The 52,500-nt window shown below is 65.3% G+C and carries 47 protein-coding genes, 1 tRNA gene, 1 rRNA gene, 1 pseudogene and 1 riboswitch (1 of these 51 only partly in view); of the genes and pseudogenes, 25 read left to right on the forward strand and 25 right to left on the reverse strand.

Going from position 1 to position 52,500, the window contains the following annotated elements:
• Positions 1 to 203: 203 nt before the first annotated feature.
• On the reverse strand, positions 204 to 425 hold the full coding sequence (locus tag JQ566_RS27510) for a dodecin (RefSeq protein ID WP_212378243.1): 222 nt from the start codon (positions 423 to 425) through the stop codon (positions 204 to 206).
• A 343-nt stretch (positions 426 to 768) separates the two neighbouring features.
• Here JQ566_RS27510 and JQ566_RS27515 point away from each other — a divergent pair, with 343 nt between their 5' ends.
• Positions 769 to 2,385 (forward strand): hypothetical protein, encoded by a 1,617-nt coding sequence (locus JQ566_RS27515; protein WP_349643361.1) that lies wholly within the window; start codon positions 769 to 771, stop codon positions 2,383 to 2,385.
• A gap of 23 nt (positions 2,386 to 2,408) precedes the next feature.
• Here the strand turns inward: JQ566_RS27515 and JQ566_RS27520 are convergent, their stop codons facing one another.
• The 7 genes and pseudogenes from JQ566_RS27520 to JQ566_RS27550 all read right to left on the reverse strand — a co-directional run bounded on the left by JQ566_RS27520 (position 2,409) and on the right by JQ566_RS27550 (position 9,484).
• Positions 2,409 to 2,966, reverse strand: a complete 558-nt coding sequence (locus JQ566_RS27520) for an HNH endonuclease (protein WP_212378245.1) — start codon at positions 2,964 to 2,966, stop codon at positions 2,409 to 2,411.
• A 201-nt stretch (positions 2,967 to 3,167) separates the two neighbouring features.
• Entirely contained in the window at positions 3,168 to 4,145 is a 978-nt protein-coding gene (locus JQ566_RS27525) for a peptidyl-alpha-hydroxyglycine alpha-amidating lyase family protein (protein ID WP_212378247.1), read from the reverse strand.
• Positions 4,146 to 4,288: 143 nt separating this feature from the next.
• Positions 4,289 to 4,543: pseudogene (locus JQ566_RS27530) on the reverse strand (monooxygenase); the annotation flags it as partial.
• Between the two features lie 12 nt (positions 4,544 to 4,555).
• On the reverse strand, positions 4,556 to 5,635 hold the full coding sequence (locus JQ566_RS27535) for a DUF2855 family protein (RefSeq protein WP_212378249.1): 1,080 nt from the start codon (positions 5,633 to 5,635) through the stop codon (positions 4,556 to 4,558).
• 100 nt (positions 5,636 to 5,735) lie between these two features.
• A complete protein-coding gene (locus JQ566_RS27540) occupies positions 5,736 to 7,250 on the reverse strand; it encodes an acyl-CoA synthetase (protein WP_212378251.1) in 1,515 nt (504 codons plus the stop codon).
• 23 nt (positions 7,251 to 7,273) lie between these two features.
• Positions 7,274 to 8,458, reverse strand: a complete 1,185-nt coding sequence (locus tag JQ566_RS27545; protein ID WP_212378253.1) for an ABC transporter substrate-binding protein — start codon at positions 8,456 to 8,458, stop codon at positions 7,274 to 7,276.
• Between the two features lie 51 nt (positions 8,459 to 8,509).
• Positions 8,510 to 9,484 (reverse strand): NAD(P)H-dependent flavin oxidoreductase, encoded by a 975-nt coding sequence (locus tag JQ566_RS27550; RefSeq protein WP_212378255.1) that lies wholly within the window; start codon positions 9,482 to 9,484, stop codon positions 8,510 to 8,512.
• Positions 9,485 to 9,662: 178 nt separating this feature from the next.
• Between JQ566_RS27550 and JQ566_RS27555 the strand changes: the two genes are divergently transcribed.
• Positions 9,663 to 10,550, forward strand: a complete 888-nt coding sequence (locus JQ566_RS27555; protein ID WP_212378257.1) for a LysR family transcriptional regulator — start codon at positions 9,663 to 9,665, stop codon at positions 10,548 to 10,550.
• Here JQ566_RS27555 and JQ566_RS27560 read toward each other — a convergent pair.
• A complete protein-coding gene (locus JQ566_RS27560; protein WP_212378259.1) occupies positions 10,547 to 11,200 on the reverse strand; it encodes a DNA-3-methyladenine glycosylase family protein in 654 nt (217 codons plus the stop codon). The two genes, JQ566_RS27555 and JQ566_RS27560, sit on opposite strands and share 4 nt — an antisense overlap.
• Positions 11,201 to 11,330: 130 nt before the next feature.
• On the opposite strand from JQ566_RS27560, the gene gluQRS reads away from it, so the two are divergent.
• Both gluQRS and JQ566_RS27570 read left to right on the forward strand, forming a co-directional pair.
• On the forward strand, positions 11,331 to 12,200 hold the full coding sequence (gene gluQRS, locus JQ566_RS27565) for a tRNA glutamyl-Q(34) synthetase GluQRS (protein ID WP_212378261.1): 870 nt from the start codon (positions 11,331 to 11,333) through the stop codon (positions 12,198 to 12,200).
• A 101-nt stretch (positions 12,201 to 12,301) separates the two neighbouring features.
• Positions 12,302 to 13,585, forward strand: a complete 1,284-nt coding sequence (locus JQ566_RS27570; protein WP_212378263.1) for an ATP-binding protein — start codon at positions 12,302 to 12,304, stop codon at positions 13,583 to 13,585.
• Here JQ566_RS27570 and JQ566_RS27575 read toward each other — a convergent pair.
• A complete protein-coding gene (locus tag JQ566_RS27575; RefSeq protein WP_212378265.1) occupies positions 13,512 to 14,405 on the reverse strand; it encodes a YihY/virulence factor BrkB family protein in 894 nt (297 codons plus the stop codon). The genes JQ566_RS27570 and JQ566_RS27575 overlap by 74 nt on opposite strands.
• A 308-nt stretch (positions 14,406 to 14,713) precedes the next feature.
• Between JQ566_RS27575 and JQ566_RS27580 the strand changes: the two genes are divergently transcribed.
• From JQ566_RS27580 to JQ566_RS27605, 6 genes are all read left to right on the forward strand, one after another.
• Positions 14,714 to 14,908 (forward strand): twin transmembrane helix small protein, encoded by a 195-nt coding sequence (locus JQ566_RS27580; RefSeq protein WP_028178512.1) that lies wholly within the window; start codon positions 14,714 to 14,716, stop codon positions 14,906 to 14,908.
• A gap of 2 nt (positions 14,909 to 14,910) precedes the next feature.
• A complete protein-coding gene (locus tag JQ566_RS27585) occupies positions 14,911 to 15,483 on the forward strand; it encodes a cob(I)yrinic acid a,c-diamide adenosyltransferase (RefSeq protein ID WP_212378267.1) in 573 nt (190 codons plus the stop codon).
• A gap of 126 nt (positions 15,484 to 15,609) precedes the next feature.
• Complete coding sequence (locus JQ566_RS27590; protein ID WP_130363342.1) at positions 15,610 to 16,359, forward strand: electron transfer flavoprotein subunit beta/FixA family protein; 750 nt, start codon at positions 15,610 to 15,612, stop codon at positions 16,357 to 16,359.
• Positions 16,359 to 17,303, forward strand: a complete 945-nt coding sequence (locus JQ566_RS27595) for an electron transfer flavoprotein subunit alpha/FixB family protein (RefSeq protein ID WP_212378269.1) — start codon at positions 16,359 to 16,361, stop codon at positions 17,301 to 17,303. Before JQ566_RS27590 ends, JQ566_RS27595 begins: the two co-directional genes overlap by 1 nt.
• Before the next feature lie 209 nt (positions 17,304 to 17,512).
• Positions 17,513 to 18,394, forward strand: a complete 882-nt coding sequence (locus JQ566_RS27600; RefSeq protein WP_183246983.1) for a 3-hydroxybutyryl-CoA dehydrogenase — start codon at positions 17,513 to 17,515, stop codon at positions 18,392 to 18,394.
• A 240-nt stretch (positions 18,395 to 18,634) separates the two neighbouring features.
• The gene (locus tag JQ566_RS27605) at positions 18,635 to 18,829 is read left to right on the forward strand and encodes a putative motility protein (protein WP_212378271.1); all 195 of its coding nucleotides are present in this window, start codon (positions 18,635 to 18,637) and stop codon (positions 18,827 to 18,829) included.
• Between the two features lie 6 nt (positions 18,830 to 18,835).
• Here JQ566_RS27605 and tlpA read toward each other — a convergent pair whose 3' ends face one another.
• Entirely contained in the window at positions 18,836 to 19,501 is a 666-nt protein-coding gene (tlpA, locus tag JQ566_RS27610; RefSeq protein WP_212378531.1) for a thiol:disulfide interchange protein TlpA, read from the reverse strand.
• Between the two features lie 100 nt (positions 19,502 to 19,601).
• Here tlpA and argH point away from each other — a divergent pair, with 100 nt between their 5' ends.
• The 3 genes from argH (at position 19,602) to lysA (ending at position 22,681) form a co-directional block, all read left to right on the forward strand.
• Positions 19,602 to 20,999: an argininosuccinate lyase gene (gene argH, locus JQ566_RS27615; RefSeq protein WP_212378273.1), complete on the forward strand. Its 1,398-nt coding sequence runs from the start codon at positions 19,602 to 19,604 to the stop codon at positions 20,997 to 20,999.
• Between the two features lie 93 nt (positions 21,000 to 21,092).
• Positions 21,093 to 21,392: an LPS translocon maturation chaperone LptM gene (gene lptM, locus JQ566_RS27620; protein WP_212378275.1), complete on the forward strand. Its 300-nt coding sequence runs from the start codon at positions 21,093 to 21,095 to the stop codon at positions 21,390 to 21,392.
• Between the two features lie 23 nt (positions 21,393 to 21,415).
• Positions 21,416 to 22,681, forward strand: coding sequence for a diaminopimelate decarboxylase (gene lysA / locus JQ566_RS27625; protein ID WP_212378277.1), 1,266 nt, complete (start codon positions 21,416 to 21,418; stop codon positions 22,679 to 22,681).
• 244 nt (positions 22,682 to 22,925) lie between these two features.
• Here lysA and JQ566_RS27630 read toward each other — a convergent pair whose 3' ends face one another.
• Together JQ566_RS27630 and JQ566_RS27635 are read right to left on the reverse strand one after the other, a co-directional pair.
• Positions 22,926 to 23,816, reverse strand: coding sequence for an NAD(P)-dependent oxidoreductase (locus JQ566_RS27630; protein WP_212378279.1), 891 nt, complete (start codon positions 23,814 to 23,816; stop codon positions 22,926 to 22,928).
• Positions 23,817 to 24,057: 241 nt separating this feature from the next.
• Positions 24,058 to 24,441 (reverse strand): carboxymuconolactone decarboxylase family protein, encoded by a 384-nt coding sequence (locus tag JQ566_RS27635; RefSeq protein ID WP_212378281.1) that lies wholly within the window; start codon positions 24,439 to 24,441, stop codon positions 24,058 to 24,060.
• Positions 24,442 to 24,605: 164 nt separating this feature from the next.
• Between JQ566_RS27635 and JQ566_RS27640 the strand changes: the two genes are divergently transcribed.
• Positions 24,606 to 27,257, forward strand: coding sequence for a TIGR02302 family protein (locus JQ566_RS27640; RefSeq protein WP_212378283.1), 2,652 nt, complete (start codon positions 24,606 to 24,608; stop codon positions 27,255 to 27,257).
• A 100-nt stretch (positions 27,258 to 27,357) separates the two neighbouring features.
• On the opposite strand, the gene JQ566_RS27645 is transcribed toward JQ566_RS27640, so the two are convergent.
• Positions 27,358 to 27,732, reverse strand: a complete 375-nt coding sequence (locus tag JQ566_RS27645) for a response regulator (RefSeq protein WP_212378285.1) — start codon at positions 27,730 to 27,732, stop codon at positions 27,358 to 27,360.
• 105 nt (positions 27,733 to 27,837) lie between these two features.
• Complete coding sequence (locus JQ566_RS27650) at positions 27,838 to 28,716, reverse strand: MJ0042-type zinc finger domain-containing protein (protein ID WP_212378287.1); 879 nt, start codon at positions 28,714 to 28,716, stop codon at positions 27,838 to 27,840.
• A gap of 192 nt (positions 28,717 to 28,908) precedes the next feature.
• On the opposite strand from JQ566_RS27650, the gene ftsE reads away from it, so the two are divergent.
• The 4 genes from ftsE (at position 28,909) to JQ566_RS27670 (ending at position 32,148) form a co-directional block, all read left to right on the forward strand.
• Positions 28,909 to 29,568, forward strand: coding sequence for a cell division ATP-binding protein FtsE (gene ftsE, locus JQ566_RS27655; protein ID WP_100232574.1), 660 nt, complete (start codon positions 28,909 to 28,911; stop codon positions 29,566 to 29,568).
• Positions 29,561 to 30,529 (forward strand): cell division protein FtsX, encoded by a 969-nt coding sequence (locus tag JQ566_RS27660; protein ID WP_212378289.1) that lies wholly within the window; start codon positions 29,561 to 29,563, stop codon positions 30,527 to 30,529. The genes ftsE and JQ566_RS27660 overlap by 8 nt, the downstream gene beginning before the upstream one ends.
• Before the next feature lie 132 nt (positions 30,530 to 30,661).
• Entirely contained in the window at positions 30,662 to 31,366 is a 705-nt protein-coding gene (locus JQ566_RS27665) for a YdcF family protein (protein WP_212378291.1), read from the forward strand.
• An 11-nt stretch (positions 31,367 to 31,377) separates the two neighbouring features.
• Positions 31,378 to 32,148: a lysophospholipid acyltransferase family protein gene (locus tag JQ566_RS27670; protein ID WP_212378293.1), complete on the forward strand. Its 771-nt coding sequence runs from the start codon at positions 31,378 to 31,380 to the stop codon at positions 32,146 to 32,148.
• On the opposite strand, the gene JQ566_RS27675 is transcribed toward JQ566_RS27670, so the two are convergent.
• A complete protein-coding gene (locus JQ566_RS27675; RefSeq protein ID WP_212378295.1) occupies positions 32,145 to 32,756 on the reverse strand; it encodes a gamma-glutamylcyclotransferase in 612 nt (203 codons plus the stop codon). The genes JQ566_RS27670 and JQ566_RS27675 overlap by 4 nt on opposite strands.
• A 109-nt stretch (positions 32,757 to 32,865) precedes the next feature.
• On the opposite strand from JQ566_RS27675, the gene JQ566_RS27680 reads away from it, so the two are divergent.
• The gene (locus JQ566_RS27680; RefSeq protein ID WP_212378297.1) at positions 32,866 to 34,050 is read left to right on the forward strand and encodes a DUF2125 domain-containing protein; all 1,185 of its coding nucleotides are present in this window, start codon (positions 32,866 to 32,868) and stop codon (positions 34,048 to 34,050) included.
• A gap of 119 nt (positions 34,051 to 34,169) precedes the next feature.
• Here the strand turns inward: JQ566_RS27680 and JQ566_RS27685 are convergent, their stop codons facing one another.
• The 3 genes from JQ566_RS27685 to JQ566_RS27695 are packed head-to-tail and all read right to left on the reverse strand — an operon-like array spanning position 34,170 to position 37,081.
• On the reverse strand, positions 34,170 to 35,105 hold the full coding sequence (locus tag JQ566_RS27685; RefSeq protein WP_212378299.1) for a prephenate/arogenate dehydrogenase family protein: 936 nt from the start codon (positions 35,103 to 35,105) through the stop codon (positions 34,170 to 34,172).
• Positions 35,102 to 36,199 (reverse strand): histidinol-phosphate transaminase, encoded by a 1,098-nt coding sequence (gene hisC, locus JQ566_RS27690; protein WP_212378301.1) that lies wholly within the window; start codon positions 36,197 to 36,199, stop codon positions 35,102 to 35,104. The genes JQ566_RS27685 and hisC overlap by 4 nt, the downstream gene beginning before the upstream one ends.
• Positions 36,200 to 36,232: 33 nt before the next feature.
• Positions 36,233 to 37,081: a chorismate mutase gene (locus tag JQ566_RS27695; RefSeq protein ID WP_212378303.1), complete on the reverse strand. Its 849-nt coding sequence runs from the start codon at positions 37,079 to 37,081 to the stop codon at positions 36,233 to 36,235.
• Positions 37,082 to 37,236: 155 nt separating this feature from the next.
• A riboswitch (SAM riboswitch) is annotated at positions 37,237 to 37,316 on the forward strand.
• A gap of 94 nt (positions 37,317 to 37,410) precedes the next feature.
• Here JQ566_RS27695 and metX point away from each other — a divergent pair.
• On the forward strand, positions 37,411 to 38,613 hold the full coding sequence (gene metX, locus JQ566_RS27700; protein ID WP_212378533.1) for a homoserine O-acetyltransferase MetX: 1,203 nt from the start codon (positions 37,411 to 37,413) through the stop codon (positions 38,611 to 38,613).
• 2 nt (positions 38,614 to 38,615) lie between these two features.
• Positions 38,616 to 39,278, forward strand: a complete 663-nt coding sequence (metW, locus tag JQ566_RS27705; protein WP_212378305.1) for a methionine biosynthesis protein MetW — start codon at positions 38,616 to 38,618, stop codon at positions 39,276 to 39,278.
• Between the two features lie 118 nt (positions 39,279 to 39,396).
• Here the strand turns inward: metW and JQ566_RS27710 are convergent, their stop codons facing one another.
• Complete coding sequence (locus JQ566_RS27710) at positions 39,397 to 40,260, reverse strand: alpha/beta fold hydrolase (protein WP_212378307.1); 864 nt, start codon at positions 40,258 to 40,260, stop codon at positions 39,397 to 39,399.
• A gap of 215 nt (positions 40,261 to 40,475) precedes the next feature.
• On the opposite strand from JQ566_RS27710, the gene JQ566_RS27715 reads away from it, so the two are divergent.
• Entirely contained in the window at positions 40,476 to 41,120 is a 645-nt protein-coding gene (locus JQ566_RS27715) for an NlpC/P60 family protein (protein WP_212378309.1), read from the forward strand.
• 211 nt (positions 41,121 to 41,331) lie between these two features.
• Here the strand turns inward: JQ566_RS27715 and JQ566_RS27720 are convergent, their stop codons facing one another.
• Positions 41,332 to 42,120, reverse strand: coding sequence for an MOSC domain-containing protein (locus tag JQ566_RS27720; RefSeq protein WP_212378311.1), 789 nt, complete (start codon positions 42,118 to 42,120; stop codon positions 41,332 to 41,334).
• A 241-nt stretch (positions 42,121 to 42,361) separates the two neighbouring features.
• On the opposite strand from JQ566_RS27720, the gene clpB reads away from it, so the two are divergent.
• The gene (gene clpB / locus JQ566_RS27725) at positions 42,362 to 45,001 is read left to right on the forward strand and encodes an ATP-dependent chaperone ClpB (RefSeq protein ID WP_212378313.1); all 2,640 of its coding nucleotides are present in this window, start codon (positions 42,362 to 42,364) and stop codon (positions 44,999 to 45,001) included.
• Between the two features lie 85 nt (positions 45,002 to 45,086).
• On the opposite strand, the gene JQ566_RS27730 is transcribed toward clpB, so the two are convergent.
• The 4 genes from JQ566_RS27730 to JQ566_RS27745 form a co-directional block, all read right to left on the reverse strand.
• Positions 45,087 to 45,350: a hypothetical protein gene (locus tag JQ566_RS27730; protein ID WP_212378315.1), complete on the reverse strand. Its 264-nt coding sequence runs from the start codon at positions 45,348 to 45,350 to the stop codon at positions 45,087 to 45,089.
• A gap of 88 nt (positions 45,351 to 45,438) precedes the next feature.
• Positions 45,439 to 47,058, reverse strand: a complete 1,620-nt coding sequence (locus tag JQ566_RS27735) for an NHL repeat-containing protein (protein WP_212378317.1) — start codon at positions 47,056 to 47,058, stop codon at positions 45,439 to 45,441.
• Between the two features lie 140 nt (positions 47,059 to 47,198).
• A complete protein-coding gene (locus tag JQ566_RS27740; protein ID WP_212378319.1) occupies positions 47,199 to 47,561 on the reverse strand; it encodes an SPW repeat protein in 363 nt (120 codons plus the stop codon).
• 136 nt (positions 47,562 to 47,697) lie between these two features.
• Positions 47,698 to 49,761 carry a M23 family metallopeptidase gene (locus JQ566_RS27745; protein WP_212378321.1) on the reverse strand — a complete coding sequence of 688 codons (2,064 nt, stop codon included), beginning with the start codon at positions 49,759 to 49,761 and terminating at the stop codon, positions 47,698 to 47,700.
• A 1,004-nt stretch (positions 49,762 to 50,765) separates the two neighbouring features.
• On the opposite strand from JQ566_RS27745, the gene JQ566_RS27750 reads away from it, so the two are divergent.
• Both JQ566_RS27750 and JQ566_RS27755 read left to right on the forward strand, forming a co-directional pair.
• A 16S ribosomal RNA gene (locus JQ566_RS27750) occupies positions 50,766 to 52,254 on the forward strand.
• 190 nt (positions 52,255 to 52,444) lie between these two features.
• Positions 52,445 to 52,500, forward strand: a tRNA-Ile gene (locus tag JQ566_RS27755) (it continues 21 nt past the right edge of the window).

The raw sequence follows: 52,500 nt of genomic DNA on the forward strand, positions 1-52,500 counted from the left end.
GTTTTCCGAAAAGATCATGCTCAAACAAAGACCTAAAGCGCGATGACGATTCATCCAAATCTCATCGCGCTTTAGGCCCGGCCGGATATGGCCGCTACGAGCACAGACCGGCAGCGTACGCTGCTGGTTGACGGCGGGTCAATGGTGGGCTCCGAGAGCGCCGTTCGCGAGGTTTGCCGATCGCGCCCGACGTGGGGCCGCAATCACTCTTCGAGCGTGAAGCCGACGCGCAAGGTTACTTGATAGTGGCCGACGGTGCCGTTGTCGATGTGGCCACGTGTCTGCACCACCTCGAACCACCTCATCTCGCGAACGGTCTTCGACGCGCGGCTGATGGCGTTCTTGATCGCGTCCTCGATCGAGGTCTCGGACGATCCGACCAGGTCCAGGATCTTGTAGACGTGATCGTGCTCGGCTGCGGGCATGATGGCCTCCCCTTCGTTTGATTTGCCGGACGACATCTTCTGCGGCATGCGCGACCGACGCCGTCCGGCTCCTGGTCTGAACGGGCGCCGGAGCTGCCGGTTCCCGCCGCGTGCTCCGGATGCGCAGTGGAGATTGGCGCCGGGGCCTTAAGGGACCGTAACGATACGGCGGCAGACGCCGATGGTCCGGCCGTCAAGGGGCCGCGGAGTGCTCGTTAACGAATAAATGATACATCTGGCCGGCTGCGAAGCCGTGGCAAATCCGGATTAAGCTTTTGTCCCTATCGGATGGATTGCGAAGGTCGGCCGTCGCGCCGACCGCATCTCTGATCTGGGGGGCTTCGTGGGATTCACCGTTGATGATGTCGATCGCCCGAGCAAGGCGGACGGATCATCGTCTGTGGCCCGGCCCATTGGCGCGTGGAGGCGCCCTTCATCCATCGCCTTGCTGTTTTGGCTGTCGCTGCTTGCAGTAGAATTCATGGCGGCGGTGGTGCTGTGCGGCTTTCGCGTCGTCTTCACGCTCGACGACGCCTACATTCACCTTGCCGTGGCAGACCAGATCCTCTCGGGCGGCTACGGCATCAATGCCGGGGAATATTCATCCCCGAGTTCGTCGATCGTCTGGCCCTATATTCTCGCGCTGACGGAGGCGATGCGCCTCGGGATCGCCGGTCCGTTGCTGATCAACGTCGCGGCGGCGGGTGCGACGGTCTTCACGCTCGTGCGTCTGTACGAAACCGGCTCGTTGTTCGACGGCAGCCCGCTGTCCTGGCTGATCGTGCTGCTGCTGGTCTTCAACGTGAGCGCGGTCGCGCTGCCCATGACCGGAATGGAGCACAGCCTGCACGTTTGGGCGACAGTCGCGACCTTTGCCGGCCTCGTGGTGGCCGCGCGCGGATCGGCGCCCTCGCCGGTACACTTCATCGCTCTGGTGCTGCTTCCCTTCATCCGTTTCGAAGGGGCCGCATTCGCCTGTGCGGCGACCGCGGGGTTCGCGATGCTCGGCTACCGACGCTTTGCCGCCGCAGCAGCGGTCGTCATGATAGCCGCCCTTGCGGCCTATCTCGCGTTGATGGCATCCCGCGGGCTGCCGCTCCTGCCGAGCTCGGTGCTTCTGAAAGGCTACCTTGCTAACCTCGATGGGACCACCGGCTCGTACCCCGCCATTGTCCAGAATCTGCTGCGCAGCGTGCTGAGCGCCTACGGGCTGCGGCTGATCCTGCTGGGATTCGCCGTTGCCGCCTGCGCCAATTGGCTGCGCACCGATCGCAGGGCCCTGATCGTTCTCCTGACCGTCCTGGCGGCGGTCGGAGCGCATCTCGTATTTGGTCAATATGGTTGGCTCAATCGCTACGAGGTCTACATCATGGCGCTCGCGACGGCAGCGCTGGTGTGGGGTGCCGCGCAATTCAGGCCCCATGTCCCGGCCGCCCGGTGGGGGCTTGCGAAGGGCGCGCTGGGCGTCATGCTGGGCATGGCGGCGCTGCCTTATGTGACGAGCGCGGTGATATCTCCGGTCGCTGCGAGCGACATCTACGAACAGCAATATCAGATGGCGCGCTTCGCTCACGCGTTCTACCGGCGTGCGGTCGGGGTCAACGATCTCGGCCTGGTCGCCTACGGCAACTCCGACTACGTGCTCGATCTATGGGGTCTTGGATCCGAGCCGGTGCGCAAGGCGAGAACGGCCGGCGAATATGGCCCGGCCGAAATGGATGCCCTGGTGCGTCAACACGATGTCGGGGTGGTGATGATCTACGACGCCTGGTTTCCGCAGGGCGTGCCGTCGGACTGGACCCGGGTCGCTATCCTCCAGACCAGAACCGTGATGCTGTCGCAAAGAAACATTGCGTTCTATCGCACGCCGTTGGGCGACGCTGCAGCCGTGGAAGCGGCGCTCCGTGCCCTCGGCGCGACGCTGCCACCGCGGGACACGCTCCACATCGTCGCGCCATAGCGGCACGCACGATCCCGCGCGCCTTACGGATCCAGCTCCGTATCCCAGTACAGATAATCCAGCCAGCTGTCGTGCAGGTAGTTCGGCGGGAAGAGGCGGCCGTTGCGGTGGAGCTGGTGCACGGTCGGCGCAAACGCCGTCTGGCGCGGAAACATTTTTGCCTGCACCGGCGTGAGGTTGCCCTTGCGCAGATTACACGGCGAGCACGCCGCGACCACGTTCTCCCAGGTGGTCTGGCCGCCTTTGCTGCGCGGGATGATGTGATCGAAGGTGAGGTCTTCGGGCGAGCCGCAATATTGGCAGGCGAAACGATCGCGCAGGAAGACGTTGAACCGGGTAAAGGCAGGATGGGTGGTCGGCTTGACGAAGGATTTGAGCGAAACGACGCTCGGTAATTGCATCTCTAACGTCGGACTTCGAACCGCCTGGTCGTAATGGGCGACGATGTTGACGCGGTCGAGGAACACCGCCTTGATCGCGTCCTGCCACGACCACAGAGACAGTGGGTAGTAACTCAGCGGCCGGAAGTCCGCATTCAGCACCAACACCGGCCAACTGCCTTGCGAGACATGTGCGTTCAAGTAACGCTCCCGGCCTCCAATATACGCTGCGAAGCAGCATGTACTGACATACTACATGCAGCGTGACGGGATTGTGAAGCCCGTTGAGCGACTTATTCAAGCGCAAGCAATGCGGCGGCCGGGTGGCAAAAGTGCTCAAAAAGCCGCGATCCCGCGGGCTCGGAACCGCTCGCCCAGCGTGGGCTGGCTTTGCCATGGCAGCTACTCCCGTACCCGCTCCAGCTTCTGCAGGCACCGCGTCGCGCGCACCGCGGCCGGCATCTCCTCGTCCGGAAAGCTGGTCTCCCAATTGGTGACGCCGACCTCGCCGACATAGATGTCGCCCCTTGAGTCCAATGCGAGCCCATGCGGCGCGAGGAACTTGCCGCTGGCAACGCCCGGGCCCTCCTCGCCGCCGAGCCGTGCGATGCGATTTCCCCTGGCGTCCACGATCGACAGCCGCGGGCCGAGATTGCGCACATTGCGGTTGATGGCAAGGCCGGGGCCGAGCTCACCAATCACGAAGGTCGGGCTCTCGGCCCCACCGCAGCAGCACAGCGCGCAGGGCCGGTGCAGATTGTTCCACTGCGCCTCGTACTTGCCCTCGCCGTCGAACACCTGCACGCGATGGTTCTCGCGGTCGGCGACATAGACCCAGCCGTCGGCATCGGTCGCGATATTGTGCACGATGTTGAACTGGCCGGGATCGGTGCCCGGCTCGCCCCAGCTCTTGATCAGCTTGCCGCCGGGCGTGAACTTGTGCACGCGCGCATTGCCATAGCCGTCGGAGACGTAGATCTCGCCCTTCGGCGACAGCGCGGTGTGGGTGCAGCGGTGGAACGGCTCGCCGCTCATGAACGGCGCCGGCTTTGCCGGGATGCCGATCGTCAGCAGCACTTTGCCGTCGGTCGTGCATTTGCGCACGGTGTGGTCGCCGTCATCGGTGCAATAGAGATTGTCGTCGGCATCGATGTGCAGGCCATGCGCACGGGAGAACAGGCCTTCGCCCCAGCTGCGCAGGAAATTGCCCTCGCGGTCCAGCACGACCATCGGATGGGCGCCGCGGTTGAAGACGTAGATCTGGTCCTTGCTGTCGACCCCGACCGAGGCGACGTCGGTGAGCTGCCAGCCGTCCGGCAGCTTTGCGAAGTTGTCGACGACGCGGTAACGGTGCTCGCCGCTGCCGAGAATGGCTGGCATTGATCTCTCCTCTTGTCATTCCGGGGCACGCGAAGCGTGAACTATGATGCGCAATTGCGCATCTGAGAATCCATCGTACGGCGTTTTCGGGGATAAATGGATTCCGGGCTCGCGCTTCGCGCGCCCCGGAATGACGGCTGTAGCTATATTCGTGCCAGAATCCCTGCCTCGATCGCCTTGATCTGGAGCGCCAGATATTTCGAGTTGATGCGGCATTGGGCGAGGCTGCCGGCGATGAACCAAAGGCCGGGCTGCCGGGTTCGCGCATACATGTTGCGCAGCTCGAAGCCGTCCCCAAAACCCCAGATCGGGCCGACGCGGTCGGCGATGTCATCGCCGAACAGCTTGCGCACCAGATATTCCTGCGGCTTGTAGCCGGTGGAGAGCACGATGAGATCGTCGAAAGCGCCTTACCCGAGCAGCGAGAGCATGTGGCCCTGCTCAGGCGGAATGCGCCCCTTCAGCGTGTCGAGATAGACCTGCCGCACCACATCGGGCCCGCGGCCCTCGACCACGCTCAGGCATCTCTCCAACAGCGGCGCGAAGCCGGACCATGCCGCGCCAAAACGCTGCTCGATACCACCCGGGCCCCATTCCTTGGCACGCTTGCGGATCTGGTCGGGCGCGAAGAACCAGCGCGGTTTTGCACCGGGCAGCTCGCCTTCGTCGGCTTCGGTGGCACGATGCGTCAAACCGACGCGCACCGAGCATTTCATCTGCTCGCCGAAATGCCGGTGCAGCGCGGCCCGCAGTGCGCTGTTGCCGGCCATGTCGACGAAGGCGACCGGGGCCTCCGTTGGCAACGACGTCACGCGGTCATAGGTGATGACCTCGTCATAACAGCCGAGCGACGTCACGAAGCCTGTGTTTCCAGCCGATGTCAGCCCGATCACCTTGCGCCCGCGCGTGTGAAGCAGGTGGGCGAGCCCGAACGCGGTCTTGCTCGATGCGCTCGAGAGCAGCACGGCGCGCGCGCCGAAATCGTCGTTCTCGGCGAGGAAGTCGTCGACCAGGAACGACAGCATGAACAACGGCCGCAGCAGCGCCTGGTAATCGCCCTGCCGCCCGGCGTAAGCAGGGTCGCCGCCGACGCGTGCATAGGCGTTGTAGACCGGCGCTACGCCCTGCCGGTGGGCGGCACCGTCGCGCAAGCCGCGCTTGCTGACGTCGGTGGCCTCGATGACAAGATGCGTCGCCATCGGGAAATAGCCGAACAGGCGCTCACCGACGGGTACGTTCGGATGTGTTGAGGCGATGACCTCGCCAAAGCCCCATACCGGAATGTTGCCGAAGCCAGTCGGCGCCGGAAACAGCTGCCAGTATTTCAGCTCGTCGCCGAGCACGGCATAGGTGATGTTGTTGGCGGTCAGCGCAAAGCGGTCGACCTTCACCAGCAGGGCGTCCTGCGGCAGCGCATCCGGAAGCGCGGTCGCGACCGTCTTGCAATTTTCGAAATCGTCGCGCGCAACGATGAAATCGGTGGCTGTCATGATGTCGATCCCGGCTCGTGTCCGTGCCGGCATCTCATCGGTCATGGGCGCGTCGTTTGCAACCGCAACATAGTTTTAAACGCTGTTTATCAGCGTCCCGCTAGGTGCGGTCCGCCCAATAGGGATCGCGCAGCTTACGCTTGAAGATCTTCCCGGTCGCCTCGCGGGGCAGCGCATCCAGGAACTGGATCTCCTTCGGCACCTTGAAGTTGGCCAAGCGCTCGCGCAGAAAAGCCTGCACCGCGGCGGCCGAGAGCTGCGCACCCGACTCCGGCTCGATGCAGGCGCACAATCGCTCGCCAAATTCGGCGTCGGGGATGCCGAACACGGCGCAATCGCGCACGCCAGGCATCGCGATCAGCGCGTTCTCGATCTCGGCGGGATAGATGTTGACGCCGCCCGATATCACCATGTCGCGCTTGCGGTCGCACAGGAACAGATAGCCGTCCTCGTCGAGATAGCCGACGTCGCCGACGCTGACGAGGCCGTCGCGCCCGGCCTCGGCCCGCGCCTGCGCCTTGCCGTGATAGTCGAAATCGGGCACCGCGGTCTGGCGCATGTAGATCTCGCCGACCTCACCAGCGCCGCAGAGGCTGCCGTCATCGCGAAAAATCTTGACGATGCCGCCTTCGATGGCGCGGCCGACCGTGCCGGGCTTCTTCAGCGCCTCTTCGGCCGAGTGCCAGACCGGGATGCCGGTCTCGGTCGAGCCGAAATATTCGTTGATCACCGGTCCCCACCAGTCGATCATGGCCCGCTTCACCTCGGGCGGGCAGGGCGCCGCACCGTGCACGACGAAGCGCAGCGACGAGAGGTCGTAACGCTGCCTGACCGTTTCGGGCAGGCGCAGCAGACGGACGAACATGGTCGGCACCATGTGGATGTGCGTCACACGGTGACGCTCGATCAGCGCCAGCAGCTCCTCGGCGTCGAACCGCGCCTGGAGCACGATGGTGCAGCCGTTGCGGAAGGCCATCATGCCGTAGGAATGCGGCGCCGAGTGATACATCGGCCCGTTGATCAGCACGACCTGGTCCTCGCGCGGCTTGATGCCGTAGGCGATCGCACCGACGCGCTCGGAGGCGGCGGCCTGTTCCGGCTGCATCGGCATGCGCCGAACGCCCTTCGGCATGCCTGTCGTCCCCGAGGTGTAGATCATCGCCGCGGCCCGGCGCGGCGGCTGCTGGGTTTCCGTGTGGCCGTCGCGCCAGCGGTCCCAATCGGTCAGTCCCGCCGGGACTTGGGTCAGCTCGGGTGGAATGGCAAAGGTTGCCGCGAGCTCCGGCGGCGTTGCGACGACGAGCAGGCGAACATGCTCGGGCAGGCCGGTGCGGATCTGCGGCAGCAGGTCGGCATGGCAGACCAGGATCTTCGCGCCGCTGTCGGTCAGGATGTAACGGACCTCCTCGGCCTTGAGGTGCCAGTTGATCGGCACCACGGGGCTGCCCAGTGCGGCCGAGGCCGCGACCACCTCGAACAAGGCGAAATCGTTGCGCAGCATCATGGCAACCGGCGCGGCTTCGGCAAGGCCGAGGATGCGCAGCCCGCTCGCCGCGCGTTTGATGCGCGCCTGGATCTCGTCATAGCCGATCCGGCGTTCGCCGCTGATGATCATGGCCTGTCCTTATTCCGTTCGAGTCAGCGATCGTCCAGCACGTCGCCGAAGCCGACCCAGCTCTTGCCGTTGAAGCGCCGCAGCTGGAGCTGCTGGAACGGCAGATAGTCGTCGGGGCCGGTGGTAACGGATATGCCCGGCAGCAGCAGCGGCAGCTTCACGTCCTTAAGCGAAGCGGCCTGGCGCAGGATGTTGTCGCGGCTGACATCATCCTTGCATGCCTTCAGCACCGTCATCAGCAGCGTCGCGTAGTGGTAGCCGGCCGCGTAGTTGGAATTGGAAAGGTCCGCGTTCGGCATGTATTGCTTCATGAAGGCGAAATACTCCTTCACGCCGGGATCGCTGGCCCATTGCGGGTCCATCGTGTCCTTCTGGTTGCTCGACGAGATCAGGCCGACCGCGTTGTCGAGCCCGGCCGGCTCCAGGAACGAGATCGACGAGGCCGAGGTCGGCACGAAGAACAGCTCGGGTTTCCAGCCGATCTCGGCGACGCCCTTGATCATCTGCGAGGTGAACTTGCCGAGCACGACGCCGAACAGCACGTCGGCCCCTGACGCCTTCAGGGTCGAGAGCTGCGAACTGATCGTCGGCGCGCTGGTCTCGTAGGTCGCCTCCGCCACGATCATGCTGGCGGCCTTGGCGCCGAGCGCGCGCTTGAAGCCCGCGACATAATCGCGGCCGAAATCGTCGTTTTGGGACAGGATGGCGATCTTCGCGTCGGGCTTGGTCCGCAGCACGTGCTTGGCATAGACCACGCCCTCGGATTCGTAGGCGGCCATGCCGGGCATGGTCCACGGATATTTCTGCGGATCGGCCCATTTGGTCGCGCCCGAAAGCACGAACAGCTGCGGCACCTTCTTGCCGTTGAGATAGCGCTGCACGGCGCTGTTGGTGGCCGTGCCGAGCGAGCCGAACATCATCAGCACCTCGTCCTGCTCCACCAGCTTGCGGGTCTGCTCGACCGTCTTCGGCGGCGAATAGGCATCGTCCAGCGTGATGAATCTGACCTTGCGGCCGTTGATGCCGCCCTCGGCATTGATCTTCTCGAAGAAGGCTTCCTGCGTCCGTCCGATCGCCCCGAAACCGGAGGCCGGGCCGCTATAGGGCAGGGTCTGTCCGATCCGGATCTCATCGCTGCCTTCGGCATGGGCGCCGCCGCCGGCGAGCGCCAGCAGGGACAGGCCGATCAATGCGGCTGCCAGCTTCATGATGTCCTCCCGTTTTTGTTGCCAGTCCAGTTTTCTTGTCGGACCAAGCCGTCAGGCGCTTGCGCGCATCAGGAAATCCTGCCGGGCCTGATCGAATTCACCCTTCATGCGGTCGACGAGCTCCGCCACGGGAGGGACATCGGTGATCTGGCCGATGCCCTGGCCCGATCCCCAGATGTCGCGCCACGCTTTCGATTTCATGTTGCCGCCGGAGCCGAAATTCATCTTCGATTTGTCTGCGGCCGGGAGATTGTCCGGGTCCAGCCCTGCGGCAGCGATCGACGGGCCGAGATAATTGCCGTGCACGCCGGTGAACAGGTTGGTGTAGACGATGTCGTGCGCGGCGTGTTGTGTCAGCGCCGATTTGTAGGCTTCGTCGGCGTTGGCTTCCTGCGTGGCGATGAAGCGCGTCCCCATATAAGCGAGGTCGGCGCCCAGCGTCAGCGCGGAGGCGATGCCAAAGCCGTCGCTGATCGCGCCTGACAGCAGGATGGCGCCGCCAAACCATTGCTTGACCTCGCGCACCAGCGCGAAGGGCGACAGCGTGCCGGCATGTCCGCCCGCGCCGGCGCAGACCAGGATCAGGCCGTCGACGCCCTGCTCGGCGGCCTTGCGGGCGTGCTTGACGTTGATGACGTCGTGGAACACCAGCCCGCCATAGGAATGCGCGGCCTCGACGATCTCCGCCGGCGGCCGCAGCGAGGTGATGATGATGGGCGCCTTGTGCTTTACGCAGGTCTCCATGTCCTTCATCAGCCGGTCGTTGGAGGCATGGCAGATCTGATTGACGGCGTAGGGCGCGACCTTCTTGCCGGGATTGCGCGATCTGTATTCGCCGAGCTCGTCCTCGATCCGGCTCAGCCATTCGTCGAGCTTCTCGACCGGGCGAGCATTGAGCGCTGGAAACGAGCCGACAACGCCCGCCTTGCATTGGGCGATCACCAGCTCCGGGCCGGAGACGATGAAGAGCGGCGAGCCGACGACGGGCAGCTCGAGCGAATCCTTCAAGAGAGTAGGCAGCGCCATCATGTCCTCCCGAAACGCAGCCCCGCCGGCGGGCGGATGACGAGGCGTTTCCCTGTTGATTGTCGCGCGGGCGGAGTGCCGCCCGTGTTGCGGATTTGATCCCACTATAAGGTTGGACGGCGCGCCCCGGCCGTTCAATAATGAACGGACGGTCATCCAACTATGAACAGGGCTGCCGATGGACTGGGACCTTTGCAAGACCTTCGTCGCGGTTGCCGATACCGGCAGCTTCACCGCCGCCGCCCGCCGGCTGCACACCAGCCATCCCACCGTCAGCCGCAAGATCGCGGCGCTGGAAGCCCAGCTCGGCACCCGATTGGTGGCGCGCGCCGCCGACGGTCTGGCGCTGACGGCGGATGGAAGGACGTTGCGCGAGCACGCCGAGGCCATGGCGGCGGCGGCGCTACGGGCTGAGACCGCGGTCGCGGCGGGAGGACACAAGGCGCGCGGCATCGTCAAGCTGTCGATCGGCGCGACGCTGGCTTCGCATTGGCTGATGCCGCGCTTGCCTGCCTTCCTGCGTGCGCACGATCATATCCAGCTCGAGATCATCACCCATCCGTTTCCGGCGAGCGTGCGCCGGCGTGAGGCGGACGTGGTGCTGCGGCCCTTCGACAGCGGCGAGGAGAACCTGGTCGGCCGCAAGATCGGCCGTCTCGGCACGGGATTCTACGCCTCGCGCGATTATGCCGCCGGGCGGTCCTTGCCTGAACGCCGCGGCGAGTGGAAGGAGCACAGCGTCATCGGCTTCGCCGACCAGACGTCCAATGCGCAGCTTGCGCGCTGGAGCGACGTCGTCACGCGGCAGGCGAGGGTGGTGATGCGCTGCTCGTCCCAGGGGGACATGCTGGCGGCGGTCCGCGCCGGGATCGGAATCTCGGCGCTGTCGTGCTTCGTCGCCGAAACCTATTCCGATCTCGTGCGCGTCGCCCCGCAGAAGCTCGCCAGCGTCGCGGATCTCTGGCTCTTGGCCCATCCCGACCTCGTCGAGCTCCCGGCGGTGCGCGCCGTGGTCGATTTCGTCGCTGAATGCGCCCGGGCCGACCGCGCGAGGCTGCGGGGTTAGCCCGATGCCGCCAGCACGCCCTCGCGCTTCTTCACGGCACGATAATAGCTCCACCACAGATGCGCCGCCGCACCGCGCAGCGGGCGCCAGGGTTCGGCGAGCGGCGCCATCTGCTTCTCCGTCGGCCGCGCCTTGAGGCCGAGCCCGATGCGGATGCCCTCCTGCACGGCGAGGTCGCCGGCCGGCCAGGCATCGCCGTGGCCGAGGCAGAACAGCAGGTAGACGTCGGCGGTCCAGGGGCCGATGCCGGGCAGCGCGATCAGCGTGTGATGCGCGGCGTCGGCATCTTCCTCCGCGAGCACGTCGAGGTTCAGCCGCTGCGCGGTGATCTCGCGGGCGAGATGCTTCAGCGTCTTGATCTTGGCGGCGGAGAGGCCGAGCCGCCCCAGTCGGTCGGTGCGGGCACGGCGCACGGCCTCATGGTCGAATGGATTGAAGGCAGCGGACAGTCGCCCCCAGATCGCCGCCGCGCTGGCGGTCGAGAGCTGCTGCCCGCAGACGATGTGCGCGAGCCCGGTAAAGCCCGGCTCGCGCCGCCGCAACGCCGGCATGCCCGCGATCTCGAGCACGGGTTTGAGACGCGGATCGCGCTTGATCAGCGCGTGGACGGCTTCTTCGAGGTCGGATTGGGTTTCGAGGTGGATGGTCATGGTGGGCTCGGTACGCTCTCTCCGGCGTCGTGGCCGGGCTTGACCCAGCCATCCATCTCCTATCGTAACAGAGTCATGGAGGATGGATGGCCGGGTCAAGCCCCGGCAATGACGGATACACCGAGAACTCATGCCACCCGTTTTCCGATTTGCCCCCAGCCCGAACGGGCTCCTCCATCTCGGCCACGCCTATTCGGCGCTGCTGAACTTCGATCGCGCGCTTAAGACCGGGGGGCGGCTGTTGCTGCGGATCGAGGACATCGACGCGACACGCTGCCGGCCGGACTATGAGACGGCGATCTATGAGGACCTTGCCTGGCTCGGGATCGCCTGGGAGGCGCCGGTGCGACGGCAGTCGGAGCATCTTTCCGACTATCGCGCCGCGCTCGAAAAGCTCTCTGCGCTCGGGCTCGTCTATCCCGCCTTCGAAAGCCGGGCCGAGATCGCAAGGCTGGTGGCCGCGCGCGAGGCCGATGGGCCGTGGCCGCGCGATCCCGATGGCGCGCCGCTTTATCCCGGTGATGCCAAATCGCTGTCGGCTGACGAGCGGACACAACTGATCGCCTCGGGCGCGCCCTACGCGCTCCGGCTCGACATGGCGGCCGCCTGCCGCCGCGCCGCCGGCCTGAGCTGGAACGAGCTCGGCGAGGGGCCCGATGGCGAGCGCGGCATCGTCCCTGCGCGGCCGGAGGCCTGGGGCGACGTGGTCCTGGCCCGCAAGGAGACGCCGACCAGCTACCATCTGTCGGTGGTCGTCGACGACGCGCTCCAGGGCATCAGCGAGATCGTGCGGGGCCAGGACCTGTTTTACGCCACCTCGGTGCACCGCTTGCTTCAGGTCCTGCTCGGCCTGCCCGAGCCCGCCTATCGCCATCACCGGCTGATTCGCGATGAGGCCGGCCGGAAGTTGTCGAAGTCGAACCGCTCGACTGGTCTGCGCGAATTGCGCGCGGCCGGCATCACGGCTGCCCGCATCCGCCAGCTGGTGGGATTAGGTTAAGTTTCTCTGGGGGTTAGCAAAACGTCGCCGTGACTCCGGGTGTTCCTCCGTGCCATGCTTGGCCAGCGCGGGGTTCGAAGAGGGTACTTCGAAGGGGTTTCATGGCGGCGAAAACGCGTCCAGTGCGCACCACGCGGACGTCCAGGCGGCTGCCTCGGAAGCGGCCCAGGGCGGCCGGCCGGTTGCGCAAGCGCAGCAGCACCAAGACCGTCGCGCCGGACGTCGTCCAGGCGGCGCTGGCCGCCTTTGCCCATGAGGTCCGCACCCCCCTGACTGGCATTCTGGCGATCAGCGACCTGCTCGCGACGTCCGATCTCGGCGAACGGGAGCGGCGCTGGGCCGACACCATCAAGGCCGGCGCCGAGCATCTGGCGAGCCTTGCCACGCTGTTCGTGGACGCTGCCAGAACGGGCAAGGGCGCCGGAAAGGGCGGCAGCACGCTGCGGCAGGACCTGTTCGACCTCAGGACGCTTGCCCGCAACGCCGGCGATTCGCTGGCCGGCCGCGCCGCGGCCAAAGGTCTCCAGGCCGAGGTCAAGATCTTCGAAAAGCTGCCTGGGCTCGTGGTCGGCGATCCCGTCCGCCTGCGCGCTGCGCTCGAGAACCTGATCGACAATGCCGTGAAATTCACCGACCAGGGCGGCGTGGCGCTCGCAGTCGAGCCATGGCGTCCCGCCAAAGGGAAAGCGAAGGGCAAGTCAAAAGAGAAGGGCAGGGTCGGCGTCGCCTTTGCGGTCTCCGACAGCGGCATCGGCCTCACCATGGCCGAGATCAAGCGGCTGTTCCGCCCGTTCACCCAGGCCAATGTCACCATCGCCTCGCGCTTCGGCGGCGCCGGCTTGGGGCTCTCCTCGGTCAAGCAATTGGCGCGTGCGATGGGCGGCGACATCACTGTCGCTCCGCGCCGCGGCGGCGGCGCCACCTTCACGTTGACGGTGTCGCTGGACGCAGCGGGATCGGGCAGGACCCGCAAGACGAAGAACGGCAGCGAGCCCGAGGCGGTGGCCGCCCTTCGCGTGCTCAGCGTCGAGGACAATCCGTTCGGCCGTGTCGTGCTCAACACCATCCTGACCGAGCTTGGCCATCATGCCGAGTTCATCGGGCGCGGCGAGGATGCCGTGAACCGGCTGGAGCAGGGTGCGTTCGACGCGGTGCTGATGGACATGGTGCTGCCGGGCATCGACGGCATCGAGGCCATCAGGCGGATCCGCGCGCTGCCGACGCCGCTGGCTCAGATCCCGATCATCGGCGTGTCCGGCCGCGGTGAGGACGAGGCGGCCTCGCGCGAGGCCGGCGCCGACGCCTTCCTGGTCAAGCCTGTGTCTCCGCGGGCGCTAGCGACTGCGCTGCTTGAAGCGACACGCCGTGAGGCAGCCGCGACTTGATGATCGCGGCGTTGAGCTCTCCGCCGTAAACGAAGATCGCGGCGATGAAATACAGGAACACCAGCGCGATGATCACCGAGGCGAGCCCCGCATACATCGTGACGTAGTTGTTGGCGAAGCGCGCCAGATATTGTCCGAACACGATACCGGAGATCAGCGACGCCACGATGGTGAAGACGATGCCGGGCAGTATCTGGAGGAAGCCGCGCCGTCCCGCCGGCAGCCAGGCATGCAGGATGATCAACGCCACCACCAGCGCACTGATGGTGATGCCGTAGCGCAGCCAGGTGAGGATGCTTTCGTTCGATTCGACGAACAGCGGAATGTGGCGGCGCGCGGCCTCGATGATCAGCGGGCCGAGCACGATCAGGAACGCCATGGCGAGCGCAGTGAAGGCTGCAATCAGCGTGTAGGCAATCGATTCCAGCCGCAGCCAGTACCAGCGCCGCATCTCCACCACCGCATAGGCGCGGTTGAGCGCGACCCGGAGCGCCTCGACGCCATTCGAGGCGAAATAGACCGACAGCGCCGCGCCGATGGTCAGAATGCCGGTGCGGGTGGTGGTCAGCACGTCATGCACCTCGCCCGAGATCGAATCGGCGACCTGCTTGGGCCAGATCTGCAGCATCAGGCTGGCGGCCTGGTCGGCGAGTTCCTTGGAGCCGACGAAGCCGGCGAGCGAGGTCAGCACGATCAGGAACGGGAATAGCGCCATCAGCGTCGACAGCGCGATGTGGCTTGCGATCGCCCAGCCGTCGTCGGCGAGGAACGTGTAGAACGCGTCCATCACGACGACGTAGATGTAGCGGATCGCTTTCACGGCTTGCCCTGTACTGCTCCCTCCTCCCGCTTGCGGGCGGAGGGGAAGACGGTCGGCGAGGGACACAAATCGGAAATCATTTAGGCAGCTTCTGACATTATTGGCTCAAAAGCCAGATCGCGAAGCGCCCCGCCGTCATTCCGGGGCGCGCGAAGCGCGAGCCCGGAATCCATCTAGCCGCAGCGCAAGTGGCGCGATGGATTCCGGGCTCGACGCGCCGGCCTCGCTTCGCTCGGTCCCGCCGCATCGCCCCGGAATGACGAACTGGGGAGATGGCGGACCGCCGCACACGGTGTTATCTAGCCCCAATGGCATCTCTCCTGAGTACTTTCATCCTGCCGGCGGCAGCCGGCGCCGTGGCGTTGGTGCTGCTGCTCGGGCTCATCAACATGATGCGCGGTGGTTCGCCCAACACCTCGCAGAAGCTGATGCGCTGGCGCGTGCTGCTTCAGTTCGTGGCGATCATCATCGCGATGCTCGCGGTCTGGGCGATGGGACGTTAATCATGGTGGTGCTGAACCGCATCTACACGAAGACCGGTGACGACGGCACGACGGCGCTCGGAACCGGCGAGCGGCGTCCGAAATACGATCTGCGCATCGAGGCCTATGGCACCGTTGACGAGACCAACGCTGCGATCGGCGTGGTCAGGCTCCACACCCGGGACATGCCCGAGTTCGATGCGATGCTCGGCCGCATCCAGAATGATCTGTTCGACCTCGGCGCCGATCTCGCCGTGCCCGAACGGGAGGGGAAAGCCGAGCGGCTGCGGGTGGTGACGAGCCAGGTCGAGCGGCTCGAGCGCGACATCGACACGCTCAACGACAAGCTCGCGCCGCTGACCTCCTTCGTGCTTCCCGGCGGCACGCCGGCCGCTGCCTATCTGCATGTGGCGCGCACGATATGCCGCAGGGCGGAACGCGTGATCGTGGAACTGGCGGCTCGGCCCGGCGAGCCGGTCAGCGCGGCTGGCATCCAATATATGAACCGCCTGTCCGACTTCCTGTTCGTGGCCAGCCGGGCCGCTAACGGCAATGGCGCCGGCGATGTGCTCTGGGTTCCCGGCCAGAACCGCTGACCCATCGCGCTCCCGCATTTCAGAAGGCCAAAATTAGACCCGTTCGCGCGTTGACCGGGGCAGATCAGGCCTTTAGGTTCCGCGCCAGTTGATAACCCCCTTCCCAAATTGAGTGAAAGAGGATCGATGAAGGTCTTAGTGCCGGTAAAGCGGGTGGTCGATTACAACGTCAAGGTCCGCGTCAAGGGCGATGGATCGGGCGTTGAACTCGCCAACGTCAAGATGTCGATGAACCCGTTCGATGAAATCGCGGTAGAGGAAGCGTTGCGCCTGAAGGAAGCCGGCAAGGCGACCGAGGTCGTCGTGGTCTCCATTGGACCTGCGCAGGCATCGGAGACGATCCGCACCGGTCTTGCCATGGGCGCCGATCGCGGCATCCTGGTGAAGGCCGAAGGCACCGTCGAGCCGCTCGCCGTCGCCAAGATCCTGAAGAAGGTTGCCGAAGAAGAGCAGCCCGGCCTGATCATCCTCGGCAAGCAGGCGATCGACGACGACAGCAATCAGACCGGCCAGATGCTGGCCGCGCTGCTCGGCTGGTCGCAGGCGACCTTCGCCTCCAAGCTCGAGGTCGAAGGCTCTGACTTCAAGGTCACCCGCGAAGTCGATGGTGGCTTGCAGACCGTGAAGCTGAAGGGACCGGCGATCGTCACCACCGATCTCCGCCTCAACGAGCCGCGCTACGCCTCGCTGCCCAACATCATGAAGGCCAAGAAGAAGCCGATCGCGGAGAAGACCGTCGCCGATTACGGCGTCGACGTCGCCGCGCGTCTCGAGGTTCTCAAGACGACGGAGCCGGCGGGCCGCAAGGCAGGCGTCAAGGTCAAGGACGTCGCCGAGCTGGTGTCGAAACTCAAGAACGAAGCCGGGGTGCTCTGATGACGACGCTTCTGATTGCCGAACACGACAATGCGTCGCTCAAGGATGCGACCAACAAGGCCCTCACCGCGGCTGCCGCGCTCGGCGCGGATGTCGAGGTGCTGGTCGCCGGAAAGAACGCCAAGGCCGCGGCGGATGCCGCTGCCAAGCTCGCCGGCGTCAAGAAGGTGCTGCTCGCCGATGGCGATCTCTACGCGCACGATCTCGCCGAGCCGCTGGCCGCACTGGTCGTGTCGCTGGCGTCCGGCTATGACGCGATCGTCGCGCCGGCGACCTCGCGCTTCAAGAATGTGATGCCGCGCGTCGCAGCCCTGCTCGACGTCATGCAGGTCTCGGAGATCATCAAGGTGGTCGCGCCCGACACCTATGAGCGCCCGATCTATGCCGGCAACGCCATCCAGACCGTGAAGTCGAAGGACGCCAAGAAGGTCATCACGGTGCGGACCTCAACCTTCACTGCTGCAGGTGAAGGCGGCAGCGCGCCGGTCGAGACCGTGGCGGCGGCGGCCGATCCGGGTCTGTCGACCTTCGTCGGCGAGGAAGTCGCCAAGAGCGACCGTCCCGAACTGACCTCGGCCAAGATCATCGTCTCCGGTGGCCGGGCCATGCAGAGCCGCGAGAACTTCGCCAAGTACATCGAGCCGCTCGCCGACAAGCTGGGCGCCGGTGTCGGTGCCTCGCGCGCGGCGGTCGATGCCGGCTATGCGCCGAACGACTGGCAGGTCGGGCAGACCGGCAAGGTCGTGGCGCCCGAGCTCTATGTCGCGGTCGGCATTTCCGGCGCCATCCAGCATCTGGCCGGCATGAAAGACTCCAAGGTGATCGTTGCGATCAACAAGGACGAGGACGCGCCGATCTTCCAAGTCGCCGATTACGGCCTGGTCGCCGATCTCTACCAGGCGGTTCCGGAGCTGACGGCCGAACTCGGCAAGCTCGGCAAGTAAAAGGCATCACAAACACCGGCCGGAGGTATAAACTCCGGCCGGTGTTGCATTTCTGAGGCGTTTTCTTTGGCGTGGGGCACGCCTTCGAAGCGATCCAATCTAGGTTTCGAGCCAAGGTTCTGATTAAATCAGGCTTCTGGTCAAATCAGACCTCCCGGCTCGGGGGATAGGCAGGGCGCGATATGCGCGCCGTTCCGGTGGATGACATTATGGCGGCAGTGATCAAGAAGGTCGGCGTGATCGGCGCGGGTCAGATGGGCAATGGCATCGCGCATGTTGCGGCGCTGGCCGGCTTCGACGTGGTGCTCAACGACGTTTCGGCCGATCGCCTCAAGTCGGGCATGGCCACCATCAACGGCAATCTGGCGCGCCAGGTCTCCAAGAAGGTCGTCACCGAGGAGGCCAAGACCCAGGCGCTGGCGCGCATCGTGGCCGCCGAGAAGCTCGACGACCTCGCCGACTGCGATCTCGTGATCGAGACCGCGGTCGAGAAGGAAGAGGTCAAGCGCAAGATCTTCCACGAGCTCTGCGCGCTGTTGAAGCCGGAGGCGATCGTCGCCTCCGATACGTCCTCGATCTCGATCACGCGGCTGGCCGCCGCCACCGACCGGCCCGAGCGCTTCATCGGCATCCACTTCATGAATCCGGTGCCGCTGATGGAGCTGGTCGAGCTGATCCGCGGCATCGCCACCGACGATGCGACCTTCGAGGCGTCCAAGGAATTCGTCGCCAAGCTCGGCAAGCAGGTCGCGGTCTCCGAGGATTTCCCGGCCTTCATCGTCAACCGCATCCTGCTGCCGATGATCAACGAGGCGATCTACACGCTGTATGAAGGCGTCGGCAATGTCGAGGCGATCGACGCCGCGATGAAGCTTGGCGCCCATCATCCGATGGGCCCGCTCGAGCTTGCCGATTTCATCGGCCTCGACACCTGTCTCTCCATCATGCAGGTGCTGCATGAGGGGCTCGCCGATTCCAAGTATCGCCCGTGCCCGCTGCTGGTGAAATACGTCGAGGCCGGCTGGCTCGGTCGCAAGACCCAGCGCGGCTTCTACGACTACCGCGGCGCCAAGCCGGTTCCGACGCGGTAAGGCGGTTTCGCGCCCCGGACGCAGTGCAGCGCGCCAGCGATGCGCTGCAGAGCCGGGGCCCAGAAACGGCGTGCACGCTGGGGCATGGGTCCCGGCTCTGCGGCGCGTCACCATAGTGCGTCGAAGACGCGCGTGAACGCGCTTATGGTGCCGCGCCTTGTTCGGGACACGAGAATTCCCTCCGCTCACCTCCCATTAACCCCTCGCGCCTAGGTTACGCCCGGAACGAGGGTTCGCGTAATGGACATGATGGCAATGGTCAGCACCATGCTGGCCGCTCAGCAAGGCGCGCTGCAGTCGAATATTGCGGCGACGCTGACCAAGCAGAACATGGATATGGAGAAATCCACCGTCCTGACGCTGCTCGGTGCCGGTCAGCCTTCGCTCGCCAATGTCGCCCCCGGCGTCGGCAGCAATCTCAACGTCACCGCCTGAACCAATCTAGAGCGACGCGGCAGCCTTGCCGGTCGCGGCGCGGATCAGCTCGAGCGCGTCCTCGCTCGCCCATTCCGCCGGCCCCGCGATCGTCGCGATCTCGCAGCCTTGGGGGTCGACCAGCACCGAGGTCGGCATGCCAAGTGCCCGGCCTATGGCCTTAAGATCCTGAAAAACCTTGGCTTTCTGGTCGCTGAAATAGCCGAGCCGGGTCAGATTGGCATCTTTCAGGAAGGTTTTCGGCTTCTCGGGGTCGCGGGTGTCGATATTGATCGCCACCACCTCGAAATTCGGGCCCGACAGCTTGCCCTGGAGCTCGTCCAGCGCTGGCATCTCTTTTCGACAAGGCACGCACCAGGTCGCCCAGAGGTTCACCAGCAGCGTCTTGCCGCGGAAGTCGGACAGCTTTTTCGGCTTGCCGTCCGCGTCCTCGAAGGCGAGGTCGGGCAGCTTCAACGGGACGCTCGCCATGGTCAGCGCCGCCACCTCGCCATGGGCGAGCGGGGCAATCTTCTGCGCCGTAGCCACCGCTGTCCGGCATGCAGGGTCGCCTGACGGCGCCCGGCTGAGGCCTAGCCCGTACAGCGCGGCGAAGCCGGCCAGTCCTCCGATCGCCACGGTGGCGATGACGAGGGGGATGCGGCGCGTGGCGGAGGGCTTCTGGTCGAGCATATCGTTTGTCATCCGGTCGCAGATATGGCTATCAGGGGCCTCTTAATACGGCTGGCTGCGGCCAGCAAACGTGCGGCAAATCAGGCGTGAGCAGGGGATCATGAGCAACAAGATGTGGGGCGGCCGGTTCTCGGAACGTCCCGACGAGATCATGGAGGAGATCAACGTCTCCATCGACGTCGATCGTCACCTCTTCGCCCAGGACATTGCCGCGTCCAAGGCCCACGCCGCGATGCTGGCCGCGCAGGGCATCATCACGGCCTCTGATGCGAAAAATATCGGCAAGGGTCTAGACACGATTTTGTCAGAGATCGGCAAAGGCGGCTTCGAATTCAAGCGCGCGCTCGAGGACATCCATATGAATGTCGAGAGCCGCCTGTCGGAGCTGATCGGCCCGGCCGCCGGAAGGCTGCATACCGCGCGTTCGCGCAACGACCAGGTCGCGACCGACTTTCGTCTGTTCGTCCGCGACGTGATCGACGAGACCGATGCCGCGCTCGCCGCGTTCCAGCAGGTGCTGGTCGAGCGCGCGCTGGAGCACGCCGCAACCGTGATGCCCGGCTTCACGCATCTGCAGACGGCGCAGCCCGTCACCTTCGGCCACCATCTGCTGGCCTATGTCGAGATGGCCGCGCGCGACCGCGGCCGTTTTCAGGACGCGCGCAAGCGACTGAATGAATCCCCGCTCGGCGCTGCCGCGCTCGCCGGCACCTCGTTCCCGATCGACCGCCACGCCACCGCGAAGGCGCTCCTGTTCGATCGTCCGATGGCGAACTCGCTCGACGCCGTCTCCGACCGCGACTTCGTGCTGGAGACGCTGTCGGCGGCCTCGATCTGCGCCGTGCACATGTCGCGCTTTGCCGAGGAGATCGTGATCTGGACCTCGCCGCTGGTCGGCCTTGTCAGGCTCAGCGACAAATTCACCACCGGCTCCTCGATCATGCCGCAGAAGCGCAACCCGGATGCCGCCGAGCTGGTGCGTGCCAAGACCGGCCGCGTCATCGGCGCGCTCAATGGCCTCTTGATCGTGATGAAGGGCCTGCCGCTCGCCTATCAAAAGGACATGCAGGAGGACAAGCAGGGCGCCATGGAAGGCTTCGCCGCGCTGTCGCTGGCGATCCGCGCCATGACCGGCATGGTCCGCGACCTCGTACCCGATGAAGCCAAGATGAAGGTGGCCGCCGGCGAGGGCTACGCCACCGCGACCGATCTTGCCGACTGGCTGGTGCGGACGCTGAAGATGCCGTTCCGCGAGGCCCACCACGTCACCGGCCGCATCGTCGCCAAGGCCGCCGAGGGCGGCGTGGCGCTGCACGAGCTGCCGCTCAAGGAAATGCAGGCGATCGAGCCCAAAATCACCAAGGACGTGCTCGGCGTGCTCTCGGTCGAATCGTCGGTGAAGAGCCGGACCAGCTTTGGCGGCACCGCGCCGAAGAACGTGGCGTCCCAGGCCAAGGCCTGGGCGAAGCGGCTGGAAAAAGAGCGAAAATTGGGCTGAGGGCAAAATTTCGCTTATGTTTCATGGTCATCCGGCTCTCGCCAGAACGTGCCAATCTCTGTATGGTGCGCCGCGCGTAGTGGGGATTTCGTCGTGACGTCAAAGTTTCGCCCGGCCGGCTCGGGGTGGGCCATCATTGTCTTGAGCCTGACGGCGCTCGCGCTTGCCGGCTGCGGCCGCAAGGGCCCGCTGGATCTGCCGCCGACCGCCTCCAACGCGCCCGCGACCAACGGTGCCGCGCCCGTCGATACCGAGACCGCAGCCCAGAAGACGCCGAGCCTGTTCGACCCCACGTCCACCTCCGGCGCGGATGCCGCGCCCGCGGCGGCCAAAGGCCGGAAGAAACCGTTTATTCTCGACCCGCTCCTGGACGAACCTCCCGGCAAGAAATAAGCCGGGACAACCGAGCCTAAGCCATGAACCATTTCGACTATCGCAACGGCGTGCTGCACGCCGAGGCGGTGAACCTGTCCGAGCTGGCCGCGACCGTCGGCACGCCGTTCTATTGCTATTCGACCGCAACGCTGGAGCGGCACTACCGCGTCTTCGCCGAGGCCTTCGCCGGCGAGAAGGTGCTGGTCTGCTACGCCATGAAGGCGAACTCGAACCAGTCGGTGCTGCGCACGCTGGCCAAGCTGGGCGCCGGCGCCGACGTCGTCTCCGGCGGTGAACTGAAGCGCGCGCTGGCCGCCGGTTTCCCGGCAAGCAAGATCGTGTTCTCCGGCGTCGGCAAGACGGAAGCGGAGCTGCGCGCGGCGCTGGCCGCCGACATCCTCTGCCTCAACGTCGAATCCGAGCCTGAGCTCGAGCTGCTGTCGCGCCTGGCGACCGAGACGGGCAAGACCGCGCGGATCTCGCTCCGCGTCAATCCCGACGTCGATGCCGGCACCCACGCCAAGATCTCCACCGGCAAGTCCGAGAACAAGTTCGGCATCCCGATCGTGCATGCCCGTGAGGTCTATGCTCGCGCCGCCAAGCTGCCGGGGATCGAGGTGACGGGCACCGATGTCCATATCGGCAGCCAGATCACCGACCTCTCCGGCATGGAGACCGCCTTCCGCATCCTCTCCGAGTTCGTGCAGACGCTGCGCGCCGACGGCCACAACATCAGCCACGTCGATTTCGGCGGCGGCCTCGGCATTCCCTATTATATGGACCGCGAGGCGCCGCCGGCGCCGGCGGCCTATGCCGCCATGGTCAAGCGCGTCAGCCACAATCTCGGCTGCACGCTGATGTTCGAGCCGGGCCGCATGATCGTCGGCAATGCCGGCATCCTGGTCGCCAAGGTGATCTATGTGAAGCACGGCGACGGCAAGAACTTCGTCATCATCGACGCCGCCATGAACGATCTGATCCGCCCGACGCTGTACGAGGCCCATCACGACATTCTGCCGGTGACGCAAGCCCCGAAGGGCGCCGCCACCATCAGGGCCGACGTCGTCGGCCCTGTCTGCGAGACCGGCGACTATCTTGCCCTCGACCGCACGCTGCCGACGCCGAAGGCGGGCGATCTCCTCGCCATCATGACCGCAGGCGCGTATGGCGCCGTGCAGGCCGGCACCTACAACACCCGGGCGCTGGTGCCCGAGGTGCTGGTGAAGGGCGACCAATACGCGGTGGTGCGCCCGCGCATCGAGGTCGAGCAGCTCATCGCGATGGATACGCCGGCGCCGTGGCTGTGAGTGATTAGGGGCGGCACGGCGCTTCAACAATTTCGGTGTCGTCCCGGACAAGCGCGCCTCAAGCGCGCGCCGATCCGGGACCCATACTCCCAGGAAGAAGTTGCGGCGCTCGCTGGTCACTCCGAGTCCCCGCAATCACGTCGTCCTGTGGTTATGGGTCCCGGATCGGCGCTTCACTCCGACAACGCTGCGCGTTGTCGGAGCTCCGCTTGTCCGGGACGACAGCGGAGTTGGTGGCGCGGCGCTACGTCTTCCCCCCGACCACAACCCCCGCCTTCCTCTCGATCGGCTTGATCGCCGCGGTGAAATCGGACTCGGCGCCTTCCGCGCTGATCACCGTTTCCCACAACCGTCCGACTGCGTCGGCAACTTCCATCGACAGGCCGAGCTGCTTCATCTCCTCCAGCGCCAGCCGCACGTCCTTCACCATCAATCCCGTGGCGAAGCCGAAGTCGAACGTGCGCGGCAGCACCGAGCGCGGAAACTTGTCGCGGCTCGCCGTGTTCATGCCCGAGCCCGCATTGATGACGTCGATCATGACGGCGGGATCGAGCCCCGCTTTTACGCCCATCACCACCGCTTCCGACGTCGCCACGATTGCGGTGGCCGACAGGAAATTGTTGGCGAGCTTCATGGTCTGCGCCGCGCCGGGCTTCTCGCCGATGAAGAACACCTTTCCGATCATATCGAGCGCGGGCTTGAGCGGCTCGAACTCGGCTTTCGGGCCCGACACCATCACCGCAAGCGTGCCCTTCTCGGCGCCGCCGACGCCGCCGGAGACGGGACAGTCGATCTGCACAATGCCGCGCCTGGCGAGCAGGCCGTGAATCTTCACGGCCATTGCCGAGCCGACGGTGGAGAGATCGATGAAACGTTTGGCGCGCTTGCCCTCGATCACGCCGTTTGCGCCGGTGGCAACGTCCAAGGAAGCCTGTAGCGAAGGCAGGCTCGCCATGACAGTCTCGACGTGATCGGCGACGTCCTTCGGCGACGACGCCGCAGTCGCGCCGCGCCCAACCAGCTTGTCCATGGCCTCCTTGCGCGCATCGAACACGACGAGCCTGTGTCCCGCCTCGATCAGCCGCCGCGCCATCGGGAAACCCATGTTTCCAAGGCCGATGAATCCGATGTCCATGGTGTTTCCTTTTGGTTGTCGTTCGTTGTTGAAAATGCGCACTCCACCCGCGATGTCGTCCCGGACAAGCGCGCCCTCAAGCGCGCGCCGATCCGGGACCCATACCCCCAGGGAGAAGCTGTCGTGCGAAAGCGGTAACTCCGAGTCTTCGTAACCACATGGTCCTGTGGCTATGGGTCCCGGATCTGCGCTCCGCTTCGCTGCGCTTGTCCGGGACGACGGCGGAGATTGGCGCTGCGTCTCACGCCTTCCCGTCGATCTCCGCGAACACCTCGCGCGCGATGCGGAAACTGTCGACCGCGGCGGGCATGCCGCCATAGATCGCGACCTGCATCAGGATCTCGCGGATCTCCTCGCGCGTCACGCCATTGGTCAGCGCGCCCTTCAGATGCGCGCGAAACTCGTGCTGGCGGTTGAGGATCGCGATCATGGCGATGTTGAGCATGCTGCGGGTCTTGCGCGGCAGCTCCTCGCGGCCCCACACCGCGCCCCAGCAATATTCGTTGAGCATCTCCTGGAACGGACGGTTGAAATCGTCGACGTTCTTCAGGGCGTTGTCGACATAGGCCTCGCCCAGCACCGCTTTGCGGACTTCCAGGCCCTTGTCGTGCATCTTCCTGTCCATGGCGTTTCCTTCGTTCCCTCGTGGCGCGCGGAAATTACGGGGTTGCGCCGGGCCAGTCACGTCCTCGTGTTATGCGGGAAAAGGAGGCTCTCCCGTACAGGAACGGATGCCTCAGTGCTGCCGTTGTGATAGGCTTTTCTCCACCGGGCAACCTGGAGAGCTGATTGAACGGCGTCACCCCCGACCCGTCAGACCCGACCCGCGACAGTGATGCGCTGTCGCGGCTGAAGCTGGCGCAGGCCCTTGATCGGGCTATTTATGCCATCGCGTGGGAGCGTGCCTGGCCTAATGCGGCGCGCCTTTTGACCGTCGTCGGCCTGTTCCTGGTGGTGTCCTGGGCCGGCCTCTGGCTTGCGGTGCCGTTTGTTGCCCGGGCCATTGGCCTTGCGCTCTTCGCCGTGATCGCGGTCGTCGCCCTGTTCCCGCTGATTCGCTTCCGCTGGCCGAGCCGCGAGGAAGCGCTCGCCCGGCTCGACCGTGGCTCCGGCATCCGGCACCGCCCGGCTACCGCGCTCACGGACACGCTGACCTCGCAGGATCCGGTCGCGCAGGCGCTGTGGCAGGCGCAGCGCGAGCGGACGCTGGCCTCCATCAAGCGCATCCGCGCCGGTGTACCGCATCCGCGGCTCGCGCTTCATGACCCCTGGGCGCTGCGTGCCCTGGTCATGGTGATGCTGGTTGCGACCTTCTTCGCCGCCGGTAACGAGCGTGCGATGCGGCTTGGCGCCGCCTTCGACTGGAACGGGGTGCTGGCGCCGACCAATGTTCGCGTCGATGCCTGGGTCACGCCGCCGCTCTACACCGGCAAGCCGCCGGTCATCCTGTCGGCCGCCAACAAGGAGGCCGCGGCGCTGCCCGCCAGCGGCCCGCTTGCCGTTCCCGCCGGCTCGACCCTGATCGTGCGCTCCTCCGGTGGCAACCTGGATGTCGCCGTCTCGGGCGGCCTCAAGGAGGTCGCCCCTACTGAGGCCAGCCCCAAGGGCACCAACGAAAAGCATTTTGCCATTTCCAGCGACGGCACCGCGCATGTCCGTGCGCCCTCCGGCCAGCCGCAATGGGCGTTTGCAGCAACGCCGGACCGTCCGCCGACGATCGCGCTCGCCAAGGACCCGGAGCGCCAGGCGCGCGGCGCGCTCCAGCTCTCCTACAAGATCGAGGACGATTACGGCGTCACCGGCGCCGCGGCGAAATTTGCCCCGCGGTCGACCGATGCCAAGGATGGGGCCAAAGACGGTACGAAGGCTGCTGCCGGCGATGGCGACGCCAGGACGGCTCCGCGGCCGCTGTTCCAGCCGCCGCAATTCCCGCTCGCGCTGCCGAATGCGCGGACCCGCAACGGCGTCGGACAGTCGGTGAAGGATCTCAGCGAGGACCCCTATGCCGGCGCCGAGGTCACGCTGACCCTCACGGCCAAGGACGAGGCCGGCAATGAGGCCGCAAGCGAACCGTTCAACATGCGCCTGCCCGAACGGCTCTTTACCAAGCCGCTGGCACGTGCACTGATCGAGCAGCGCCGCATTCTCGCGCTCGACGCCAACAAGAATTCGGACGTGTATGCCGCGCTCGACGCGCTGATGATCGCGCCCGAAATGTTCACGCCGGAGCCCGGACAATATCTCGGCCTGCACAGCGTGGCCCGACAGCTCGAGGCCGCGCGCACCGATGATGCCCTGCGCGAGGTCGTGGCAAGCCTGTGGGCGCTCGCGGTGACGATCGAGGACGGCAAGATCTCCGACGTCGAGAAGGCGTTGCGCGCGGCTCAGGACGCGCTGAAGCAGGCGCTGGAGCGCGGCGCGAGCGACGAGGAGATCAAGAAGCTCACGCAGGATCTGCGTCAGGCGCTGAACGATTTCATGCGTCAGCTCGCCGAGCAGTTCCGCAACAACAACGACCCGCAGCAGCTGGCGCGACCGCTCGACCCGAATACCAAGGTCCTGCGCCAGCAGGATCTGCAGAACATGATCGACCGCATGGAGCGCCTGTCGCGCTCCGGCGACAAGGACGCCGCCAAGCAGTTGCTCGACCAGCTCCAGCAGATGTTGGAAGGCCTCCAGATGGCGCAGCCGGGGCAGTCCGGCGAGAGCGACATGGAGCAGGCGCTCAATGAGCTCGGCGACATGATCCGCAAGCAGCAGCAATTGCGCGACAAGACGTTCAAGCAGGGCCAGGATTCCCGGCGCGACCGCTCGCGCGGCAAGCAGCAGCAGGGTGATCAGTCCATGTCGGAGCTGCAGCAGGACCAGCAGGGGCTGCGCGACCGCCTGAAGAAGCTGCAGGACGAGCTTGCCAAGCGCGGCCTCACGCAGAAGGGGGAAAAGGGGCAGAAAGGCCAACAGGGACAGAAGGGCCAGCAAGGGGACCAGGGCCAGCCCGGCCAGAACGGCGATCAGGACGGCGACCAGGGCGATGACGACGGCAGCCTGGATGCAGCCGACGGTGCCATGGGCGATGCGGGATCAAAGCTCGGCGAGGGCAATGCCGACGGTGCCGTGGACTCGCAGGGCAAGGCGCTCGACGCGATGCGCAAGGGTGCGCAGAAAATGGCCGAGGCGATGCAGCAGGGCGATGGTGACGGCCAGGGCGACGGCCCCGGCCAGCGCGCCGGCCGTCAGCAGAGCGGTGGCAACCAGACCGATCCGCTCGGCCGTCCGCTGCATGGGCGCGAATATGGCGACGATTACACGGTCAAGATTCCCGGCGAGATCGACACCCAGCGTGTCCGCCGCATTCTCGAAGAGCTCCGCCGTCGTCTCGGCGATCCCTCGCGGCCGCAGATCGAGCTCGACTATCTCGAGCGGCTGCTGAAGGAGTTTTGACTCCACACTCTTTGACTCCACACTCGGTGTCATCGCCCGGCCTTGACCGGGCGATCCAGGGCGAGCCGGGGCATGACAGGGGAATGAGCAGTCGACGACGCTAACCCTTCTTCGCTGCCAGCGCATCCGCCACGGCCGTGCGGATGTCCGCGACCGAGAAGGGCTTGGTCACGACGTCATGCACCAGCGCATTCAGGTTCGAGGCGCGCTCGCGCTGGTCGGCAAAGCCGGTCATCAGCAAGATGGTCAGGTCAGGGAAATCGCGCGCGGCGAAGAGCGCCAGCGCGATGCCGTCCATGACCGGCATCTGGATGTCGGTGAGCAACAGGTCGAAGGCACCGTCCTCGCGGGTCAGGATCTCCAGTGCCTCGGCGCCGTCCTGGGCGGTGACGGTCTCGTGGCCGTCCATGGCGATGGCGCGCGCCACCAGCGTGCGCATCGAATCCTCGTCGTCGGCGATCAGGATTTTCGGCATGAGACCAACCTTGGGACCAACCTCCCCTGCGCGACCTCGAGCATGGTCCGGAGGAGTGCGTAGCGGTTTTCCGAAGAGATCATGCTCCAATAATAGCCTGATCGACTATACGCTGCCGCCGGCAATGTCGCGCCGGTTGAAGAAACGAACGTCGATATTGCGGCCCTCCGGCGGCGGCGAGGCAAGGCGCGAGCGGAAGAAGGCGCGCTCGCCGGGCCGCAGCACGGTCTGTTCCAGCACCGTATTCCAGGCGTAGATCTCCGCGCCTTGGGCGTCGCGCACGGCAAAGCGCAGCCTGGGGATGTCGAGCGGCTTCTTGCCCTCGCCCACGATCACGCCCTCGATCACCAGCACCTGCTTACCGTTGACGGTCTCGCTGGAGAGCTTGACGTCCTTGAAGGCGAGGCCCCGCAGGTTCACGTCGAGCCCGACCATTTTGTAGAACGCTGCCGTCTGGGGCAGCAGCCGCACCACATCGCCGCGCCAGATCGCCAGTGCCAGCACCAGCGCGCCCATCGCGGCGCAGGCGGTCGGCAGGCCAAAATAGGATTTGCGCGGGGCCGCGGTGGCGACCGGGCGGCTCACCCGCGCGCCGCGACGGCGGAACAGGCCACGGAACCAGGACTGGTGCTGTGCGCCGGCGGCCTCCTCCTCGGCCTGCCGGGCCGCCGCTGACCATTCGTCCTCGGTTTCGCGAGCCTCCTCATCCGGCCAGTCGCTGGCGATCGAGGGGCTGTCGACGACAGGCGTGTCAGCGGTGCCGTCGTCCTTGGCATAGGAGTTCCATTGCTCGGCGAGGTCGGACTGGTCGTGGGCTCGGCTGGCCGCGGCCAGGGCCGGAACGGACGCCTCCTCGATGGCATCCTCGGCATGGGCGATCCAGGTCTCCTTGCAGCGGGAGCAGCGGACCGCCCGCCCGTTCGCCCCAAGGCTCGCGAGCTTGATGGCGTAGGATGTCATACAATGGGGGCAGACGATATGCATGGACGAGCCTTGATGCATGAACGAAGGTCTTGGACTGGTCTTGACGATGCCACGGTCGCGGAGAGCCAGACGCCCCTTATGCTACAGGGCGACCGTTAACGAACCGGAAACCATAACGGCGGCAAAACCCGCTGATCGCGCATGGCGGAACGCCGCAGTGCGACCTGCGCCCCCTCTCGAACGGAGCTGAGCTTGGTTCGGTTCGAAAATGTCGGATTGCGTTACGGTCTGGGGCCGGAGATCCTGCGCGATCTCAGCTTCCAGATCCCGGCGCATTCCTTCCAGTTTCTCACCGGACCGTCCGGTGCCGGCAAGACCTCCCTGCTGCGCCTGTTGTTCCTGTCGCATCGGCCGACGCGGGGCCTCGTCAATCTGTTCGGCCACGACGTCTCGCAGCTCGGCAAGGACGAGATCGCGGACCTGCGCAAGCGCATCGGCATCGTGCTGCAGGATTTCCGCCTGCTCGACCACATGACGACCTATGAGAACGTCGCGCTGCCGTTCCGGGTCATGGGCCGCAGCGAGTCGAGCTACCGCAAGGAAGTCATCGACCTGTTGCGCTGGGTCGGCCTCGGCGATCGCATGGACGCGCTGCCGCCGATCCTGTCGGGCGGCGAGAAGCAGCGCGCGGCGATCGCGCGCGCCGTGATCTCGCGGCCGCAGCTGCTGCTCGCGGACGAGCCGACCGGCAGCGTCGATCCGACGCTCGGCCGCCGCCTGCTGCGGCTCTTCATCGAGCTCAACAAATCAGGCACCGCCGTCATCATCGCCACGCACGACATCGGCCTGATGGATCAGTACGAAGCACGGCGGCTTGTGCTGCACCAGGGACGGCTGCACGTCTATGAGTAGGACAGACGAGCGCGGCGTGCTGATCGACCTCGGACAGGAGCGTCCGCAGCTTCCGGCCAAGGCGCGCAACATGTCGCCGATCGTGCCGCGCGCCTCGATCCACGGCAGAGCGCTGGTCGCCGTCGTCGCCATCATGACCTTCCTCGCCTCGATGGCCACGGGCACCGTGCTGCTGGTCAGTGCCTCCGCCGCCGAATGGCAGTCGGATGTCGCGAGTGAGATCACCATCCAGGTTCGTCCGCAGGCCGGCCGCGATCTCGAGCGCGACACCGCAGCCGTGACCGAGGCGATGCGGGCGCAAGCCGGTATCGTCGAGGTCAAGCCGTTCACCAGGGAGGAGAGCGGCAAGCTGCTCGAGCCTTGGCTCGGCACCGGCCTGTCGATGGACGATCTGCCGGTGCCGCGCATGATCATTGCGCGCGTGCAGCCGGGCACGCCGCTCGATCTCGGTGCCTTGCGCGCGCGCGTGACGCAGGTCGCGCCGGGCGCCAGCGTCGACGATCACCGCGCCTGGATCGAGCGCATGCGCTTGATGACGAACGCCACCGTGCTTGCCGGCCTCGGCATCCTCGCGCTCGTCATCGTCGCAACCATCATCTCGGTTTCGTTCGCGACCCGCGGTGCCATGGCGGCGAACCGTCCGATCGTCGAGGTCCTGCATTTCGTCGGCGCCGGCGACCGCTACATCGCCAACCGTTTCCTGCGTCATTTCCTCAGGCTGGGCCTGGAGGGCGGCGTGATCGGCGGCGGCGCCGCCATGCTGGTGTTCGGCTTCTCCGAGTCCATCGCAGGCTGGTTTTCCGGGACCCCCGTCGGCGATCAGTTCGCCGCGCTGCTCGGCACCTTCTCGTTGCGGCCATCCGGCTACATCGTGCTCGCGGTCCAGGCCGTGCTGATCGGCGGCATCACCGCGGTGGCCTCACGCCAGACGCTGTTCGCGACCTTGAATGATGTTGATTGAGTTTCTTTCTTCCTTCTCCCCTTGTGGGAGAAGGTGACCGAGTTCGCAGCCGGAGTGTTCTTCACATTCGCAGGACTCCACTTCGCCTCAAAACGTCATAAAATCACTCAGGGAAGGGATCACCGACATCGCATGACCTCGCCGACCGACGATCGATCGCCGAAACTGCCGCGCGGCTGGCTGCGCGCGACAATCGTGTCGACGATCGCGCTTGCCTTCGTCGGCGCGGCGGCCGGCTTCATTGCGTTCCTGTCGCAATTGCGCGGCGCCGAGATGGTGCCGGACCGCAAGGCGGACGGCATCGTGGTGCTGACCGGCGGCTCCTCGCGGGTATCGGACGCCATGGAGCTGCTCGCTGCCGGTTACGGCAGGCGGCTCCTGATCTCCGGCGTGCATCCGACTTCGACGGCGAGCGACATCTCCCGGACCGTGCCGGAGAGCCAGTCCTTCATGACCTGTTGCGTCGATCTCGACCGCACCGCGCTCTCGACCCGCGGCAACGCGGCCGAGGCGCGGCGCTGGGCCGAGGGGCGCCGGTTCAAGTCGCTGATCGTGGTGACCTCGAACTATCACATGCCGCGCGCGCTGGTGGAATTCTCGCATGCGATGCCACAGACGACGCTTATCCCGTTCGCGGTGGTCGGCGACAAATGGCGCGAGGAGCCGTGGTGGACCTCAGGCTCGACGCTGCGGCTGCTCCTGTCGGAATATGTCAAGTACATCGCGGCCGAGCTCAGGGTCCGGCTAGAGGATTTCGGGATTGACCTTTCGCCCGAGATGTCGGAGCAGCCTGCAGGTCGGCAACCGAGGCGGCCCGCCACCGCACAGGCCAATTGATCGGACCATCGATGTTCTTGATTTTCCTGCGCTCGCTCGTGTTCAACGTGCTGTTCTACGCCGTGCTGGTGTGCCTTGCGATCGCGGCGCTGCCGACCTTCGCGTTGCCGCCGCGCGCCATGCTGACGGTGGCGCAATGGTGGGCCAAGGCCACGCTGGTCCTGATGCGCGTGATCTGCAACATCAAGGTGGAGTTCCGCGGTGTCGAGAACATCCCGAAAGGACCGCTGCTGATCGTGGCCAAGCATCAGTCGTTCTGGGAGACGTTCGTGCTGCCGGGTTTCTTCAACCGGCCGATCTTCATCCTCAAGCGCCAGCTGATGCAGATCCCGGTGTTCGGCCAATTCCTGGTCAAGACCGGGATGATTGCGATCGACCGCAACGCCGGCGTGAAGGCGCTTCTGGACATGACGCGGCGGGCGCGGGAGGCGGTGCGCGGCGGCCGCCAGCTCGTGATCTTTCCGGAAGGCACGCGCCGTGCGCCGGGCGCGCCGCCCGACTACAAGACCGGCTTTGCGCAGATCTATTCGTCCTGCGGCGTGCCGTGCCTGCCGATCGCGCTCAACTCCGGCCTGTTCTGGCCGCGCCGCACCTTCATGCGCTATCCCGGCACGCTGGTGGTGGAGTTTCTCGAACCGTTGCCGCCGGGTTTGCCGAAGGACGAGTTTCTCGCACGCGTGCAGGCGGCGATCGAGGACGCGACCGGTCGTCTCGTAGAAGTGGGGCGGAAAGAGCAGGAGCAGTTGATCGGCTCCGCACCGAGCTACGCGCCGACTGGCTAGCGGCTTTCGCGGTCTTCGTCCCGACCCGCCGCGTGCAGGGAATGCGCATCACCATGCAGCATCAATGCGAGCTGATGCAGCTGCGTATCGCGAAAGCCTTCGGCCTCGATCGCCTTCACCGTCGCGGTGACGTAGTCGCGGTTGGCGCCGGACTGACCGTGGCCCTGGATGACATGGCGATGCTGCTCGGCGAGCGACAGCCGGCCGGCATATTGCACATGGCCGCGGTCGACGACGTAGGCGAGTGCGGAGACGCGCTGGCGCGCATCGTTCTCCAGCCAGACCGAGCGCATCACCTCGCGATAGACCGAGGTGACCTGCTCGCGTTCCCGCAAATAGGCGACGACCTCGGTGCGGTTCTTTTCAGCGACGCGGAAGGCGATGCCGCGGCAGGCGCCGCCGCGGTCGAGGCCGAGCACCAGGCCCGGCTTCTCCGGCGTGCCGCGGTGCACGAAGGAATAGACGCAGAGCGCGCGATGCTCGCCGACCAGCCGCGCCGGGACGCGCTCCTCGAATTCGAAGCCCGGCCGCCACATCAGCGAGCCGTAGCCGAACACCCAGAGGTCGTCCGTGGCAGTGGTGACGGAGGGGAGGGTGATTTCCGACATTTCGGGCACGGCTACCAGAACTGTACCGCCAAGCGAAGCGATTTCTCCGCCTTTTGTCGCAGGCGGGCCTCGCTTACATTTGCCTGAATCTGGGATCAAAGGGTGCCGCATGTCCAATATGACCGTTGCCGCAGGCCGCCGCTCCCGTTGGGGCCTTTTCATCGCACCCGTTTTCGTTTTGATCCTCGCCGTCGCGTGGAGCTGCTTCTGGTTCTATGCGGCGTCGCAGGCCGAAATCGCCGCCGACGCCTGGCGCGCACAGGAGGCCAAGTCCGGCCGCATTTACGATTGCGCCAAGCGCTCGATCGCGGGCTTCCCGTTCCGCTTCGAGGTCCAGTGCTCCGGCGCCAGCGTCGCCCTGGTCTCGCAGAACGCGAGCAAGACGCCGTTCACGGCGAAGCTCGACAACATCCTGGTCGTGGCCCAGGTCTACGATCCCAAGCGCGTCATCGCCGAATTCTCCGCGCCTGCGACGCTGATCGACGGCGTCACGCAAAACACCTTCGCCGTGAATTGGAGCAAGGGCCGCGCCAGCGTGGCCGGCCTGCCGGCCGTGCCGGACCGTGCCTCCATCGTGTTCGACGATCCCAGCCTCAACCGGCTCGACGGCAGCGTGCAGGTGCCGCTTGCGCGCGCCAAGCAGGTCGAGCTGCACGGCCGCCTCGCCGACGGATCGCCGGCCGATCATCCCGTGATCGAGACCGTGCTCCATGTCGCGCAAGGCAGCATCCAGGGCGTGCATCCGCTGCTCGCCGAGCCGTTCGAGGCGGACACCCGCGCCAAGGTCACCGGCCTCTCCGACCTCACGCCAAAGCCTTGGCCGCAGCGCTTCCGCGAGATCCAGGCTGCCGGCGGTCATATCGAGATCGTTCAGTCGCGGATCCAGCAGGGCGAGATGATCGCGGTTGCGGCCGGCACGCTCGGCCTCTCGGCCAATGGCCGACTTGACGGCGAATTGCAGATGACGGTGACCGGCCTCGAGCGCGTGATCCCGGCGCTCGGCATCGAGAAGATGCTGGAGGAGGGCGTGCCGCAGGCAACGCTCGACCGCGTCGCGCCCGGCGTGAAGTCGCAGGACCTCAACAATTTGTTCGGCGCGCTCGACCGCGCCGTGCCCGGCCTCGGCAAGGTCATCAAGCAGAACGCCAACGCGGGCGTCGCCGCCGGTATCAATTCGATCGGCACCGAGAGCACGCTGGAAGGCAAGAAGGCGAGAAGCTTCCCGCTGAAATTCGTCGACGGCGCCGTGCTGCTCGGCCCGGTCAAGGTCGGCCAGATTCCGCCGCTGTATTAGTTGGCTCCCGTAGCCCGGATGGAGCGGAGCGCAATCCGGGGTTCTTGATCACAGTTGGCACTGGCCCGGATGACGCTTGCGCTCCATCCGGGCTACGCAGCTTTGTCCGGGCTACAAGCTCACGGCTTCTTCAGCGCCGCGTGCGGGCGGCCGAAGTCGGGCGCCGCCGAATCCTGGCCGATCTCGACGATGCCGCGGCGGATGGCGCGGGTGCGGGTGAAGTGGTCGAACAGCGCATCGCCGTCGCCGCGGCGGATCGCGCGGGTGAGCTTGGCGAGATCCTCGGTGAAGGTGCCGAGCATCTCCAGCACGGCCTCCTTGTTGGCGAGGAAGACGTCGCGCCACATCGTCGGATCGGACGCCGCGATGCGGGTGAAATCGCGAAAACCGCCGGCGGAGAATTTGATCACCTCGGATTCCGTCACCTGCGCCAGCTCGTCGGCGGTGCCGACGATGGTGTAGGCGATCAGATGTGGCAGATGGCTGGTGATCGCGAGCACGAGATCATGATGATCCGGCGTCATCACCTCGACCTTGGCGCCCATCGCCGCCCAGAAGGCGCGCAGGCGATCGGTCGCCGCCGCGTCGGTGCCATCGGGCGGGGTCAGGATGCACCAGCGGTTGATGAAGAGCTCGGCAAAGCCGGAATCCGGGCCCGAATGCTCGGTGCCTGCGACCGGATGCGCCGGCACGAAATGAATGCCCTGCGGCAGATGCGGGGCCATGTCCCGGACCACCGCGCCCTTGACCGAGCCGACGTCGGAGATGATCGCGCCCGGCTTCAGATGCGCAGCGATCTCCTGCGCCACAGGTCCGCAGGCGCCGACGGGAATGCAGAGGATGACGAGATCGGCATCCTTCACCGCCTCCGCATTGCTCGCCACGACCTGATCGACGATGCCGAGCTCGGCAACCCGCGCGCGCGTCTTCTCCGAGCGCGCGGTCGTGACGATCTCGCCAGCCAAGCCCTGGAGCTTCGCAGCACGCGCGATCGAGCCGCCGATCAGGCCGAAGCCGATCAGCGCGACGCGCTGGAAGTGCGGGTTCGCGCTCATTTGCCGACCATGAAGTCGCGCAAGGCCTCGACCACGAGGCGGTTGGCCTCCTCGGTGCCGATGGTCATGCGCAGCGCATGCGGCAGGCCGTAGTTCTTTAGGCCGCGCAGCACGAGGCCCCGCTTGGTCAGGAAGGCGTCGGCGTCATCAGCGGTCTTGCCCTTGTCGGTCGGGAAGTGGATCAGCACGAAATTGGCGACGCTCGGCGTCACCTTCAGCCCGAGCTTGCCGATCTCCTCGGTCAGCCAGTTGCGCCAGGTCTCGGTGAACTGCTTCGACATCGCCTGATGCGCGGTGTCCTCGATCGCGGCGACCGCGGCATACATCGCCGGCGTCGACACGTTGAAGGGGCCGCGGATGCGGTTGACCGCGTCGATGATGTGCTCGGGCCCGAACATCCAGCCGATGCGCAGTGCCGCAAGACCGTGGATCTTGGAGAAGGTGTGCGTCACCACCGTGTTCTCGGTGGTGGCGACGAGCTCGATTCCCATCTCGTAGTCGTTGCGCGAGACGTAATCGCAATAGGCGGCATCCAGCACCAGCAGCACGTGCGAGGGCAGGCCGGCGCGCAGCCGCTTGACCTCGTCGAACGGCAGATAGGTGCCGGTCGGGTTGTTGGGGTTGGCGAGCCAGACCAGCTTCGTCTTCGGCGTCACGGCCTTCAGGATGGCGTCGACGTCAGCGGTGAGGTTGGTCTCCTGCGCGACGACGTTCCGGGCGCCGACCGCCATCGTCGCGATCGGGTAGACCAGGAAGCCGTGCGTGGTCGAGATCGCCTCGTCGCCGTGGCTGAGATAGGTGTGGGCGAGCAGATTGAGGATCTCGTCCGAGCCGGCGCCGCAGATGATGCGGTTGGGATCGAGCCCGAAAGAGCGGCCGATCGCCTCGCGCAGCACCCGCGAGGTGCCTTCCGGATAGTCCTCCAGATGGTCCGCCACGCGCTTGAACGCCTCGATCGCCTTGAGCGAGGGTCCGAACGGCGTCTCGTTGGCCGAGAGCTTGAATACCTTGCGGCCCGGCTCCGCCACCGGGCTCTTGCCGGGGGTGTAGGGCGCAATATCGAGAATGCCGGGATTCGGCACGGGGCGGGACATCTTGGACTCCGGATAGGCTGGGCTGCTCGCGATTTACGATTTCGGCCCGGTCGGGGGCACCGTATAGCGCGTTGCGTGGCTGCCGACGAGGGCCGTGGAGCGCACCGAGGCCCCCGCCTCGATCAGGGCAGCCCTGATTTTGTCGATGCTGGTCGCGCTGGTGACCGAGACCAGCAGCGCCGCGCCGTCGAAGGCGGTGTCGGGCACCGCCACGATCTCGGCGAGCGGCGACAGGGCGCGCGCGACCTCGGCGTTCCACCCGGAGACGCGCACGCTGAAGGTCTCGACCTCCGTCACCAGAGCGCTGTCGGCGACGCGCGAGACCGCGAACACCGGCAACGCCGCCGGATGATCGGCGCGTTCGACGAAAGGCAGCCGCGCGATGATCTTCGGTGCGCCTTCCGCTTCCAGCTCCAGCCACCACGGCGTGCGGCTGGAGGTCGCCGAGACCAGCGCCAGGTCGCCCTTGGATTTCGCCACCGCCTCGACCGCGGCCTGTGCGCTGAAATGCGCGACGTAAGGCACCGTGAAGCCGAAATGGAAGCGCGCGGAATCACGCATCGCCGGCTCGCTCACCGAGATGTCGGCATGCACTGAGAACGGCGCCTGCACATAAGTGAACGTCGAGATGATGACGCGCCAGATGCTCTCGACGGTGTCGAGCGGCAGGATGCCGCGATGACGCTGCACGAGGTGGCGCATCATGTCGGCCTCGCGCGCAGGCCGAAATGCCGAGCCGACCTCCTGGGTCTGCTTCACCTGGATCAGGCGGTCGATGATGTCGCCGCGCTGCATCAGCAGGCGATGCATGCCCTCGTCGATCGCGTCGATCTCCTTGCGCAGTTCCTGGAGCGATGGTGGCGCGGGCGGACGTTGGGACATATCTGGCTGCGATGGTTTCGAGGGGGATGTCCTGATTAGGCAGTCGGGGCGGCGAAAGCAAAGAGAAATGACGGCCTTTTTAGCCGATGAGGCGGAGACGAATCTGGTCGACCCGAGCCGCGACTTGACGAAAACCGCCCAAGACGGTAGCTTTTTGCCCGTTCCGTGGTCATTTGAGCCGGCCGGCTTGCAGCCACGTTAAAAAACTCGCTAAACAGGCCGGGGACGCTTCCGATCCCGGCCGAACCTATCGTTCAGGCCGGGTTTTTCATGGCCTGATGTCAGCGGCGCGGTCCAGCAGCCGGTCGCAAACGAGGTCGATGTCAGAGATGGGTAGCGTCAAGTCGATACCGAGTCCTGCGATCAGCGCCGATGAACGGTCGCACGAGGTGGATCGTCCAAGCTCGCAGGTTATGCATTTCGGCACAGAGCAGCCGCTGCGGCTCGATTGCGGCGTCGATCTCTCTCCGTTCCAGATCGCCTACCAGACCTATGGCGAGCTCAACGCCGATCGCTCCAACGCGGTGCTGATCTGCCATGCGCTGACCGGCGATCAGCATGTCGCCAATGTGCATCCCGTCACCGGCAAGCCCGGCTGGTGGGAGACGCTGGTCGGCCCCGGCCGGCCCATCGATCCCAAGCACTACTTCGTCATCTGCTCCAACGTGATCGGCGGCTGCATGGGCTCGACCGGGCCGGCGTCGATCAATCCCGCCACCGGCAAGGTCTGGGGCCTGGATTTCCCTGTCATCACCATCCCCGACATGGTGCGCGCGCAGGCGATGCTGATCGACCGGCTCGGCATCGACACGCTGTTTGCCGTCGTCGGCGGCTCGATGGGCGGCATGCAGGTGCTGCAATGGACCGCGGCCTATCCTGCCCGCGTGTTCTCCGCGCTGGCGATTGCCTGCGCGACGCGGCACTCGGCGCAGAACATCGCCTTCCACGAGCTCGGCCGCCAGGCCGTGATGGCCGACCCCGACTGGCACGGCGGCGGCTATGCCGACCGCGGCATCCATCCGCATCGCGGGCTCGCGGTGGCGCGGATGGCGGCGCACATCACCTATCTCTCCGACGCCGCGCTGCATCGCAAGTTCGGCCGGCGCATGCAGGATCGCGAGCTGCCGACCTTCTCGTTCGACGCCGACTTCCAGGTCGAAAGCTACCTGCGTTACCAGGGCTCGTCCTTCGTCGAGCGCTTCGACGCCAACTCATATCTCTATCTGACCCGCGCGATGGACTATTTCGACATCGCCGCCGACCATGGCGGCGTGCTGGCGAAGGCGTTTGCGGGCATCAAGACCCGCTTCTGCGTGGTCTCCTTCACCAGCGACTGGCTGTTTCCGACCTCGGAATCGCGCGCGCTGGTGCACGCGCTGAACGCCTCGAGCGCCCGGGTGTCGTTTGCCGAGATCGAGACCGATCGCGGCCACGACGCCTTCCTGCTCGACGTGCCCGAATTCTTCGACATCTCCCGCGCCTTCCTGCAATCGGCAGGCAAGGCACGCGGTCTCACCCCCAAGGACCGCTAGCGATGTCCGTCCAGGAAGTGCTGCCCTTGAACGGCGTTGCGGCCGCCCCGTCCGGCCAGTTTCGCGCCGATCACCTGCTGGTCGCCGAGATGGTCAAGCCGGGCTCCAAAGTGCTCGACGTCGGCTGCGGCGAGGGTGATCTGCTTCAGCTGCTGGAGACCCGCGGCATCGACGGCCGCGGCATCGAGCTGTCGCGCGAGGGCGTCAACCGCTGCGTCGCCAAGGGGCTTGCGGTGGTGCAGGGCGATGCCGACACCGATCTCGTCAACTATCCCGACGACGCCTTCGACTACGTGATCCTGTCGCAGACGCTGCAGGCGACGCGGCAGCCGAAGGTCGTGCTGGAGAACCTGCTGCGCATCGGCCGCCGGGCCATCGTCTCGTTCCCGAATTTCGGGTTCTGGAAGATGCGGCTCCAGCTCCTGATCGGCGGCCACATGCCGCGCACGGAGAATCTGCCGGCGACCTGGTACGACACCGCCAACATCCATTTCTGCACCATCAAGGACTTCGTGCAGCTCTGCGACGAGATCAACGTCAAGATGGAGCGCTCGGTCGCGCTCGATCTCTACGGCCGCCCCGTGCCGCTGAACCTGCCCTGGTGGGTGTGGAACATGTTCGGCGAGCAGGCGGTGTTTTTGCTGAGCAGGGGCGGGCGGAAATAATCTCTCCGTCATTCCGGGGCGATGCGAAGCATCGAGCCCGGAATCCATCGTGCAACAGTGCCTGCCGCCCGATGGATTCCGGGCCTGCGCCTTCGGCGCATCCCGGAATGACAGCTAGCTAGTGTGGAGCCAGCGACCGCGGGTCGCACACCGGCCAGCGTCCCGCTTCCACCAGCGTCACGAACCGCTCCACGCTCTCGTTGAACAGCGCGGGCTCCTCGAGATTGAGCACGTGGCCCGACTTCGGAAACATCGCGAGCCCTGCGGCCGGCAGATGCTTCTTCAGGAACAGGCTTGGCCCGATGCAGGGATCGTCCTCGTCGCCGCAGATGATCAGTGCGGGTGTTGTCACCTTCGCGATCGCATCCGTCATCGTGTAGATCGAGGGGCGGCCGCCCTGGAAGCCGCGCATCGTGCGTGCCGAACCCTTGGCATCGTGCCGCGCCAGCGCGGCATAGAAATCGGCGTGCCCGCGCGGGTCCTTCACCAGGAAGGGAATCCGGCTCGGTGCCTCGCGCGTGACCTTCGCGACCTCGGCGGAGCCCAGCGTCTCGAACTGCTCGGCATTGGCGCGGCACTGCTGGCGCCAATTCTCGAGATTTTCGATCTCCGCGCCGGAGCCGACGCCGGCGAGCGTCATCGACAGTGCGCGCTGCGGCGCGTTCAATCCGATCTGAAGCGATGAATACGCGCCCATCGACAGCCCGACGAGATGCGCGCGATCGATGCCGAGATGATCGAGCACCGCAAGCGCATCGGTGTAGAAATGCGTGTGGGTGTAGACCTCGCCGTCAGGCACGTCCGACGGCGTGTAGCCGCGCGCCGAATAGGTGATGCAGCGGTGGCCGCGCGAGAAGTAGCGCATCTGCGGCTCCCAATTGGTGTAGTCGGCCGCGAACTCGTGCAGAAAAACTATCGGCGTTCCCTGACCCGCCTCTTCGAAATAGATGCGAACGTCGTCCCTGGTCGTGGCGTGGGGCATTAACTATTTCCCTCTCTTCAAGCCGTGTTTGCAGGATTGCAGTTAACGCAGTTGTCCGCAATGCGGCAGCCTCAGGCCAGTCCCGATACAAAATCATCGCAGCCATTCGCCGGCGTGGCGTCTTTTTCTCGCCACATCCGGAAGCTTTACGCCCCGGCGGATGTCGGCCACCGCACCGGGCCGATGGGAAGTGGGGGTGTAACGAAGGATGAAGAATGGTTGAGTTGTTTGCGTATCGCCTGTCGCGTTGTGTTGTCGCGCTGGCGCTCTTCTTCGCGGCGGTCGCCGCGTTCGTTTCTCCGGCCTCGGCCCGGCCGCATCATCGTCATAGCGCAGAGCGGCACACTCACGTGCACCACGCCAGGCATCATCACCACCGCCATCATGCACGCAGCTCGCGCTTCGAGCGCAGCGCGGCGCAATTGCAGGCGAGCGGTTTCGCCGACACCCAGGCCAGCTACAATCCGAACGCCGACAGCGGCGGTGCGGGCATGAGCGGCGGCTTCGGCGGCGGATCGGGCCTCGTGTCCGAGGCGCGCCGCCATCTCGGTGGCAATCCGACCGGGCGCGGCAGCCTGTGGTGCGCGCGCTTCATGAACATGGTGCTCGAGCACACCGGCCATCGTGGCACCGGCTCGGACATGGCGAGCTCGTTCGCACGTTACGGCACGCGCATCTCCGGTCCGCAGGTCGGGGCCATCGCGGTGATGTCGCGCGGCCGCCGCGGCGGCCATGTCGGCATCGTCACCGGCATCGACGCGCAGGGCAATCCGATCATGATCTCCGGAAACAACGGCAACCGCGTCCGCGAAGCCCCGGTCTCGCGCGGCCGGATCTATGCCTATGTGATGCCGAACTGAGGTGACGGTGCGTGGGGCGGGTGGACCCTCGCGTCATGTGAGGTTGTCGTCCCGGACAAGCGTCAGCGCAGATCCGGGACCCATAACCACAGGCGCGTGCCTTCGCGCGAGCCGGTGACCACGAGTCTTCGCCAAACCACTCCCTGTGGCTATGGGTCCCGGATCGGCGCGCGCTTGAGGAGCGCGCTTGTCCGGGACGACGAGAGAGGGCTCACACCAATCTCGGCTCTTCCACCGCGACCGCATCGCCGACGCCGACGTCACCACCTTCGATCACCTCGGCATAGATGCCGCAGTCCATGTGGCCGAGATGGCGCGAGAGCGTCGGTGGTATTTCGAGATCGCGCTTGGCGGTTTCTGGATCGACATTGGTGGCCGGGCAGCGGACGATGCGCTTGACCACCTTCAGCCGGGCCTCGCCGATCGCGAGCGTCTGGCCGACGAGATCGAGCTCCGACCAGGCCGGCCAGCCCTTCAGGTAAAGATTGGCGCGGAAGCGCAGGGGATGCACGGCGGCGCCGCCCAGCATGGCCTCGATGGCGCGGACGCTGTCGATATTGATGATGGAGACGACCTTGCGGGCGACGTCGGAGAAGCTGTGGTCGCGGCCGGACAGAACCTTGGGCGGGCCCTTCAACTCGGGCTGAAAGTTCTCGCTGAAAAAGGCCTCGATGGCGGCGCGCCCGGCGGCGGTCTCGAGATCGCCGCTGGCGACGATTTGGCCGTCCTTGCGGATGGTCAACAGATTGGTGGCGTCGTCGAACCGGCTGTCGAGCTCAGCCAGCCGCTCATTGCGCGCCAGCATCAGAAACTGGATTTTCGGCTTCCATTCGGGAGCATCAGGGTCGAACCCGCTCGGGCCGTTCTCGATGGCGTAGCGGCGGTCGGCCGGCAGGGTCTGGCCGACCCGCAAAGGGGCGCGCGACAGGCGTTCCGGCGTCAGGCCCTTGATCGGGTAGCGGTAGAGGCCGGTGATCTCGGCGGTGTGGCTGGCTGTCATGCCGCTACTTAAGGGATTCGGTCCGCCACCGCCAAGCCCGCCCACGAGCGCACGAAATTGTGATGCCGCCTCTTTCGCATCCGCAAGCCGCTTCCCACATCTGCCTCGGGCCGGCGGCAACGTCGGCAAAAAGACGGCCGTTGCCGCTTGAGAAACCTCAATGCGGTAAGCGGAAACCCAATGAAGATGCCGTATTGGGGTGCCTGAGAGGGCCCCAAGGGCAGGCCGAGGGACAGAAAAGATGAACATCGAGAAGTATACCGAACGCTCCAGGGGCTTCATCCAGTCTGCGCAGTCGCTCGCGATGCGCGAGGGGCACCAGCAGTTTTCCACCCTGCACGTCCTGAAAGTCCTCCTGGACGACAACGAGGGCCTCGCTGCCGGTCTGATCGACCGCGCTGGCGGCAATTCCCGTGCAATCCTGAAGGCGACCGAGGACGCCCTCAACAAGGTGCCGAAGGTCTCCGGCGGCGGCGCCGGGCAGATCTATCTGGCGCCCGAGCTGGCCCGCACTTTTGATGCCGCCGAAAAGGCCGGCGAGAAGGCCGGCGACAGCTTCGTCACCGTCGAGCGGCTGCTGCTCGGGCTCACGCTGGAGAAGACCAGCGAGGCCGGCGCCATTCTCGCCAAGGGCGGCGTCACTCCGCAAAACCTCAACGCGGCGATCGAGGCGCTGCGCAAGGGCCGGACTGCGGACTCGGCGACCGCCGAGAACGCCTATGATGCGCTGAAGAAATATGCCCGCGACCTCACCCAGGCCGCGCGCGATGGCAAGCTCGACCCGGTCATCGGCCGCGACGAGGAGATCCGCCGCACCATCCAGGTGCTGTCGCGCCGGACCAAGAACAATCCGGTCCTGATCGGCGAGCCCGGCGTCGGCAAGACCGCCATCGCGGAAGGGCTCGCGCTGCGCATCGTCAATGGCGACGTGCCGGAGAGCCTGAAGGACAAGAAGCTGCTCGCGCTCGACCTGGGCGCGCTGATCGCTGGCGCAAAATACCGTGGCGAGTTCGAGGAGCGGCTGAAGGCCGTGCTCCAGGAGGTGACCGGAAGCGAGGGCACCTTCATCCTGTTCATCGACGAGATGCACACGCTGATCGGCGCCGGCAAGGGCGACGGCGCGATGGACGCCTCCAACCTGCTCAAGCCCGCGCTCGCCCGCGGCGAGCTGCACTGCATCGGCGCGACCACGCTCGACGAGTACCAGAAGCACGTCGAGAAGGATGCAGCGCTGGCGCGGCGCTTCCAGCCGATCTTCGTCAGCGAGCCCTCGGTCGAGGACACCATCTCGATCCTGCGCGGCCTGAAGGACAAGTACGAGCAGCACCATGGCGTGCGGATCACCGATTCCGCGCTGGTGGCGTCCGCGACCCTGTCCAACCGCTACATCACCGACCGCTTCCTGCCCGACAAGGCGATCGACCTGATGGACGAGGCTGCGGCGCGGCTGAAGATGCAGGTCGATTCCAAGCCGGAAGAGCTGGATTCGCTCGACCGCGAGATCATCCGGCTCAAGATCGAGCAGGAGGCGCTGAAGAAGGAGAGCGATCCCGGCTCCAAGTCCCGGCTCCAGACCCTGGAGAAGGACCTTGCCGAGCTCGAGGAGAAGTCTGCGGCGCTGACGGCGCGCTGGAGCGCGGAGAAGAGCAAGCTCTCCGACGCCCAGAAGCTGAAGGCCGAGCTCGACGGCCTCCGTGTCGAGCTCGCCAACGCGCAGCGGCGCGGCGAATTCCAGAAGGCCGGCGAGCTGGCCTATGGACGGATCCCGCAGCTCGAGAAGCAGCTCGCGGACATCGAGGCCAAGGAGAATTCCGGCGAGATGATGGAGGAGGCGGTCACCGCCAATCACATCGCGCAAGTGGTCTCGCGCTGGACCGGCGTGCCCGTCGACAAGATGCTGGAAGGCGAGAAGGAGAAGCTCCTGAAGATGGAGGAGCAGCTCGGCAAGCGGGTCGTCGGCCAGACCGAGGCGGTGCGTGCGGTCGCAACCGCCGTGCGCCGCTCGCGCGCAGGCCTGCAGGACCCAAACCGCCCCACCGGCTCGTTCATGTTCTTGGGCCCCACCGGCGTCGGCAAGACCGAGCTGACCAAGGCTCTCGCGGAGTACCTGTTCAACGACGAGACCGCGATGGTCCGCCTCGACATGTCCGAATACATGGAGAAGCACTCGGTCTCGCGGCTGATCGGCGCGCCTCCGGGCTATGTCGGCTATGACGAGGGCGGCGCGCTCACCGAGGCGGTGCGGCGCCGGCCCTACCAGGTGGTGCTGTTCGACGAGATCGAGAAGGCGCACCCTGACGTCTTCAACGTCCTGCTGCAGGTGCTCGACGACGGCCGCCTGACCGACGGCCAGGGCCGGACCGTCGACTTCCGCAACACGCTGATCATCATGACCTCGAATCTCGGTTCGGAATTCCTGGTGAACCAGCCGGAGGGCGAGGACACCTCGGCGGTGCGCGATCAGGTGATGGGAATGGTGCGGGCGCATTTCCGCCCCGAATTCCTCAACCGCGTCGACGAGATCATCCTGTTCCACCGCCTGCAGAAGAGCGAGATGGGCCGGATCGTCGAGATCCAGTTCGCGCGGCTCCAGAAGCTCTTGACCGATCGCAAGATCGTACTGACGCTCGATGCCGCTGGGCGCGACTGGCTTGCTGCCAAGGGCTGGGATCCCGCCTACGGTGCACGGCCCTTGAAGCGGGTGATCCAGCGCCACCTCCAGGACCCGCTCGCCGAGATGATCCTGGCCGGCGACGTCAGGGACGGCGACAATGTCGCGATCTCGTCCGAAGGCAACGTGCTGACCTTCAACGGCAAGGCGCCGCAGACCGCGGAGATCGCCCAGTTCGAGGCGCCGGTGGCGAAGCGGAAGCTGAACTGAGGGCCAGTGCTCAGGCCTGAAATGAAATCCGCCCCGGAGAGGTCATCTTCTCCGGGGCGTCTTGTTTTGTCGGCTGCGTTGCCAATTAGTTCCCGGGTGCCGAGGCGGAGCGCGGCTCGACGCCGTCCTCCTCGCCCTCCTCCAGCTCCGACAAAATATCCACCAGCTCGCGCACCCGTCCCTGCGCCAGCGGGCGCAAATCGTTGATCATCGGCTCGTCATTGGCGAGCCAGGCCTGGGCTTCGGCGAGCTCCTCGGCGGTCGCGCCGGTTCCGATGATCTGGGCAATGGTGACGTCGTCGGCGCGGTCCACGGCCTTGATGACATCGTCGCGTGAGAGGCGCGTCATGGGCGATCCTCCTGCTGGTCGGCTTCCGTCAGCGTCTAACCGTGGAACCGGCGCGCCGGTTCCACGGCCAATCCCGTGCAAGCCATTCCTACTTCTTCACCACCTTGTAGATCGCATTCTCGACGTCCGAGCTGAAGTAGATCACGCCCGTCGCGCCGACAGCGACACCGGTGGGGATATGCGTCGGCAAACCGCCCGGCGCGCCTGTCAGGCCGATCGGGAGGTTGGCGGCGATCTCGGTGACCTTGCCGGTTTCCGGCACGATCTCGATCAGCCGCTTGGCGCCGACTTCCGCCACGATCAGCTGGCCGTCGCGGCCGCGCGCGATGCCTTCCGGCATGTTCAGCTCCTTGGCGACCACGGTCTTTTCGCCATTGCTGTCGATCCTGGAGACGATGCCGGCAAAGGCCTCGGTGACGTAAACCTCGTTGCCGGCCCCGCGGACGAGGCCCATCGGTCCCTCGAGGGCGCCGATCAGCGTGGTGCGATCCTTGCCATGCTCGCCGCTCACCTTGACCAGTGACTTGGTGCCGAGCTCGGCCACCAGGATGCTGCCGTCCGCGAGCACGACCGCGTCATGGGGCGTCTTGAAGTCGTGCAACATGTCGCGCGTCGCACCGGTCTTGCCGTCGATCACCTGCACGGTGCCGGTGAACCAGCTCGACAGGACCACGTCGTTGCCCTTCGCCGTCGCGCTCATCGGATATTCGAGCGTGACGCCGGCGGCGTGCATGCGCGCCTTCTCGGTGACCTCGCCGGTCGTCCCGTCCACCGTGCGATAGGCGAACACGTCGGCGACGTGGATCGTATCCTTGCCGTTCTCCGAGGTGACGCCGATGCCGCCGGGCAGGGCGAGCTTGCCGATGATGATCTGCCTGGCCTGGCCGGTCGCGGGGTCGACCTCCTGGATGCCGTTGTCGGCCATGTTGGAGACGTAGATGCGGCCCTTGTCGTCGATGACGAGATTGTCCAGGGATGGCTTCAGTTGCGCGACCATGGCCTTGGCGCCCGAGTTGGGATCGACCCGGACGAGCTGGCCGAGCGCGGTGTCGACGACGAAGAGGTTGCCCTTGGAATCGAAGTTCACGGCGGCCGGGACCTTGAAGCCGTCGGCAACGACGGTCAACTCGGCCTTGTCGACGTCGACCTTTGCGACCTGGCCCTTGAACCAGAGCGGACCATAGAGCTTGTCGTCGGGACCGAACTCGAAGCCGTTGAGGCCGCCCATCTTCTCCATGATCTGGCGGGGCGGTTTGACGCCCTCGACGTCGATCTCGTAGAGCGCATCGCCGAGGAAGACGGTGGTGGCGTAGAGCCTGCCGTCCTTGCGGAAGGCGAGCGAGTTGATGCCGGGAAGGCCGCTTGCAAGCTTCTTGATCGGGCCGTCGCCCTTGCGCGCATAGAGGTCGCCAGCGAGGAATCCGGTCCAGGCCATGGTGCCGTCGGGCGCAAATGCGATGTCGTCGGCCATTCCGACCGGCGCGGGAATTGCAACCTTGGCGCTACCGCCCGCAATGTCGACCTCATAGAGCGCCGCGCCCGCCACGCTGCCGGCAAACAGATGGCCGGCCTTGTCGATACCGAGCCCGTGCACGCCATGGAATGCCGAGCCGGGGACCAGTCGCGTCACCTCCCAGGTCTCTGCCGATGCGTTCGTGACGGCGAACATCGCAGCGACGGCGGCTGCGCAGGCGAGCCTGTTGCCCATGACGTGACCTCCCGATTTTTCGGAAAGTATTTGCCCGTCATGCGGCTTTGGCAAACGAAACTTGACGTTGTGCCGGCAAGCCTTGCGGCACCTCGTCGATATGATGGCCCCGCCAAATTGGTGCGGGCGGGCTTTGCCTGCTACCGGCCCGTCGTCAGCCGCGGCGGGTTCTGGGACATCATCCAGATCTCGACCGCAGCAAGCACGGCGACCAGAATGCCGACCACGACGTGAACGGTCATTGCCGTCGTGGCGCCCTGGAACCCGAGCACCCAAGGCGCAATGAGCGTCCACAGGCCGACGATCAGGTTGAGCCACTCTTCCCACACCGCGAAGGCTGCGAGCGCTGCGACGGCCAGGATCGCAATCACGAGCCCCGCGACATACGCGTTCTGAGAGGCCGGTCCGGCATCGAAACCGAGAATCCAGGGCGAGAAGAACAGGAATGCGCCGAGGATCAGGTTCGCGACGTCGCACCATTTTGCGTTCGTCCAGTTGTCCATGACATTCCTCCGTGAACTCCGCCCCCTCATGCAATGACAACTGGGCCGCTCCCCAGCGTGTTCCCTGCGGTTCCACCGAAATTGAATGAAGATGGAGGAGGGCGCCCAGCCGCGCCACGAGGTCGGCCCGACCGATTTACCGGTTGGTGACCTGCAGCGGGCCGCCGGTCGCATCCGACATGCGGGCGATGGCGCCGCCGCGGCCGCTCATCATGCCGTCGAGCCGGTCGCGCTCCTTCTCGAAGCTTGCCAGCATCGGGCCTTCCAGCGAACGGCCGCGCGGCAGCTTCACGCGCATCGGGTCGACGAAGCGGCCATTGACCAGGATCTCGTAGTGGACGTGCGGGCCGGTCGACAGGCCGGAGGAGCCGACGAAGCCGATCACCTGGCCCTGCCGCACCTTCTTGCCGACCTCCATGCCCTTGGCGAAGGCCGACATGTGGCCGTAGGCGGTCTCGTAGCCGTTGGCGTGCTTGATGCGGATGTACTTGCCGTAGCCGCCCTCGGGGCCGGCCTTCTCGATCATGCCGTTGCCGGAGGCGAAGATCGGCGTGCCGTAGCTGGTGGACCAGTCGACGCCGGTATGCATCTTCACGTAGCCCAGGATCGGGTGGCGGCGGCCGCCGAAGCCGGAGCGCATGATGGCGTTGTTGACGGGCTTTCTGACCAGGAACTTCTTCGCGCTCTTGCCGGTCTCGTCGTAGTAGTCGACGAGGCCGTCGTCGGGGCTCTGGTAGCGATAGTATTTCTTGGTTTCGCCGCCGACCGTGAGGGAGGCGAACAGCACCTCGTTCTTCTCGCTCGACGTCACGCCCTCGTCCTCGCCGGCGTAGAACACGTCGAAGGAATCGCCGGGCTGCACCTTGCGCTGGAAATCGACGTCGTAGGAGTAGATCTTGATCATGTCCTCGATGACGGGCATCGGCACCTTGTTGCGCATCGCGGTCTCGTAGATGCTCTGGTAGAGCCGCACGCCGGAGCCGTCGTCATCGTCGTCGTCGTCGCTGCTGGCGCTCGCCGCGGTGTCGGCGACGGTATTCATGCTGGAGACGTCGACTGCGACGTATTTGCCGAGGTCGGACAGTGCCGCGATCGCCTCGACCATGGTCTCGTTGGCGACGACGACGCGGTAGGGTTGCAGGCGGGCGCCGGGACTCGCGGGCGCCATCAGGATGCGGAGCTTCTCGCCTTCCTTGAGGCCACCGTCGCGGCCGCGCGGCCCGAGCGTTGCGGTGATCGCCTTGATCTCGTCGGCATTGGCGCCGAGATCGCGCAGCACCGAGGCGACGCTGTCGCCCTTCTTGACCATGTGGACGCGTTCGCCGTTGGGATTGCCGCCGGTGATCTGCTCCTTGGTCTTGGGCAGCAGCGTGACGTTTTCCGGCACCACGCGCGTCTCGAAACCGGCATAGGGATCGGACGACGACGCTTCGGGAGCGTAGGCGCTTCTGATGTCGGACGGGCCGGTCGCGCCGGAGACGTCGGCTGTGGTATTGGCGAGCGAGGCATAGCGCACCCCGCCATTGCCGCGCCAGTTGGCGGCATCGCGGACCCGCATCAGGATGTCGTCGAGCGCCACCACCGCGGAAATCTTGGCCTTCGGCAGCACCGGCGACAGGTCCTTGGTGACGAAGGACACTTCCGCGTCGGGCTCGACGGCTTCCGGATTGTTGGGATCGTCGGATGCCGTCTTCGGATCGGAACCGACGTCGGTGAGCAGGCGCTGGGCGTTGAACGGCGGGATCTTCGCCGACAGATCGCTCGTCGTCATCGACAAATTGCCTGCGATCCGGACGAACGGACGCACCCGCATCACGTCACGGTTGCCGACGCGGGCGACCGTCGAAACGCGCATGACGTTGCGCGAGGCCGTGGATTCGCTCGGCGGCGGCAGGCGGTCGCTCTTGTGCAGCGTGGCGGCGCGATCGGCGGCGCCGAATGCACCACGCAGCGCGCCTTCGACCCGCTCCGGCACCTTGGCGAAGGTCATTTCGCCGTCGAGCGATGCGAAAACGGCGCCGCCGATCAGGGCTGCGCCGCAGAGTCCGGTCAAGATTGTCCCGCTGAACCATTGCACCGAGACGCGGCGGCGGTCGATCACGGCGGCTTCCGAACCATCGACGGACAGCGGCGGCTCGTGGCCGAGATCGATGATCCCGGTCTCACGCCCGTAAGTGCCGCGTGACGTCCTGTGGTTCAACCCAAGTCCCCCAACTCAACGACCCAAGAAAGTTCCGCTTCGAACCTTGTCTCTGGTCCCCTCTTGAAGGGGGATCGCCGGAAAAGGCAAGCCGTACGGCCGTCCGCGCTCAGAAAGCCCCGGAACAGGGCCGGCGGAAATTACGAACAGCTGGACGGGTAAAGCTCTCTCGATGTCTTTCGAATGCCGAAGGAAGGTCGCGTCATTTGCAAGATCGCCTTCCTCGGACCCCATGAAAATCGCCGGCAGCCCCCACAGGCATTCCCGCGATTCAAGCTCGTCTCTTATCAGAACGCCGCGGGATTGTGGCTCAAGTACGGCGCCAAATATGGAAAAAACTTCCCAAAGGGGGCGGCGCGAGGGGCGTCCCCGGCGGGGCGCTGCAAGCTGCCTCAGGAGCCCCTCAGGAGGCCCTCCGGAGCCCTCCGGGCCCCAAACTTTTTTTCAGTTTTTTCTTCGAGCAGGCTCGGTTCGCTCACTCCGCGCCGCTCTAACTGCCTGTAATCGTGTAATTTTTTCCGACAATCCACTGTGCGACGATTTGTTGACGATGGGCGTTGACAGCCCGGAAGGCGGGGCCTATAACCCCAACCACTGAGCGCGGCGCCGCCGGGTCACTGACCAAGGCGAGCGAACGCGCCACTGATGCTCCTCACCTTGTTGAGTGACACAACAATCGACACCAGTCGGTTGGAGTCATTCATCGTCGGTAAGGTTGTCGGAACCCTTCCTCCTCGGAAGGTTGGGGCCTCTCCGGTCCCGGGCTGTTTGACAAGTGAAGATGAAGAAAGAGAAACGTGGACGGCGGAGTCCTTGCGGGTCTCGCTTCTGAAAAGCCTCGGCTTTTCTGATCGAGACCGGACGAAAGACTTCGGCGGTACACGTTTTAAAGGAAACACCATCGTTGCCAGCGATGTGAATCGCAGGCAGCTCATCGGCTTCGGTCGATGAAAAATGGTGGGACCTCGTCAAACGTTGTGATCAGCCGGTTCAAAGTTCAAGTCCAACTTGAGAGTTTGATCCTGGCTCAGAGCGAACGCTGGCGGCAGGCTTAACACATGCAAGTCGAGCGGGCGTAGCAATACGTCAGCGGCAGACGGGTGAGTAACGCGTGGGAACGTACCTTTTGGTTCGGAACAACACAGGGAAACTTGTGCTAATACCGGATAAGCCCTTACGGGGAAAGATTTATCGCCGAAAGATCGGCCCGCGTCTGATTAGCTAGTTGGTGAGGTAATGGCTCACCAAGGCGACGATCAGTAGCTGGTCTGAGAGGATGATCAGCCACATTGGGACTGAGACACGGCCCAAACTCCTACGGGAGGCAGCAGTGGGGAATATTGGACAATGGGGGCAACCCTGATCCAGCCATGCCGCGTGAGTGATGAAGGCCCTAGGGTTGTAAAGCTCTTTTGTGCGGGAAGATAATGACGGTACCGCAAGAATAAGCCCCGGCTAACTTCGTGCCAGCAGCCGCGGTAATACGAAGGGGGCTAGCGTTGCTCGGAATCACTGGGCGTAAAGGGTGCGTAGGCGGGTCTTTAAGTCAGGGGTGAAATCCTGGAGCTCAACTCCAGAACTGCCTTTGATACTGAAGATCTTGAGTCCGGGAGAGGTGAGTGGAACTGCGAGTGTAGAGGTGAAATTCGTAGATATTCGCAAGAACACCAGTGGCGAAGGCGGCTCACTGGCCCGGTACTGACGCTGAGGCACGAAAGCGTGGGGAGCAAACAGGATTAGATACCCTGGTAGTCCACGCCGTAAACGATGAATGCCAGCCGTTAGTGGGTTTACTCACTAGTGGCGCAGCTAACGCTTTAAGCATTCCGCCTGGGGAGTACGGTCGCAAGATTAAAACTCAAAGGAATTGACGGGGGCCCGCACAAGCGGTGGAGCATGTGGTTTAATTCGACGCAACGCGCAGAACCTTACCAGCCCTTGACATGTCCAGGACCGGTCGCAGAGATGTGACCTTCTCTTCGGAGCCTGGAGCACAGGTGCTGCATGGCTGTCGTCAGCTCGTGTCGTGAGATGTTGGGTTAAGTCCCGCAACGAGCGCAACCCCCGTCCTTAGTTGCTACCATTTAGTTGAGCACTCTAAGGAGACTGCCGGTGATAAGCCGCGAGGAAGGTGGGGATGACGTCAAGTCCTCATGGCCCTTACGGGCTGGGCTACACACGTGCTACAATGGCGGTGACAATGGGATGCTAAGGGGCGACCCTTCGCAAATCTCAAAAAGCCGTCTCAGTTCGGATTGGGCTCTGCAACTCGAGCCCATGAAGTTGGAATCGCTAGTAATCGTGGATCAGCACGCCACGGTGAATACGTTCCCGGGCCTTGTACACACCGCCCGTCACACCATGGGAGTTGGTTTTACCTGAAGACGGTGCGCTAACCCGCAAGGGAGGCAGCCGGCCACGGTAGGGTCAGCGACTGGGGTGAAGTCGTAACAAGGTAGCCGTAGGGGAACCTGCGGCTGGATCACCTCCTTTCTAAGGATGATCCTTCAGCGAGCTCACGCTCACTATCGGATCGTTTTAGAAACATCAGTGGCCAACAGATCGCCAGATCGTTGAGCTGCATTGGCGGGATTTCGCCGTCTTCGTTTCTCTTTCTTCGCGGACGAACACGCGCTGGGCCTGCAACGGCAGGATCCGGGGTCCTTAACGGGATGTGCGTTAGGGGCTTGTAGCTCAGTTGGTTAGAGCGCGCGCTTGATAAGCGTGAGGTCGGAAGTT

Origin of the sequence: Bradyrhizobium sp. SZCCT0231 (genome assembly GCF_018130245.1) — a bacterium.
GTDB lineage: Bacteria > Pseudomonadota > Alphaproteobacteria > Rhizobiales > Xanthobacteraceae > Bradyrhizobium > Bradyrhizobium japonicum_F.

Excerpts from the sequence above, each read along its gene's own strand:
- JQ566_RS27510 (WP_212378243.1), bottom strand. The coding sequence starts at position 425 with ATGCCCGCAGCCGAGCACGATCACGTCTACAAGATCCTGGACCTGGTC.
- JQ566_RS27525 (WP_212378247.1), bottom strand. The coding sequence starts at position 4,145 with ATGCCAGCCATTCTCGGCAGCGGCGAGCACCGTTACCGCGTCGTCGAC.
- JQ566_RS27535 (WP_212378249.1), bottom strand. The coding sequence starts at position 5,635 with ATGACAGCCACCGATTTCATCGTTGCGCGCGACGATTTCGAAAATTGC.
- JQ566_RS27540 (WP_212378251.1), bottom strand. The coding sequence starts at position 7,250 with ATGATCATCAGCGGCGAACGCCGGATCGGCTATGACGAGATCCAGGCG.
- JQ566_RS27545 (WP_212378253.1), bottom strand. The coding sequence starts at position 8,458 with ATGAAGCTGGCAGCCGCATTGATCGGCCTGTCCCTGCTGGCGCTCGCC.
- JQ566_RS27550 (WP_212378255.1), bottom strand. The coding sequence starts at position 9,484 with ATGGCGCTGCCTACTCTCTTGAAGGATTCGCTCGAGCTGCCCGTCGTC.
- JQ566_RS27555 (WP_212378257.1), top strand. The coding sequence starts at position 9,663 with ATGGACTGGGACCTTTGCAAGACCTTCGTCGCGGTTGCCGATACCGGC.
- JQ566_RS27560 (WP_212378259.1), bottom strand. The coding sequence starts at position 11,200 with ATGACCATCCACCTCGAAACCCAATCCGACCTCGAAGAAGCCGTCCAC.
- gluQRS (WP_212378261.1), top strand. The coding sequence starts at position 11,331 with ATGCCACCCGTTTTCCGATTTGCCCCCAGCCCGAACGGGCTCCTCCAT.
- JQ566_RS27570 (WP_212378263.1), top strand. The coding sequence starts at position 12,302 with ATGGCGGCGAAAACGCGTCCAGTGCGCACCACGCGGACGTCCAGGCGG.
- JQ566_RS27580 (WP_028178512.1), top strand. The coding sequence starts at position 14,714 with ATGGCATCTCTCCTGAGTACTTTCATCCTGCCGGCGGCAGCCGGCGCC.
- JQ566_RS27585 (WP_212378267.1), top strand. The coding sequence starts at position 14,911 with ATGGTGGTGCTGAACCGCATCTACACGAAGACCGGTGACGACGGCACG.
- JQ566_RS27590 (WP_130363342.1), top strand. The coding sequence starts at position 15,610 with ATGAAGGTCTTAGTGCCGGTAAAGCGGGTGGTCGATTACAACGTCAAG.
- JQ566_RS27595 (WP_212378269.1), top strand. The coding sequence starts at position 16,359 with ATGACGACGCTTCTGATTGCCGAACACGACAATGCGTCGCTCAAGGAT.
- JQ566_RS27600 (WP_183246983.1), top strand. The coding sequence starts at position 17,513 with ATGGCGGCAGTGATCAAGAAGGTCGGCGTGATCGGCGCGGGTCAGATG.
- JQ566_RS27605 (WP_212378271.1), top strand. The coding sequence starts at position 18,635 with ATGGACATGATGGCAATGGTCAGCACCATGCTGGCCGCTCAGCAAGGC.
- tlpA (WP_212378531.1), bottom strand. The coding sequence starts at position 19,501 with ATGCTCGACCAGAAGCCCTCCGCCACGCGCCGCATCCCCCTCGTCATC.
- argH (WP_212378273.1), top strand. The coding sequence starts at position 19,602 with ATGAGCAACAAGATGTGGGGCGGCCGGTTCTCGGAACGTCCCGACGAG.
- lysA (WP_212378277.1), top strand. The coding sequence starts at position 21,416 with ATGAACCATTTCGACTATCGCAACGGCGTGCTGCACGCCGAGGCGGTG.
- JQ566_RS27630 (WP_212378279.1), bottom strand. The coding sequence starts at position 23,816 with ATGGACATCGGATTCATCGGCCTTGGAAACATGGGTTTCCCGATGGCG.
- JQ566_RS27635 (WP_212378281.1), bottom strand. The coding sequence starts at position 24,441 with ATGGACAGGAAGATGCACGACAAGGGCCTGGAAGTCCGCAAAGCGGTG.
- JQ566_RS27645 (WP_212378285.1), bottom strand. The coding sequence starts at position 27,732 with ATGCCGAAAATCCTGATCGCCGACGACGAGGATTCGATGCGCACGCTG.
- JQ566_RS27650 (WP_212378287.1), bottom strand. The coding sequence starts at position 28,716 with ATGCATATCGTCTGCCCCCATTGTATGACATCCTACGCCATCAAGCTC.
- JQ566_RS27660 (WP_212378289.1), top strand. The coding sequence starts at position 29,561 with ATGAGTAGGACAGACGAGCGCGGCGTGCTGATCGACCTCGGACAGGAG.
- JQ566_RS27665 (WP_212378291.1), top strand. The coding sequence starts at position 30,662 with ATGACCTCGCCGACCGACGATCGATCGCCGAAACTGCCGCGCGGCTGG.
- JQ566_RS27670 (WP_212378293.1), top strand. The coding sequence starts at position 31,378 with ATGTTCTTGATTTTCCTGCGCTCGCTCGTGTTCAACGTGCTGTTCTAC.
- JQ566_RS27675 (WP_212378295.1), bottom strand. The coding sequence starts at position 32,756 with ATGTCGGAAATCACCCTCCCCTCCGTCACCACTGCCACGGACGACCTC.
- JQ566_RS27680 (WP_212378297.1), top strand. The coding sequence starts at position 32,866 with ATGTCCAATATGACCGTTGCCGCAGGCCGCCGCTCCCGTTGGGGCCTT.
- JQ566_RS27685 (WP_212378299.1), bottom strand. The coding sequence starts at position 35,105 with ATGAGCGCGAACCCGCACTTCCAGCGCGTCGCGCTGATCGGCTTCGGC.
- hisC (WP_212378301.1), bottom strand. The coding sequence starts at position 36,199 with ATGTCCCGCCCCGTGCCGAATCCCGGCATTCTCGATATTGCGCCCTAC.
- JQ566_RS27695 (WP_212378303.1), bottom strand. The coding sequence starts at position 37,081 with ATGTCCCAACGTCCGCCCGCGCCACCATCGCTCCAGGAACTGCGCAAG.
- metX (WP_212378533.1), top strand. The coding sequence starts at position 37,411 with ATGGGTAGCGTCAAGTCGATACCGAGTCCTGCGATCAGCGCCGATGAA.
- metW (WP_212378305.1), top strand. The coding sequence starts at position 38,616 with ATGTCCGTCCAGGAAGTGCTGCCCTTGAACGGCGTTGCGGCCGCCCCG.
- JQ566_RS27710 (WP_212378307.1), bottom strand. The coding sequence starts at position 40,260 with ATGCCCCACGCCACGACCAGGGACGACGTTCGCATCTATTTCGAAGAG.
- JQ566_RS27715 (WP_212378309.1), top strand. The coding sequence starts at position 40,476 with ATGGTTGAGTTGTTTGCGTATCGCCTGTCGCGTTGTGTTGTCGCGCTG.
- JQ566_RS27720 (WP_212378311.1), bottom strand. The coding sequence starts at position 42,120 with ATGACAGCCAGCCACACCGCCGAGATCACCGGCCTCTACCGCTACCCG.
- clpB (WP_212378313.1), top strand. The coding sequence starts at position 42,362 with ATGAACATCGAGAAGTATACCGAACGCTCCAGGGGCTTCATCCAGTCT.
- JQ566_RS27730 (WP_212378315.1), bottom strand. The coding sequence starts at position 45,350 with ATGACGCGCCTCTCACGCGACGATGTCATCAAGGCCGTGGACCGCGCC.
- JQ566_RS27735 (WP_212378317.1), bottom strand. The coding sequence starts at position 47,058 with ATGGGCAACAGGCTCGCCTGCGCAGCCGCCGTCGCTGCGATGTTCGCC.
- JQ566_RS27740 (WP_212378319.1), bottom strand. The coding sequence starts at position 47,561 with ATGGACAACTGGACGAACGCAAAATGGTGCGACGTCGCGAACCTGATC.